Origin of the sequence: Salinimicrobium terrae DSM 17865 (assembly GCF_000424665.1) — a bacterium.
Lineage (GTDB): Bacteria > Bacteroidota > Bacteroidia > Flavobacteriales > Flavobacteriaceae > Salinimicrobium > Salinimicrobium terrae.
The window spans coordinates 1-57671 of sequence record NZ_AUKI01000016.1; the positions used below are offsets into that span (position 1 = coordinate 1).

A 57671-nucleotide genomic window follows, 5' to 3' on the forward strand; every position below is an offset into this window, starting at 1 on the left:
AGAGAAAGGGTGGCATACATTTGCTTGAGTCGACGATTCTCTTCCTCAAGTTCTTTGAGTCGCTTAAGCTCTTTACCATTCATTCCGCTAAAACGCTCTCGCCATTTGTAAAAAGCAGCGGTGCTTACACCATATTCACGACTGATCTCGGCAGCTGTTTTACCGTTATCGAATTCTTTGAGGATCTTAGAGATCTGCTGTGGAGAAAATTTACTTTTTTTCATACTGTTTAAAATTAAGAATTATTCTACTTTTAAACAGTTCGGTTTTAAGGGAAGCTTACACTACCTTAATCTAACTTTTCTGCCAATTTCTTAAATACCTTTTTAGGGTCCTTGCCTTGGTAGAGGATTCCGTTAACGGCATTGATAATAGGGGTCTTCGCACCGGTTTCCTGCACTATTTTAAAAGCACTGTCGGTCGCATAATAACCTTCGGCTACCATGCTCATCTCCATTTGAGCACTTTTTACCGTATAACCTTTCCCTATCATATTCCCAAACATCCTGTTCCGGCTAAAAGTGGAGTATCCTGTTACTAAAAGGTCACCCAGGTAAGCTGAATCATTAATATTGCGTTTCATCTTGTGGACCTTCTTGATGAATTTCTTCATCTCGCGAATTGCATTACTCATTAAGACACTCTGGAAGTTATCGCCATACCCAAGCCCATGGGCAATCCCGGCAGCGATAGCGTAAATATTCTTAAGCATTGCTGCATATTCTGTTCCGACAATGTCGTCACTTGTCTTGCAATTGATGTAATCGCTACTAAGGTACTTTGCCACCAGTGCTGCTTTGTCTTCGTCTGAACATGCAATGGTAAGATAGGAAAGTCGCTCCAGCGCCACTTCCTCGGCATGACACGGTCCTGTGATAACCCCAATGTTCTCGTAAGGGATATTATAGGTTTTATGGAAATGTTCGCCCACTATAAGACTGGTTTCCGGCACAATTCCTTTTATAGCAGAAAAGATGATTTTACCATCCAGAGATTCGGTTAAATTATCCAGTTCTCGTTTAAGAAAAGCAGATGGAATGGCAAAGATCAGGATATCGGCACGTCTTACAGCTTCGTCAATATCGTTGGTAAGATAGAGTTGTGAGTTGTCAAATTCAACCGAACTGAGGTAATTGGGATTGTGTTCCTGTTTCCTTATGTGTTCAATGATATATACACTCCGCATATACCAGGTTACTTCATCGAGGTTTTCACAAAGCATTTTAACATTGGCTGTAGCCCAGCTACCGCCACCAATAACAGCGAATTTTGGCGTTTTCTCCATAGAAGGTCAATTGTACCATCAAAAATAGGGAAAATAAAAAGGTTGTGAAGAATCGCCGCAGCAAAGAAAATTTTAAAAGATTCTTCACCTCCTTCAAATTTTAACAATTGAGTCCAAAAATGAAATAAGATTGGATCAGCAAATTGCGTTATAGAATAACAGAAAATATATTTTCCAGGAGTTAAATTTTTTTGTTGGTTAGTTAGTTAAGAATTACCCCCTGCAAGTTCAAAGCGTCGGGGGTGATTTTTTTAGCGATAAAAATTCATTTCATCAATGTATTTCCAGACGGTGGAAGGTAGCAAAGGCCGCACATCTTTACCTTGCTTTATGGCTTTTCGAATAAATGTGGAAGATATTTCCACTCTTGGAGCATCGGTGAGGGTGATCCCGGGATGATCAAGTAGTTCCGGATGATTTTCACCCTCTGAATATCTCGGGTAAACCAATACATTATGCCTTTCTAGAATGACTTCGTAATTCTTCCACTTTGGAAAACTTTTTAAATTATCTTCTCCCATGATCAGGACAAATTCATGATCAGGGTACTTTTCTTCCAGATGTGCCAAGGTGTATACCGTATAATTCGGCTGCGGAAGCTTAAACTCTATATCGCTCGGTTTTATTCCCGGATATTCTTCGCAAAGTTGCCACACCATTTCAAAACGATGGTGGTTGTTTAGCAGACTGGTTTTCTTCTTGAACGGGTTGTGTGGAGTTACTACCATCCAAACCTCCGTAATATCTGAATATTGTAGCAGGTGGTTGGCCAGGATAAGATGCCCTACATGTACAGGGTTAAAAGTGCCAAAAAACAGACCTATTCTTTTTTTCACCTTTTTGGAACTTTAGCGGCGCCAACAAAATCTGAAACTAAAGCGTACGCTTCTTCCAAAGCAGTGTTCAAATCATTATTAACAATGATATGATCAAATTGAGGTGCTGTGGCCAGTTCGATAGATGCTTTTGCAACTCTCATATTAATCTTATCAGGTGATTCTGTCTCCCGCTTCTTGAGCCGGATCTTTAATTCTTCTATACTCGGAGGTTTCACAAAAACCGCGAGGGTTTTTTCGGGATAGATGTTCTTAATATCGAGACCGCCAACCACATCAATGTCAAAAATGACATTTTTGCCATGTGACCAGATACGCTCCACTTCACTTTTTAAAGTGCCGTAGAAGTTATCTCGATACACTTCCTCCCATTCTAAAAAACTATCATTTTTGATTCGGTCTTTAAATTCCCGAAGGCTCAAAAAATAGTAATCCTTGCCGTGTTCTTCTATGCCCCTTGGCTCTCTTGAGGTTGCGGAAATAGAAAATTCAAGATTGAGCTCTTCCTGGGCAAGCAGATATTTAACAATAGTCGTTTTTCCCGATCCCGATGGTGCCGAAAAGACAATTAATTTCCCGTCTGCCATTACAGTACGTTTAGAAGTTGTTCCTTGATCTTTTCCAACTCGTCTTTCATTTGAACTACCAGTTGCTGCATGGGAGCATAGTTGGATTTGCTTCCTATGGTGTTGATCTCACGACCCATTTCCTGGGAGATAAATGCAAGTTTTTTTCCATTAGAGTCTGAAGATTGAAGTGTCTTCAGAAAGTAGTCCATATGGTTTTCCAGTCTTACTTTTTCTTCAGTAATATCAAACTTTTCAATGTAAAAAATAAGTTCCTGTTCAAAACGGTTCTCATCTACATTTTCCTTTAGTTCGGCAACTCCTTTTTGCAGGCGTTCTCTTACTCCGGCAATTCTTTCAGGATCCATTTCGATCACCTGTCTCAGTAAATTCTGGATATTTTCTGCTCGTTGTTCAAGTTCTTCTTCAAGTGCTTTCCCTTCAGCAGAACGAAAATCGTTGATCTCTCTAAGGGCTTCATCAACTGCTTCTTCAATAGCCTTGAATCCATCCTCGTCAATTTCTTCCCTTTCAGTCTTAAAAGCATCGGGCATGCGCACAGCCATTTGAAGAAGGTCAACATCACTTGCCGGATGAATTTCCCGCAGCTGAGTCATATATTTCTTAATCGCTGCCGAGTTAACTGCCGAGGTAGTCTCTTCTCCCGTAACTTCAACGTATACAGAAAAATCCACTTTTCCGCGGGTAAGTTCCCGGGAGATCTTGTTGCGCAGCTGTAGTTCCTTTTCGCGGTATTGCGAAGGAATACGTGCATTAAGATCCAGGTTTTTGCTGTTAAGGGATTTTATTTCTACGGTGATCTTTTTGGAAGGGAGCTGTAATATACTTTTTCCAAAACCGGTCATTGACTGAATCATGTTGAATTTTTAATGTTTGGCAAAGATAAACAAATTCAGGCCTGTACAAAGAAAAGTGGCTACAGGTGAGCTTCGATGAATTCTAAAGCACGTTCCTCATTGTAGGTTACTGGTTTGTTCTGGACGAACCCGACGTGACCGCCATAATCGGGCATTTCAAGAAATAGATGCCTACTGGCTTGGGCAATATCGACCGGGTAACATTTGGGTGAAAGAAAACCGTCATTCTTGGCATTTATGAGCAGGGTAGGAACCTTTATATTTTTCAGGAACTGGCGAGAACTGTTCTTATTGTAGTAATCCAGGGCATCCTTAAAATCATGAGCCCTGCTGGTGTACAGGTCATCAATATCAAGCAGTCTGTTACAGGCCTTGATCTCTTCTTTTGTTAATTGCTCCGGAAAGGTTTCTGCACGCAGCAGTAAATGATTTCTCAATTTTCTAAGGAAACGTTTAGCGTACAGAAAATTTTCTTTCTTCTGAAGTTGTTTTAAACTGCCATACAAATCACACGGAACCGAAACCATTACTGCCGCTTTTATTTGCTCCGGGATTTCTCTTTTCTCACCCAGAAATTTCAGCATAAGATTACCGCCCAGGCTAAAGCCGTTAAAAGCCATTGTGTCATAGCTTTTTTTTTTCAGAATAAACTCTACAATTTCCTCAAGGTCATCTGTGGCCCCGGCATGATACGACCTGAAACAACGGTTCATTTCTCCGCTGCAACCACGCAGATTCACTGCGGCCACATCCCAGCCGTTAAGGCCGAAATGCCGGGCCAGGCCAGTTACGTAAGGACGCTTTGCGCTGCCTTCAAGGCCGTGGATCACCACAAGAACTTTTTTAGATTCCTCTTTAGCAAAGCTCCAGTCAAGATCTATAAAATCTCCGTCCTGCAAATCTATTCTCTCCCGCTGCTGTTTAACCGGAGCCCGTCTTACCATCGCTGAGTAAACCGTAGAGACATGATAATTCCTGAACATAACAGGAGGGTAATAATTACTTTCTACTAAGGGCATTTTTGTAAAGTAAGGTTAGAAGCAGTAAATGAAAGAAAATTCATTATGCATGCATAATATAAATTTGTAATTTTATCTCAAATTTTTATAAATGTACAAGAAGAATTTCGAAATAAGGTGGAGTGATATTGACGCCAACAGGCATTTGGCCAACACGGCTTACATAAATTTTATGAGTCATACCCGAATGGGTTTTTTAATGGAGAACGGGTTTGGCCAAAAAGAAATGGCACAGCATAACCTGGGACCGGTGGTTTTCTATGAACATATTTATTATTTTAAAGAAGTATTTGCAGGAAAACCTGTAACGGTTACTTTAAGATTAAAAGGTCTTTCTGAAGACGGAATGTATTTTGAATTTGTTCATGATTTTTATGATCACAAGGGTCGAAATTTTGCGAGTTGTGAAATGATGGGCGGCTGGATTGATCTTAAAGAGAGAAAGTTAACAGGTCTTCCAAAGGAGCTGTTCAATAGTCTGGACCACCTCGATCATACCGAAGATTTTAAGGTCCTAACACGGGAGGATACAAGGAAATACGGTAAAATTCCGAAAGATATAGATCCCGCTACGCTACAGGCTTAGGTTTACGGGTCACCATATAAACTCCGGCGAAAACCAGTAGAGCGGCTATAATCTTCAGCATATTAAGCGAATCGGCTCCGGTGGAGACTGCATATGCAATTGCGATCAAAGGTTGTATATAGACAAAAGCACTTATTGTGGAGGCACTCAGCTGCCTGAGAGCATATACGTTCAAAAGGTAAGTTAGAAATGTCGTTCCAAAAACAACAAAGCTCATTCCCAGGATAGCTTCTTGTGGGAGGCTGGTCCAATCTACTTCAGTGAATTCTTTTAGGGTAAAAGGAAGATTAATAAGAACAGCCATTAAAAAAAGCCATTTCATCAAGGTAAAGGGGTGATATTTAGCTGTAAGTGGTTTTACCAGGATCAGGTAAAGTCCGTAGGAAGTGGCGTTCACAAGCACTAGAAGATTTCCCAGCGGGATATTTGGTGCATTTTGGACTTGATTGCTACTAAAGAAGATCAGCCCGAGTGCACCGGCAAGCCCCGTAATTATTCCTAAGGTTTTAAGCAGGGTTATTCTTTCTTTAATAAGAATAGCTGCTAAAACCAGGACAATTATAGGTGTAATTGTGGTAATAACAGAACTGTTAATGGGGGTGGTGAGGCTAAGGCCTTTGAAAAAGAACAACATATTTATACACATTCCCAGAACTGCGCAGCCAAACAACCGGGGCCAGTCACTGGTGGCAACTTTTTCCCTGGGTCCCAAAAAACTAATGAGCCAGAAAAGAATAGCGGCTCCCGTTACCCTTAAGAATATGAATCCGAAGGGCTCTATGTACACGGGCATTAATCCTTTGGCAACGGTATGATTGATGCCATAAATTGTACCTGCTCCAATAGCTGCCAGGATTGCCAGCAGTCTTTTATTCACCTATAGAAGCTTTTGCGGCAGCTACTTCCTTTTTGGAATTGCCAATAAAGATCTTTTGTTCGTTTACAATTACCGGGCGTTTGAGAAAAGTATAGTGCTCTAAAAGGAGATTTTTATAGTCTTCTTCGGAAAGTTGCTTGTTCTTCAGATCCCGCTCTTTATATAATCGTGCCCTTTTACTAAAAAGAGCTTCGTAGGTGCCGGCTCTCTTTTTAAGTTCCTGCAGTTGGTCAATTGTTAGTGGTTCTGTTTTGATATCCTGCAATTCAAAAGAGGCAGAAGGTTCGAGTTCCTTGAGAATTCTTTTACAGGTGTCACAGGTGGATAAATAATAGATCTTTTTCATGCGGTAAAATTATTCAATCCTGATGAAAGGCCGCACTTCCTCCAGCGGAATTTCCATTACAATATCCCCGGCAGCATAAGGTGCGATTTCATACGAATTGTAAACCAGTACCACCTTTTCTTCTGAAAAACCCACATTTTCGGGCAGGCTGAAGGTTTCATTTTCAAACCAGAAACCTGTGCTGTTGATATTCTCATTTTCGGGAATTTCCTGTTCCTGCCTAAATCTCTGCTCAACAAAAGAGATGAAATCATCTTCAAAAATGTCATTTTTGAAGAGTATTTTTCCTGAGGTGGGATCAAAATTGAGGAATGTGAGTGTTTTGTATCCATGAGCACCTCCGGTAAAAATTTCTGTAGTAATTCCTATAGAAACAAGGCTGTCACTTTGCAGGTACACCTTTTCATCTACATACGCTTCCCAGGGTGGTTCTTCTGAAAAATTTTTGGCGGCTTCCCGGTAATCGCTCAGGAATTTTTCAGAAAGCTCTTCAAGGCTGGTAATGCCCGAATTTTCTTGTGTAGAGATGAGTTTGATAATATGTTCATCCAGGTGACTGTTGATCTTTTCTGAAACTCCCGGAACATCGGCAGCCCGAATTACATCGAGGGCAATAATAGAGCAGTCATACGCTGCCGTATCACAGTTTTCTCCCGCTTTTTTGACCAGGCTTTCTTTTTGAAAATTTAAGGAAATTGGTTTTGGTTCTTTCTCTTGCTCTTCTTTGTCTTTTTTGCAACCTGTAAAAATGATTACAAGCATCAAAAGACGTACAATATTGCGGGACATAAGTGGCTATTGTTAAACTGATCTGAAAGGTACGGGCTATTTTGGGAAAGCCCAAAAGCGAATGTTACATTTATATCTTAAATAAAATTTAAAAAATGAAGTTCAACACTAAAACCATTCATGGGGGGCAGCAAAATGTAGATCCTGCATATGGATCGGTGATGCCTCCAATATATCAAACCACTACTTTCAAACAATCTACTCCCGGAGGACACAAAGGATTTGAATATTCCCGAAGCGGAAATCCAACCAGGGCTGCTCTTGAAAGATCTCTTGCCAGTATAGAAAATGGAAATTTCGGCCTGGCTTTTGGCTCCGGTCTTGCCGCTATAGATGCTGTACTTAAATTATTTAAGCCGGGCGATGAGATCCTTTCCACGAACGACCTTTATGGTGGTTCTTACCGGCTCTTCACCGGTATCTTTGCAGACCTGGGAGTAAAATTTCACTTTGTGAGCATGAAGGATGCAATTGATATAGAACAATATATTAATAAGAATACAAAGATGATCTGGGTAGAAACTCCAACTAACCCAATGATGAATATCATAGACATAGAAGCTATGTTTCGTGTCGCTAAAGAATATAATTTGTTGGTCGCAGTAGACAATACCTTCGCCACTCCTTATTTACAACAGCCTCTTGATTTGGGGGCAGATCTGGTGATGTACAGTGCTACTAAATATCTTGGAGGTCACAGTGATGTAGTTATGGGAGGTCTTGTGGTAAAAGATCAGAAACTGGCAGAAAAACTGTACTTCATTCAAAACGCCAGCGGAGCAGTTTGTGGCCCACAGGATAGTTTCCTCGTTTTGCGGGGAATTAAAACTCTACACCTTCGCATGCAGCGGCATTGTGAAAACGGAGAGAAAGTAGCCAGATTTCTTAAAGATCATCCGAGGGTGGATAAGGTATACTGGCCGGGATTTAAAAACCATCCCAATCATAACATTGCCAAAAAACAAATGAATGGTTTCGGCGGAATGGTTTCGTTTACCACAGCTGAAGGAACTTTGGAAAGTGCAGTTTCTTTCGTCGAAAAGATAAAAGTTTTCACCCTTGCAGAATCATTGGGAGGAGTCGAGTCCCTGGCCGGTCATCCTGCGAGTATGACCCACGCGTCTATTCCGAGGGAAGAAAGAGCTAAGACGGGAATTGTCGATTCTATGATAAGGCTTAGTGTGGGAATAGAAGATGAAGAAGATCTAATTAATGACCTTAAGCAGGCATTGGGTTAACGCTTCAAAAAGGAAATTTTTGGAAGCAGCTCTAGAACGAATTCCGTAGCTATTGTAATTTAAAAGTTTAAATAGTAGATATATCCAAAGTTCAGCCAGAACATCATATCGTTAAACTTGTTTTGCGGGTTGTCATGATCTAGCCCGTCCAGCCAATCGGTGTTGTAATATCTCCATTGCATGTTCATTACAAGATCACTGCCAATACTCAGTTTATAACGCATTCCCGCACCTGCAACTATGCTCCAGGTGGTTCCCGGTTCCTGGCTCACATAGCCTTCAAAAGCTGGAAAAATATTATCTTCTAAAGGTCCTAGAGTGGAGTAGGTATATGGATCAAATCCTACAAAATTGAAACCAAGGCTTATATAAGGTGCAACCGGATAGGCGAAGGCGGTATAATCTCTAATGCTTAAAGGATAATATTCCAGGTGGGCACCAACCTCAAAGGCACTAACCTTTCCAATCATTCCCCGAAGCTGTTCCCCTCTTGTGTTTTCTTTTTGGGCAATTGGACCATAATGATTTAGTTCTCCCTCGTGATAATCCACTTCGGCTCTGACTCTAAAATGATCGTTAAAAAATGAGTACCGGGCATAACAGTCGCAATCAGCTTTATAGGCAAAGTTGAGATAATAGACTAAACCCACGCCAGTTCCTATGTTCGAGGAATTGGTCTTTAAATTCCAACGTAAACCATAATCTGTAAAATAGGCCACAGGACCGGCAACAATACCAATTTCCTGGCCCACCATACCAACCTGTGCAGAAGCATTTCCTTTTCCGAAGAAAAAAAGCAGGAATCCCAGCATTAATGTTTTGAAAATGTTGGTCATATAGAAAAATCCAATCTGAGCAAATATATAAAAACATCCCAAAGAAACTGGGAATTATGGCCCTTGCAGAAAATGATTAATTATAAAAGGAATAACAAAAATTTTAAGGCTAAAATTTGCAGATAATGTATATTTGCAGGGAATCGTAAAAAAACGTTTTCGTTAAAATAATTTAGCTAAAACCATGGAAAAAAATGTACAAGAATTTTTAGATAGCGTTTCAAAACGTAACACCAATGAGCCCGAATTTTTACAGGCGGTTCATGAGGTTGCTGAAACAGTTATTCCTTTCATTGAAAAAAATAAAAAATATCAGAATAAAAAGTTGCTGGAGCGAATGGTAGAACCGGAACGTGTGATCATGTTTCGTGTGCCGTGGATAGACGACAACGGTGAGGTGCAGGTGAACCGCGGCTTCAGGATTCAGATGAATTCTGCCATCGGCCCATACAAAGGCGGATTGCGTTTTCACCCATCAGTAAACCTTTCTATTCTTAAATTCCTTGCTTTTGAGCAGGTATTCAAAAATAGCCTTACAACCCTGCCAATGGGTGGTGGTAAAGGAGGATCTGATTTTGATCCAAAAGGAAAATCAGATAACGAGGTTATGAAATTCTGTCAAAGTTTTATGACCGAGCTGCAGCGCCATATTGGAGCTGATACAGATGTACCTGCGGGAGATATTGGAGTTGGAGGCCGGGAGGTAGGATTCCTTTATGGACAGTACAAAAGGCTTCGAAATGAATTTACCGGAGTACTTACCGGAAAAGGTCGTTCTTACGGAGGATCATTGATTCGTCCTGAGGCTACCGGTTACGGAAATGTTTATTTTACAGAAAACATGCTGAAGACCAAAGGAGATTCTATAAAAGGAAAAATTGTTGTGGTTTCAGGTTCCGGAAATGTGGCGCAGTACGCAGCCGAGAAAGCTACCGAACTAGGTGGTAAAGTGGTGACCATGTCCGATTCCTCGGGATACATCTACGACGAGACCGGAATCGATGCCGGTAAGCTCTCCTTTATAATGGATCTTAAAAATGTGAAGAGAGGCAGGATCAAGGAATATCTTAATGAATATCCGGATGCTAAATATTTCGAAGGAAAGACTCCATGGGATGTGAAGTGCGATATAGCACTGCCGTGTGCGACTCAAAACGAGTTGCTTGAAGATGATGCGAGAGCTCTTGTGAAAAATGGCTGTAAAGTTGTTGGTGAAGGTGCGAATATGCCTTGTACCCCCGAAGCTATTGCAGTGTTCCAGGAGGCTAAGATCCTTTTCTCTCCGGGGAAAGCTTCAAATGCCGGTGGAGTAGCGACTTCAGGATTGGAGATGTCTCAGAACTCAATGCGATACAACTGGACTTCTGAAGAAGTTGATTCCAAGTTGAAGCAGATCATGAATGATATTCACGAGCAATGCGTGGAATACGGTAAGGAAGAAGATGGTTATGTTGATTACGTAAAGGGAGCCAACATCGCCGGATTCGTTAAAGTTGCCGATGCGATGCTTGCACAGGGAGTAGTATAATCTCCTGCTGAAATCTAATTTGGAGAAGCCGCAGTTTTGCGGCTTTTTCTTTTTTTGGCTTACATTTATTGCTTCGAAAGATTACCTGCTTAAAATGCCTTTTTTGACAAATAAGTCTTCAGGAATATTACTGCTTAAAATGTCATTTTTAAAAGATATTTTTTCAGAAGAAAAAATCTCACTATTGAATGTTGATCACCACCAAAGGAATTGTCTTTAGTGCCTTAAGATACGGAGAAGCCGATTTGATCGTGAAATGCTTCACCCAAAAAAGTGGGTTAAAAACGTATCTGCTTCGCGGGGTGCTTAAATCGAGGAAAGGTAAGCTCAAAGCCTCCCTTTTTCAGCCGTTAAGTCAGCTGGAGATCGTGGCAAATCATAAAGACAAGGGTACTTTGGAGTATATGAAGGAAGCCAAACTGACAAAACCGTACCAGAGCTTACATACCCATGTTATAAAATCTACAGTTGTAATGTTTCTTTCTGAAGTGCTTCGGAATGCTGTAAAAGAAGAGGAAGCAAATCCGGCACTATATGATTATGTCGAGGCTAGTCTGGAATGGTTTGATTCCCACGAAAAAACAGTCAATTTTCATTTACTTTTCCTACTGAAGCTTACCCGGTATTTAGGTTTTTATCCCGATGATTCTCAGCAAGATGCACCTGTTTTTAACCTTATCGACGGAACTTTTCAGGATGTGGAAACCAACCTCGACTGCATAAACGATGAAAATGTTGTTCTTTTGCAGCGGCTATTGGGCACAGAGTTTGATGATCTCTCTTCCTTAAAACTTAACCAGACAGCACGATCGGGATTTTTACTTATGCTTTTGAAATATTTTGAAATTCATCTTCAGGGTTTTCATAAACCTAAATCCCTCGCGGTTCTAAACGAAATTTTCACTTAATGCGACTTCTTGCCGGTCTAATCCTTTTCCTGCTGTTTTCAGTTTCTTCGGCCCAGGAGATTGTGGTTCTTGACAAGGAAACAGGACAGCCGATTTTTAATGTGGCTGTTTATAACAAGGATAAGTCAAAAAGTCTGCTTACTGGTTTTGATGGCGAAGCAAATCTTTCAGTTTTTGCCTCTGACGAAATTATTTTTTTCAGGCATATTGCCCATGCGGAATTTCATGCTACGAAGAAACAGATCCTTGTGAAGGGAAGCAAAGTTTATCTTTTACCAACTAAAAATGAATTAACCGAAGTTGTACTTTCTGTTTCAAAATTTGAGCAGAAAAGAAATCGGGTTCCCCAAAAGGTGGTGACTATTAATCAAAAGGAAATTCTTACCTCAAACCCACAAACATCGGCCGATCTTCTGGAGAGTACAGGACAGGTTTACGTTCAGAAAAGTCAGCTTGGCGGCGGAAGTCCGATGATAAGAGGCTTTGCAACCAACAGGTTGTTGATTACAGTGGACGGAGTACGTATGAATACAGCTATTTTTAGAGGAGGAAATGTGCAGAATGTAATTTCAATAGATCCCCTTTCGGTAGAGAGAACTGAAGTTGTTTTAGGTCCAGGTTCAATTATTTTTGGAAGTGACGCCATTGGGGGTGTGATTAATTTTTTCACTTTAACTCCGGCATTTTCAGTGGCCGAAGGAGGAAATTTTTCAGGTAGAGCTTATACTCGTTATGCTACTGCCAATGAAGAAAAAACCGGGCATTTTGATATTTCTTACGGCAGTAAGGAATGGGCTTTTTTAACCAGTGCATCATATTCAGGCTTTGAAGATATGCGAATGGGCAGCCATGGACCGGAAGAATACCTGCGGCCGTATTATGCAGTGCGAAGAGACGGGCAGGATTTTATGGTGGAGAATAAGAATCCGAAAATTCAGAAGCCTACGGGATATGAACAACTCAACCTGCTTCAAAAAGTACTGTTCCAGCCCTCAGAAGAATATAATCTTTCCCTCGGAATAATTTACTCAACAACATCAGACTTTCCCCGGTACGACCGACTTTACCGTGAGCGCGGAGGAGTTTTACGTGGAGCCGAATGGTACTACGGTCCGCAGGAGTGGGTACAAACAAATTTGCAGGTGGACAAGGTGGGGAATGGTGATGTTTATGATGAAGCAAAATTCAGCCTTGCTTATCAATATTTTGAAGAGAGCCGCAATGACCGCAATTTTGGGGAGGAGATCCTGTACCACACAAAAGAGCAGGTGGATGCGTATTCGATGAACCTGGATTTTGAAAAGGCCTTTTCAGAAATTATTTTATTTTACGGAGGGGAATACGTGTTCAACGAAGTGAATTCCACTGGAAGGGAAACGAATATTACAACCGGTGAGACCTTTCAGGGAACTTCAAGATATCCCGATGATGCTAGCTGGCAATCCCTGGCAGCGTATGGAAACCTTCAATGGGAATTGGATCCTTCCCTCACCATCCAATCTGGTGCCCGATATAATTACATTCTTCTTGATGCTGTGTTTGATGAGGCTCTTTATGATTTTCCTTTTTCAGATGCAAATATCCGTACAGGAGCTTTAACAGGAAGCGCCGGATTAAACTGGCAGCAAAATGCCATTTTTGGATGGCAATTTAATTTATCGACTGCCTTTAGAGCACCTAATATTGATGATGTGGGGAAAATATTTGATTCGGCCCCTGGTCTTGTTGTGGTGCCAAATCCCAACCTCAAGCCCGAAAAGGCCTATAATGCTGAACTTGGTCTTCGGCTTAATTTTGATCGTGTTGTGCAGGTGGACCTTGCGGGTTACTATACCCTTCTTGAGGACGCGTTGGTGAGAAGAGATTTTAATCTTGACGGGAAAACGACTATTGAATATAGGGGGGAGCCAAGTAACGTACAGGCTATACAAAATACAGCTAAGGCCCGTGTTTATGGATTTGAAGCAGGTGCAAAAATACGATTTACAGAGCAGCTGAAGCTAACTTCGCGAATAAGCCTCACCGAAGGTGAAGAGGAGCAGGAGGACGGCACTACAGCACCTTTACGGCATGCGGCGCCCTTCTTTGGGAATGTCCATCTTGTTTGGCAAAACAGTGATCTAAGGTTTGATCTTTTTACCGAATATAACGGTGAAATTAGTGCTGAAGAGTTAGCACCTTCAGAGAGAGACAAGGCTTACCTTTATGCGATAGATGAAAACGGGAATCCCTACTCTCCCGAATGGTACACGCTTAATTTCAGTTCTCAGTATCAGCTTGGAAAAATGTGGTTGCTTACTGCCAGTCTGGAGAATATTACTGATCAGCGGTACCGCACCTACTCCTCCGGGATAGCCGCTGCAGGCCGCAATCTGATCCTCGCCCTGCAGTACTCCTTTTAAGGTATTATCAACGTAGTAAGGCTCTTATATCTGATTAATATCAGGAGGCGTTCAGGTTTTCCTGTTTTAAACCCTGCGATTTATTAAAAATCATTATTTTCGCGCAACTATTTTTCAAAGAACAAGATGATGAGTGCAAAGTTCCCTGAGTATAAAGGACTTGACCTGCCAAAAGTGGCTGAAGAAATTCTGCATTTTTGGAAGGAAAATGATGTTTTTGAGAAGAGTGTGACCTCGAGGGAAGGGAAGGATCCATTTGTCTTTTTTGAAGGTCCACCTTCTGCAAATGGTCTTCCGGGAATTCACCACGTGATGGCACGAGCCATCAAGGATATTTTTTGTCGGTTCAAAACGCAAAAAGGTTACCAGGTAAAGCGTAAAGCCGGCTGGGATACTCACGGGCTTCCAATTGAGTTGGGCGTAGAGAAGGAACTGGGCATCACCAAAGAAGATATTGGTAAGAAAATAAGTGTAGAGGAATATAACGAAGCATGTAAAAATGCCGTGATGCGCTACACCGATGTATGGAATGACCTTACCGAAAAAATGGGATATTGGGTGGATATGGACGACCCATATATTACCTATAAATCCAAATACATGGAAACTGTGTGGTGGCTGCTTTCCCAGATTTACAAAAAAGGTTTAATTTATAAAGGCTATACAATTCAGCCATATTCGCCTAAAGCAGGAACCGGGCTAAGTTCTCACGAGCTAAATCAACCCGGAACTTATCAGGACGTGACCGACACTACAGTCACTGCCATGTTCAAAGCGAAAAAGGAAACACTGCCTGAATTTCTTTCTGAAATGGAAGGCGAATTGTTTTTTATCGCATGGACAACCACCCCCTGGACGTTACCTTCTAATACAGCTTTAACAGTGGGGCCGAAGATTGAATATGTAACTGTTAAGACTTACAACCAGTATACTTTCGACCCTATAACTGTAATAGTAGCAAAAGAACTGGCAGAAAAGCAATTTGACAAGAAGTTCCAAAAAGTAAATTCTGAGGAAGCTTTAAAATCTTATAAACAGGGAGACAAAAAGATCCCATATTGGATAGGTGAATCTTTCTCCGGGAAGGATATTGTGGAGAGCAGATACGAACAGGTAATTCCTTATGTTAAACCACATGAGCATCCTGAAAATGCATTTAGAGTAATTGCAGGGGATTTTGTAACTACAGAAGATGGTACCGGTATCGTACATACCTCTCCAACTTTTGGTGCAGATGATGCCATGGTTGCAAAACAAGCCAGTCCTGAAGTACCACCAATGTTGGTAAAGGATGAGAATGACAACCTGGTTCCGCTAGTGGACTTGCAGGGGAGATTCAGACCCGAATTAAAGGAATTTGGAGGCAAATACGTAAAGAACGAATATTATGATGATGGCAAAGCACCCGAAAAATCTGTTGATGTAGAGATTGCCATCAAGCTGAAGGAAGACAATCGGGCTTTTAAGGTTGAGAAATACCTGCACAGCTATCCCAACTGCTGGAGAACCGATAAACCTATATTATACTATCCGTTAGATTCGTGGTTCATTAAGGTAACCGATTTTAAGGATCGCATGCATGAACTGAACCAACAGATTAACTGGAAACCAAAATCTACCGGAGAAGGACGTTTTGGGAATTGGTTGGCCAATGCAAATGACTGGAATCTTTCAAGATCAAGATATTGGGGAATCCCATTGCCAATTTGGAGAACAGAAGACGGTAAGGAAGAAAAGATAATGGGTTCTATTGAGGAACTTAAGGAGGAGATGGCGAAGGCTGTAGATGCCGGAGTTATGAAAGCAGATCTTTTTGCTGAATTTGAACCCGGGGATTTCAGTGATGAAAACTATGATAAAGTGGACCTGCACAAAAATGTAGTAGATGAGATCATTTTGGTTTCAGCTTCAGGAAAACCTATGAAGCGGGAGGCCGATCTTATTGATGTTTGGTTTGATTCAGGCTCCATGCCATATTCGCAGTGGCATTATCCTTTTGAAAATGCCGAAAAAGTTGAGAAAACCTGGAGAAAAGCCGATTTCATAGCCGAGGGCGTTGACCAGACGAGAGGTTGGTTCTATACGCTTCACGCTATTGCTACCATGACCTTTGATGATGTAGCTTACAAAAATGTAGTTTCTAACGGGCTAGTGCTTGACAAGAACGGACAAAAAATGTCCAAGCGTCTTGGAAACGCTGTAGATCCCTTTGAAACCCTGGCCGCTTTTGGACCCGATGCCACCCGCTGGTACATGATCTCCAATGCAAATCCATGGGATAACTTAAAATTTGATATTGAAGGAATTTCAGAAGTGAGACGAAAGTTTTTCGGAACATTATATAACACTTATTCTTTCTTTTCACTTTACGCAAATATTGACAACTTCACCTATTCTGAAGCCGATGTGCCATTAGAGGAAAGGCCTGAAATTGACCGGTGGATACTTTCTGAACTTCACACCTTAATTGAAAAGGTGGATAGTTTTTATGCAGATTATGAACCTACAAAGGCTACACGGGCAATTTCAGAATTTGTTCAGGAGAATTTGAGCAACTGGTATGTGAGACTATGTCGCCGTAGATTCTGGAAAGGGGAATATGGGCAGGATAAAATTTCTGCTTATCAAACCCTTTACACCTGCCTTGAAACAGTTGCGAAATTAGGAGCTCCGGTTGCACCATTTTTTATGGACCGGTTGTACAAAGATCTTGAAAAGGCCACTAAAAAGGAAGATTTCGAATCAGTTCATTTGGCTAATTTTCCTGAGGCAGATGAAAAATTCGTAGACAAAGAACTTGAGCGCCAAATGCAAAAGGCACAGACGGTTTCTTCTTTGGTTCTTTCCCTGAGGAAAAAAGAGATGATCAAAGTAAGGCAACCCCTTCAAAGAGTTATGATCCCTGTGCTGGATGAACAGCAGAAGAAAGAGATCGAAGCCGTGGCAGATCTTATCAAGTCTGAAGTCAATGTGAAGGAACTGGAATTGATCGATGATGCTTCAGGTATTCTTGTGAAACAGATCAAGCCGAATTTTAAGGTTCTTGGTCCGCGGTTTGGTAAGGACATGAAAGTTATAGCCGGAAAAATCAATGATTTTTCAGCAGAAGATATTCAGAAAATGGAGCAGAACGGTGAAATTCAGATAGATATTAACGGGAAAATGCTTACATTAGAAAGCGGTGATGTAGAGATCACTTCCCAGGATATAGAAGGTTGGCTCGTTGCTAATTCAGGAAATATCACAGTTGCCCTGGATATTAAGATTTCAGATGATCTTAAAAAAGAAGGTATTGCTAGAGAATTGGTGAACAGGATTCAGAACATTAGAAAAGATTCGGGATTTGAAGTAACCGATAAAATAGATGTGACCCTACAAAAGGACGGCACTGTCGAGGAGGCTGTTCAACAAAATATAGAATATATTAAAACCGAAACCCTCACTGCCAATCTCGACTTAGCAGAAGAAGTGAACAACGGACTGGAAGTTTCTTTTGATGAAGTAACCACAAGGTTGTTAATTAAAAAACATTAAGAACTATGTCAACAGAAGTAAAAGAACGCTACAGCGATGCAGAGCTGGCGGAATTCAGGACATTGATCCTTGCCAAGATCGAAAAGGCGAAGGAACAGCTGGATCTTTACAAAAGCGCCTACATGAATAACGGGAACAACGGTACAGATGATACCTCTCCTACGTTCAAAGCTTTTGAAGAAGGCAGCGAGACAATGAGTAAAGAGGCAAATTCGCAGCTAGCGATACGCCAGGAAAAATTCATTCGTGATCTTAGAAACGCCCTTGTGCGTATTGAAAGTAAAACCTATGGAATTTGTAGGGTAACCGGAAAATTAATTGCCAAAGAGCGTTTAAAATTGGTTCCCCATGCTACCCTTAGCATCGAGGCCAAGAACATGCAACGCTAGATTTAAAAATCAGTTATTAAAAAGCGCTCCTGCCTTTGGTTTGGAGCGTTTTTTGTTTTCCTGCAGCTATGAAGTCTTACCTCCTTTCTTTTTTCCTAATATGTTTTCTATCGGCAAGTGCCCAGAAGGTTACGCATGATTTAATTAGTGCAGCCAGGATAGAAAAAATCGTATTTTCCGGAGATGAGATCTTTAAGATAAGTATTGGTACCGGTCTTGAAAAAAAGGTTGTGATCACCACCCGTACCGAGGGAGAATACTTCAATGTTATTAGTCTGGATGCAGATCTTCAAAATCAGACATTATTCCTCACTTCCCGCTACAGAAAGGTTCTGCAAAACGGCTATGATAAATTAAGTACTCATAAAGTAATTTCCATGGAAGTCGAACTGGAGATACCCGAAGGAATGGTGGTAGAAATTATTTCAAATCTTGCTTCGGTTTATATTTCAGGAGCATATGATGCAGTACTTGTTGAGTTGAAGAATGGATCCTGTTATTTGAAAGATTTCACTGGAAATGCTGTCATTAATACTTTTGATGGCAATATTTTGGGAACTGCTAACAGGATAGATTTACAAGCTGCCTCAAGACATGGAACTGTAGAAGTACCACAAACAATCAAAGGAAATAATAAAATGGAATTAACCAGTATCCATGGAGACATAAAGATCACCGAAACTAAATAATATTAGTATTTTTGCCCAGTTCAAATTATTCTCAATGTCCTTAAAGAAAGCTTCTCTCATAATAATCCTCATCCTGATCATTGATCAGGTTTCGAAATTTTACATTAAAACTAATTTTGTTCTGGGAGAGGAGATTCATGTTTTTGACTGGTTTAGAATTTTATTTATTGAGAATGAAGGGATGGCCTGGGGTGCAAAGATCCCGGGACAATATGGAAAATTGCTGCTTACCAGCTTTAGACTTATTGCAATAGTGGGAATTGGATACTGGTTGTGGGATTCTGTTAGAAAGAATGGCGCTCCTGTTCTAATCGTGGCGATCTCCTTTATTTTCGCAGGTGCTTTCGGAAATATTATTGATTCGGTTTTTTACGGAGAAATTTTTAATCACAGTTATAACCAGGTCGCGACTTTTCTTCCTGAAGAAGGAGGATATGGTACACTGATGCACGGTAAGGTAGTAGACATGTTATATTTCCCATTATGGTCGGGTTATCTACCGGAGTGGCTGCCGTTTTGGGGAGGGGATTATTTTACCTTTTTTGAGCCGGTATTTAATGTGGCCGATTCGGCTATTACTACCGGGGTGGCTCTTCTTTTGATCTTCAGTAAAAAGGCTTTTCCGGAGGATGAAAAGCAAAGGAAAACTGAAAAAGCAGAAAATTAAGCTACGTCTTTTTCAAAGATTTTTTCGAATCTTTTCAGCTCAATTGGTTTGATAAGATAATCTGTAACCAAATTGAAAGATTTCGCACGTTCAAGATCCCTCGGATCAATGGATGAACTTACCACGTAAAGAGTTATCTTTTTATTAAAGTTATTTTTAATCTTCACGAATTCGCTTAGAAACTCCCAACCGTCCATTACCGGCATATTCAGGTCAAGAAAAATGATATCGGGCAGGCGTTCTTCATTTATGTTTCCCAGAATCGCTTTGAAATAATCAAGCGCTTCTTTGCCATTTTTGAAGATAATAAGATTTTGAGAAAGTTTTTTGATCTCAATGATCTTCTTTACCAGATTGACATAGATCTTGTCATCGTCTATAATACAAGCAAGCTCTATTGGGTGATCCATGAATCAGAATTTAATTTTAAATGTGGTGCCAATATTTACTGTGCTGGTGACCGAAATGGTTCCTCCCATGGTCTCAACCTGATTTTTAGTTATAAAGAGGCCAATTCCATTTGCTTCGGGATGGCTGTGAAACGTTTTATACATTCCAAACATTTTATCCCCATGTTCGTCAAGGTCGATTCCCATACCATTATCACTTACCTCCAGATAACTCTCTCCGTGCTCCTTGTAGGTCTGGATAAAAATTACCGGTTTTCTACCTTTAAATTTGTATTTAATGGCGTTTGTAATCAAATTTAATAAAATACTCTCCAGATACTCAGAAATGTAGTTTATTTCGTTCAATGCATCAAATTCGGCGATGATCTCCGCATTTTCCCTCTTGATTAGGGAAGAAGTAGATGCAATGACTACTTCAAGAGCATCTTTAAATTTCACAAGTTGCCTTTCCTTTTTTAGATTATTTTGCCGGGTAACAATTTCATTGAGGTCACTAATGGCTTCCTCCAGGTTTTCAGAAACGTCATTTACGTTGAGGAGCAGGTCCAGTTTATCTTCAGCGGTTCTTGCCTCTCCAAGGAGTTGAGAAATTAGACTCAAATTACTGCTGTGGGAGCGTAGCTGATGGGAAACTATATGCGCAAAATTGAAAAGTCTTGAATTCTGGGAAGCTATAATATCAAGGGAATTCTGAAGATTTAACTCATTGGTTTTTTGCTCATCAATATCCTGATACACTCCCCTGATCCCAACAATTTCCTGATCATTATTATAAACCGGTTTACCAGTGGCCCTTACCCAAAACTCCCTGTTGTGAAGGGTGCGCATTCTAATTTCCGTTTTAAAGGGAATACCGAATTTCGAACACTTTTTGAGCATATCCTCCACTTTCTGGTGGTGATCTTCGGCATAAAATCTAAGTTTGTCCTGGGGATTTGGTTCGTAATCCATAGGGCAGTCCAGAATCTTTTTTGTGACATTATCCCAATATACCGCATTGGTTGTAACATCCAGATACCAACCTCCTGTAGAAGTCATCTCTGCAGTTTCACGATAATAGAAGAAATTTTCTTCTATTGTGTATTCATCACGTTTTGCCTGATGAATATTAACAAACAAGAGGACAGCAGCATCTGCCATACCTTTATCTCTGCTCTTCAAATTTCGGCATTCGAACCAACGATATTTCCCATTCTCTAGTTTAAGACGGACTTCTGTAGTAAATGGTTTGTGATAGGTGGTAAGATTTTCAAAATGTTCCCTAAAGTCGTAACGGTAATCCTTGTGCAGGATATTATTCAGAAAAAATTCAAATTTATTACTTCCGGTGTCGGGATCTCCTATAAGAAAATTGAAGTGAGGAGACCAGGAAATTTCTTTCGTAAGGAGGTTGATCTTCCAGTAAGCAACATCAAAGTCTTCTAAAATACTGTTTAGCTGGAGGTCGTTAAGCATTAAAATCCCAAGTTGAATTGATTAAAAGTAGTTGAAAACCTGTTGGTTTACAAATTTTTGAAATTATATATTTTTTCAGGAGTGACGCAGTAATCAAGTGGAATATCATGTTCATTTATTTCTGTGATCTCTTCTTCCGCAGGAAAAAGAGATAATCCTACTTTCACCACCTCTTTGGCACACCTTGTAAGAAACCTGTCATAAAAACCTTTTCCATAGCCTATCCTGTTCCCCTTTTCATCAAAAACCAGCAGCGGGATAAAAACTACTTCAATTTTTGACGCCGGAATCTCGATCCCGTCTACAGGCTCTGGTATGCCCCAGTCGTTTACTTTTATAATACTGGAATCTGTAAGTAAATAATTTGTAAGGGAGCCGCTCTCAAAATTGGATTTTGACAGCACTATATTTTTATCTTTTCCCTGCAGGATATGTAAAATTGCCTGAGTGTCCACTTCGTTTTTTTCTGAAATACTCAGGAAGAGATGATAGTAGGAATGTTCCCAAATTGGTAAATTTAAAATGTTGTTGGCGATTTCCAAACTACCTTCTTCAACATCATCTGGAGTGAGTACTTCTCTTAATCTTTTATATTTAAGCCGAAGCTGCTTCTTGTTCATAAGTTTCTTTTGAAAGGGAAATATGGAATATCGCGTCCCCCTGGTAAACTATAGGGGATTCATTCACATTGATAATATAGCCGGCATATGGAGCCTTAACTTTATGCCGCAGTTTTCCATAAGGATCTGTAATTGTAGCAATATATTCTCCTTTTTCGACATGTTTCCCGCACGGGATCTTCACGTGTAGAAGTCCGCTGTACTTTGCGCGCATCCAGTTGCTATATTCGATAATGATAGTTTCCCCTGTAGCATCGGGAACATCAAATTTTGGTTTAAGCATTTCGAAGTGGGCGAGTATTCGCATTACACCTTCCACCCCATGTTTTGCTACACTTTTATTACTGTCCCGGGATTTTCCACCTTCAAAAAGTAAAACCGGTTTCCCCTGTTTTGCACAGGTTTCTCTGTAGGATTTAGTAATTGTTTTGGAAATAATTGTAAATGGAGCATTAAAGATTTTTGCATAATGCATGGCCATCTCTTCTCCTTTTTTAATTCGAATCTGGGGTGCATTGAAACGACTGGCACCTCCTGTATGAAAGTCCATACAAAAATCGGCTACAGGAAGAATTTTTTGTACAAACTGGTAGGCAAAACGACTGGCTAAAGAGCCATTTTTAGTACCGGGAAACACCCGGTTAAGGTCCCGGCCATCGGGAAACTCGCGGGACATATTAAGAAAACCAAAGACGTTGAGAATCGGAATACATATAACTGTCCCTCTTGCCGGTTTGTTGATCTCCTTTACAATAAGCTGGCGAACAACTTCGACCCCATTGATTTCATCGCCATGAATACCTGCCGTTACGAGTACTACTGGCCCCGGTTTTTTTGATCTTTCTATGATAATTGGCACTTCCACATTTGTGGTGGTATAAAGCTTGGCCATATTGAAGTTGATGGTTGCGCCTTTACCGGGAGGAACTTTTTTGCCTAAGATCTCAAGAACATTGTTCTCATCTATAGATGCCATATACTAAACGTTTCGTTCAATATAACGAATTATGGTTTTAGCAATGTCTTTCCCGGTTGCCTGCTCAATTCCTTCCAGGCCCGGAGAAGAATTCACCTCAAGTATCAACGGCCCGCGGGAGCTCTGGAGCATGTCAACACCTGCCACTCCCAGTCCCATGGATTTAGCGGCTTTTATAGCAGCATTTTCTTCATCATCTGTAAGCTGAATAATACTTGCTGTACCGCCCCGGTGAAGGTTAGAACGGAATTCCCCTTCTTTTCCCTGCCTTTTCATTGCTCCTACCACATGGCCATCAACCACAAATGCTCGTATATCGGCACCGCCGGCTTCTTTAATAAATTCCTGCACGATAACCCTCGCCTGGAGACCGTTAAAAGCTTCAATTACAGATTCGGCTGCATTTTTAGTTTCGGCAAGTACTACTCCTAGGCCCTGTGTTCCTTCGAGAAGTTTAATGATTAAAGGTGCTCCGCCCACGTGGTCTATCACCTCGCCGACGTCTTTCGAGTAATTAGTAAAAACTGTTTTAGGAAGTCCCAGTCGGGCACGGGAAAGAACCTGTAAGCTTCTTAATTTATCCCGGCTCCTTACAAGGGATTGAGATTCTGTTGTCGAAAATACTCCCATCATTTCGAACTGGCGAACTACCGCAGTTCCGTAGAACGTAACTGACGCTCCAATCCTGGGGATAACGGCATCGGCATCTTCAATATGTCTTCCCCTGTAGTAAATGCTGGGATGTTTTTTCTCAATGATGAGGTCACATTTGAGAGGATCAATCACCTCTACATCGTGATGTCTTTTTTTTGCCGCCTCAATAAGTCGCTGAGTTGAATAAAGGCTGCTGTTCCTGGAAAGGATCTTTATATTCATTCTTGTTTTTTCTTAAAAGAGAGATCGTAATATTCTGTATCAACGATAAATTTTCTTGTTATAAATTTTCGGCCCAAAAGCACCGGAAATCTCATCTCCTGCCGGGCAGAAAGAGAGAGAGAAATTTTTCGCGTTTTGCCAAATAATGTTATTGTAGTTTGGATTTGATAACGCTTCTGGACAATACCATTGCTACTTTTTACGAATACTACATCGTAATCCTTGAACCTGTACGTCCTCCCATTATACAGAGGGTGTTCCTCATCTAAAAAGGTGCATTTTAGCATTCCTTTTTCTTCAACTATGTGGTCGCAGTGAATGGAGGAGGTGTAGGCTCCTGTATCTATTTTGATAGCTATGTCTTCCAGGTGCAGGTCGGGAAAATCTGCTTTATCAAAACGGCCAATGGTAACTTTTTCCATGCCCGCAAGGTACTAAAAGCAGATTTTTAATATCTTAACTATTTCTGAAAATATATTGTGCTGAAAATGAGAAATCTCCTTCAGTTTTTTGCCATTTTTGATACCCCTGCTTCAGAATTTTTTTAACTCAGCTGCTTCTGAAGCATCCGGTTCTCTCTAAAGTGATAGAAAGTGAGATATCCCGTAAATAAATTTTAACACTATATGGCGTCAAGCACCGGAAAAGGCAATTTCTAAAATTTTACCTTTGAGGAATGGAGGAAAGTAAGCTGGAGCTACAAATAAAGACCATGCCCGAGAATCCGGGAGTTTACCAGTATTTTGACAAGAATGGAAGAATTCTTTATGTAGGGAAGGCTAAAAACCTTAAGAAAAGAGTCACCTCCTACTTCACAAAGAACAATGACAGCCACCGCATTCGTGTCATGGTAAAGAAGATCCATGAGATAAGACATATTGTTGTCTCTTCTGAAACCGATGCGCTTCTCCTTGAAAATAATCTCATAAAAAAGCACCAGCCACGCTTTAACGTGATGCTGAAGGATGACAAGACCTACCCATGGATATGTATCAAAAATGAGAGATTTCCAAGGGTTTTTCCTACCCGGCGGCTGGTTAAAGATGGGAGTGAATATTACGGCCCGTTCACCAGTTTTAAGACCATTCATACGCTGATGGATCTTATTAAAGGAGTTTATCCCTTACGCACCTGTAATTATGATCTTGCTGAAGAAAAAATAAAAAACGGAAAATATAAGGTTTGCCTGGAATATCATCTCGGGAACTGTATGGGACCTTGTGAAGCCTATGAATCTGAAGCCGAATATCAAAAAAAGATAGAAGCCATACGGCAAATCGTAAAAGGGAATTTTAAGGAATCTTTACAGCAGTTCCGGCAGCAAATGAAAGATCATGCCGAAAAGATGGAATTTGAGGCCGCACAAAAAATCAAGATTAAAATTGACATTTTAGAGAATTATCAGGCGAAATCCACGGTTGTGAATCCGAAGATCAATAATGTCGATGTGTATTCTATAGTGAGCGACGAGGGTTACGGATACGTGAATTTCCTGCAGTTGTCTCATGGAGCAATTATAAGATCTCATACTATTGAGATGAAAAAGAAATTAAGCGAAAGCGATAAGGAGTTGCTGGAACTGGGAATTACCGAAATCAGGCAGAGATTCAATTCTCAAACTCGGGAAATATATGTCCCTTTTAAAGTCGATGTTGGCGAGGAATTAAAAGTGACTATACCAAAATTGGGGGACAAAAAACAGATTGTGGATCTCTCCACCCGTAATGCAAAATACTTCAGGCAGGAGCGATTTAAACAGATGAAGATCGTAGACCCGGACAGACATGTGAATCGTATTATGGCACAGATGAAACAGGATTTGCGTCTCAATGAAGAACCCAGGCATATTGAATGTTTCGATAATTCAAACATCCAGGGAAGTAACCCCGTGGCTGCCTGTGTGGTTTTTAAAGATGGAAAGCCAAGTAAAAAAGACTACAGAAAGTTCAATATAAAAACTGTTGAAGGGCCAAATGATTTTGCTTCAATGGAAGAAGTTGTCTTCAGGAGGTACCGCCGATTATTGGAGGAAGGAGAGCCGCTACCGCAGTTAATCATTGTCGACGGAGGGAAGGGCCAGTTGTCCTCGGGAGTTAAAGCTTTAGAAACCCTTGGGTTAAGAGGTAAGATCGCAATTATTGGAATTGCAAAGAGATTGGAAGAGATTTTTTATCCGGGAGATTCTATTCCTTTATATCTGGACAAAAAAACTGAATCTCTAAAGATAATTCAGCAATTGAGAAATGAGGCTCACAGGTTTGGTATCACCTTTCACAGGCAAAAACGCAGCAGTGTTGCTCTTAATACTGAGCTGGAGGAAATTCCCGGTATTGGTGAAAAGACGGTTGTAGAGCTACTCAAAAATTTCAGGTCATTAAAAAGAGTAAAAGAAGCATCACTTGATAGCTTATCTTCTGTAGTGGGGAAATCTAAAGCAACTTTGGTTCACCAATATTACCATTCAGAAAATGCTTAAAAAACTGCTTTTACCTTTCTTTCTATTGATGCTTCTCCCGGTTTTGGCTCAGGAAAAGGATGATCCAAAAGTGGGATTGGTATTGAGCGGGGGCGGGGCAAAAGGGCTTGCTCATATTGGAGTGCTTAAGGTTCTGGAAGAAGCCGGGGTGCGTGTAGATTATATTGGCGGCACCAGTATGGGAGCTATTGTTGGTGCCCTATATTCGGCGGGATATTCTGCGCATCAACTGGACAGTATTTTCAGGAGCACCAATTTCAACATTCTTCTTCAGGATGAATTGCCGCGGGGAGCCAAGACTTTTTACGAGAAAAGGGATTCAGAAAGATATGCTCTTATTTTGCCATTCGACAATTTCAATATCAGCTTTCCTTCGGCACTGTCAAGAGGCCAGAATGTTTATAACCTTATGTCAAAGCTTACCCTGCATCTTGAGGATCAACAGGATTTCAGCAGCTTGCCCATTCCTTTCTTTGCTGTAGCTACCGATATTGAGACGGGGAAGGAGGTGCTTCTGGATAGCGGCCATCTTCCGCAGGCTATTTCGGCGAGTTCTGCAATCCCAAGTTTGTTCAGCCCGGTGGTAGTTGACGGGCAACTTCTGGTAGACGGGGGAGTGGTGAATAATTATCCGGTAGAGGAGGTGCGACGGCGAGGAGCCGATATCATAATTGGTGTGGACGTTCAGGATACCCTTATGCAACGTAATGAGATGCATTCAATTTTTGATATCCTCACTCAAATAAGCAATTTCAGGACTGTGGCCGATATGCGTGAAAAAATCACAAGTACCGATATCTATATTGATCCCCATATAAAACCTTTCTCTGTGATGTCTTTTGAAAAAGGCAATGAAATCATTGAAGCCGGTGAAACTGCTGCCAGGGAAAATATTAAAGAGCTAATGAAAATCGCGGCAAAACAGGAGGTTTCGCGGGATGAAAAACTATTCATTCCGCGCGTGGAGTCTCTTTATATTAAAGATGTTCGTATTGAAGGTAATACTTCCTATCCACAGGCATATATCCTGGGGAAGCTAAAAATTAATTATTCCGATACTATTTCCTATAGAGATCTTAACCTGGGAATCAACAACCTTTCTGCAACAAGGAACTTCAACCGAATTAATTACCGCCTTATGCCTCAAAAGGAAGGACATGTGCTAGTCATGCAGCTTGAGGAGAATCCCAGCAAAACTCTTTTAAGAATGGGATTACATTATGATAATGTCTATCACAGCGGGGTACTTCTTAATATTACTCATAAAAGTTTTCTCTTTACCAACGATGTGAGTTCATTGGATGTGGTGCTGGGAGATGATTTCAGGTATAATTTTAATTATTACATCGATAAAGGTTACTACTGGAGCGTAGGGTTCAGATCGAGATTAAATAGCTTCAGTAAAGGCGTTTCTTTCGATTTTGCCAGTGAAAACGCCGGTATTAATGGGGACGGGATTAATCAACTGGAAATAGATTATGAAGATTTTACTAACCAGTTTTACGGGGAAACTCTTTTCAAGCAGATTTTTTCTTTTGGAGTGGGACTGGAGCATAAATACCTAAGCATTACTTCTGAGACCATTAGCTCAATAAATTCCACTCAACCTGCAAGAGGAGAATTTGATAATAATTCCTACTAGGGGCCTTTGGTTATTTGCTCTACGACAGCCGGGATTCTAAATATTTTCCTACGCAGGGCATTTACTTTAATAGCGATTTTCACTGGCACCTGTTGTCTTCAAGAGATGATTTCAATCCATTTTCGGTGGCGAAAGGATCACTGGGTTATATTTTTTCTCCTGCCCCTAAACTGGCTTTGACCATTTCTTCGGAGGCAGGTTTCAGGATTGGTAGCAGGCAGAATAATATATTTGATTTCTTCCTTGGTGGGTACGGCAATGATTTCATCAATAATTTCACTTCTTTCTACGGCTATGAATTCATTAGCCTTTCAGGAGATAGTTACACAAAAGGCCTGCTGGAGCTGGATTATCAATTCACAGGGAAAAACCATTTGATCCTGAGTGCCAATGTCGCAAATGTTGAAAATGAACTTTTTGAAGGAGGTGACTGGCTTAAGTGGCCCGAATATTCCGGCTACGCAATTGGCTATGGATTGGAAACTTTTCTGGGGTCTGTAGAAGTAAAATATTCCATCTCTCCCGAAATAAAGGAAAGTCAGTGGTATTTTAGCCTGGGCTTCTGGTTTTAGAGGTCCTTTAACGGATAATCCGGCAAAATTTATTGATATTTGTAATTGTTCCTTCAGTTTTTTCAGGCTGAAAAATAAATTACGAAAACGTTTTCATTAAAATATTTAAAAATGCCTTTTTATCACACACTCGGAAAAATTCCGCATAAAAGACATACCGTATTTAAGAAACCCGATGGCAGTCTTTATTACGAGCAGCTCTTCGGGACAATTGGCTTCGACGGAATGTATACAAACATGTATCATGAGCAGCGGCCAACCCAGGTCAAAGAGATCAAAGGCAGCTACGAGATAAAACCAAAAATAGCTACCGAAAAAAATATACAGTCGTATAGGTTTAAGGGATTTCAAGTAAAGCCAGAGCCGGATTACCTCAAAAGCCGAAAAGTGGTCCTTACCAACAGTGATCTTGATATTGCTTTGGCCGCACCACAAAAATCTACTACAGATTACTTTTATAAGAACTCCGATTCAGACGAGCTGCTCTTTATTCATAAAGGCAGTGGGAAATTGAGAACCCATTTGGGAAATCTCGATTTCAAGTATGGAGATTATTTGTTGATCCCTCGCGGTACTATTTATAAGCTGGATTTTGATGATGAGGTGAACAGGTTGTTTATTGTAGAATCCAGAAGACCAATTTATACTCCAAAACGTTATCGTAATCACTTCGGACAATTACTGGAGCATTCGCCTTTCTGCGAAAGAGATTTGAGAAGACCTTACGAGCTGGAAACAAATGATGAAAAAGGGGATTTTTTGATCAAGATCAAAAAACAAGGGAAAATGTTCGACATGATTTACGCTTCCCATCCTTTTGATGTTGTAGGTTATGACGGTTATAACTATCCTTATGCGTTTTCCATTCATGATTTTGAGCCCATTACGGGACGGATTCATCAACCGCCACCAGTACATCAAACTTTTGAGACCGATGCATTTGTAGTATGTTCCTTTTGTCCAAGATTGTACGACTATCACCCTGAAAGCATACCTGCACCATACAGCCATAGTAATATTGACAGTGATGAGGTTTTATATTACGTAGATGGGGATTTTATGAGCCGGAATGATATCGAGGCAGGTCATATCTCACTGCACCCTGCGGGAATTCCGCATGGTCCACATCCAGGAGCGGTAGAACGCAGTATAGGACAGACCGAAACTGAAGAGCTGGCGGTAATGGTCGATACCTTTAAACCACTCATGGTAACAGAAGACGCCCTGGGAATTGCTGATGATACTTACCACAAGTCGTGGCTGGATCACTAAGAAATGATGACTCAAAATATTATTTTTGAAGGGTAAAGAATTTAAGTTTTAAAAAACGTCGCACAGCGGCAAAAAAATATATAATTATGTCTACAGAAAACACAACACAATTAAAGAAAACCGTGCCGCAGGCCGAAGATTTTCTGCCTATACTTGGTACAGATTTCGTTGAGCTCTACGTGGGAAATGCTAAGCAAGCTGCTTTTTATTATCAGCAGGCATGGGGCTTCCAGCCGGTAGCTTATTCGGGATTGGAATCGGGGAGTAAGGACAGGGTTTCCTATGTATTACAACAAGGAAAAATAAGGTTGGTTCTTACCAGTCCTCTACATCCGGGAGGAGATGTAAATGCTCATATAGACAAACATGGCGACGGAGTAAAAGTAGTAGCCCTTTGGGTTGATGATGCGCGAAAAAGTTACGAAGAGACAACAAAAAGAGGTGCAAAATCTTATTTTGAGCCTAAAGAAATAAGTGATGATCACGGGCATGTAGTGCTTTCGGGGATCCATACTTATGGAGAGACTGTGCACGTCTTTGTAGAAAGAAAAAATTACTCGGGTCCCTTCATGCCGGGCTACAAGGAATATAATCCCAACTTCAAGGTGAAGGAGGTAGGTCTTAAATATATTGATCACATGGTGGGAAATGTGGGCTGGAACGAAATGAACAAATGGTGTGAGTTTTATGCCAAAGTAATGGGCTTTGCCCAAATGGTCTCTTTTGATGACAAGGATATTTCCACCGACTATACTGCTTTGATGAGCAAAGTGATGAGTAACGGAAATGGAAGGATTAAATTCCCTATTAATGAACCCGCCGAAGGAAAGAAAAAATCCCAGATAGAAGAATACATTGACTTTTACAACGGGGCCGGGGTGCAGCATATTGCTGTAGCGACAGATAATATCATTGAAACTGTAACTGCTTTGCGCGATCGCGGAGTTGAATTCCTGTATGTGCCGGAGGCTTATTACGATGATGTGTTAGATCGTGTGGGCGAAATAGACGAAGATCTTGAGCCCCTAAAAAAACTTGGGGTTTTAATTGATAGGGATGATGAAGGTTACCTTTTGCAGATTTTTACCAAGCCGGTTCTTGACAGGCCAACCATGTTCTTTGAGATCATTCAGAGAAAAGGAGCCCAATCTTTTGGAAAAGGGAATTTTAAAGCCCTTTTTGAAGCTATAGAAAGAGAACAATCATTACGGGGAACTTTATAATTTAATATTAAATTTAATAAAAAGTGCCGATTCAGACTTAAAATATATCATTTTCAAACAGGTTGCGTTAAAGTTATTTTTTTAGTTGTGCATTGCCTGGTTATGTATGACTTTTGCACCGCAATTTTGGAGTGGTTACCAGGATTGGAAAAAAATTATATTTTTTTCATAATTTAAGTTTTAGTTGGTTAATAAGATTAAAAACCCCGTCATTCATTTGACGGGGTTTTTTGATTTAATACATTTGGAATAGAAATTGTAATTGTTACAACCAAAGAAGTAAAAATCTACTTACAATGAAGAAAGTCGTCGCGATTATTATTTCTCTTGTTGCTCTAAATGTTTCTGCTCAAAACCATCAAGCTTTTGAGGTAGGAGAGTGGTTCAGGTTTCGTATCCATTATGGAATGTTTAATGCCAGTTTTGCTACTCTGGAAGTAAAGGAAACCACTCTAAGAAACCAACCCGTATACCATGTGGTTGGAAAAGGAAAATCAACCGGTTTATTGCATTTGTTCTTTAAGGTGGATGATAACTACGAGACCTTTATGGATAAAAAAAGTGGAGCACCACTCAGGTTTATACGCCAAATAGATGAAGGCGGTCATACAAGGGATTATCTTACCGATTTTGATCATGACAGCAATACTGCCCACGTTTTTAACCGGAAGCGTAACACACGAAATATATACACAGTGCCAGATAATGTGCATGATATGCTCTCTTCTTTTTATTACTTAAGGAACAATCTTGACATTAGTGCTCTTGACCGGGGAGAGATGTTTGATATCAAAATGCTCCTTGATGATGAAGTTCACGACTTTAAGTTAAAGTTTCTGGGCAGGGAGGTGATCAAAACAAAAATGGGTAATATTGCGGCATTAAAATTTCAACCTTATGTCCTTGCCGGAAGGGTTTTTGAAAAGAAGGAAAGCCTTACAATTTGGGTGAGTGATGATAAGAATCGTATCCCTTTAAAGATCCAGGCAGATCTTGCTGTGGGTTCTCTGGATGCCGATATTGATGCTTTTAAGGGATTAAAATATCCTTTAAATATAATTATGGAATAAAAATGAGTGGTATACAGACCGAGATAGCCGAAAAGGTGCGGCAGCTGGAAGAAAAATTTCGTAATTCCGGCCAGGACCTTGGCTCCTATCTTGATGGTCTTCTATATGACAAATATCTTACCTACTGGGATTATATTGAGCTCGATACTCTCCTGAGTCTCCAAAAACCCAAAACTCATTTCCCCGATGAAGAGATCTTCATAGGTTATCATCAAATTACTGAGCTTTACTTCAAGCTAGTCCTCCATGAGCTGAAACAATTGGTTGAGACAAAAGATCTTACTGCCGATTTGTTTACGGCAAAACTTAATCGTGTAATTAGATATTTCAAGATCCAAACAAGTTCGTTTGATGTTATGATAAGGGGAATGGAGCGGGAGCAGTTTTTGAAATTCCGTATGGCTCTTTTACCCGCCAGCGGCTTTCAATCTGCCCAATTCAGGATGATAGAGATCCATTCGACTCCGCTGCACAATTTGGTACATCATCCAAATCGTGAGACCTTCCGAAGCAATATAGATCTGGAGGAAGTTTATCAAAATATTTACTGGAAGAGAGGCGGAATAAGTTCAGATACCGGAGAAAAGACTTTAACTCTACGGCAGTTTGAAGAGGAGTATGATGAGGTCTTTTTAAGACTGGCGAAAAATCTTCAGGGGAAAACACTTTTTGAGCTTTATAAATCTCTTCCGGAAGAAGAAAAAAACAATAAAAATTTAGTTGAAGCGTTGCGTAATCTGGATGTTGCAGTGAATGTAAACTGGCTTCTTGTTCATATAGGAGCAGCACAACGTTACCTTATGGTGAAGAAAAATGCTGTGAAGGCTACGGGTGGTACCAACTGGAAGGAGTTTCTACCGCCAAGTTTTCAGAGAATTTCATTTTTTCCTGAACTTTGGAGTGAAGAGGAAAAGGAGGAATGGGGAAAACATTGGGTTGAAGAAATGATAACACAATAAAAAAATAAGAGTGAAAAAATTTAGTTACCTGCTAATGTTGATGATGGTTTTTACCGCCTGTAAGGACCACACAGAAAAACCTGAAATAGCCGATAACACAGTCGAGATAAAGGCACCGCCTTTAATCAAGGAATTCGGTTTTGTTTTAAATGATTATGAGGTGGTGCGGGACACCATCCGTTCCGGCGACAGTTTCGGACTTATTCTCGGGACCCACGGTGTCGATCCCAACAAAATTTTTGAGATTGTCAATAAAGTGAAGGACACATTTAATCCCCGTAGGATTGTCCTGGGGAAACCTTACACTATTCTAAAAGAGAGAGATTCTTCTCAAACTCCCAAAGCTTTTATTTACGAAAGCGACCTTATTAATTATACGGTAGTTGATTTGACTGATAGTATTTCTGTTTACACAGCCAAAAAGCCAGTAACAATTACTAAAAGAGCAGTTTCTGGAGTAATAAATTCAAGTTTGACCGAAGCAATTCAGGATGAAGGTTTAAGTTATCTCATTTCACATGAGATGAGCAATATCTATCAATGGAGTATTGATTTTTTCAGGCTTCAAAAAGGGGATCGGTTTAAGCTTGTTTATAATGAGCGGTATATTAACGACAGCATCTATGCGGGGATTGAAAATATTGAAGCTTCAGTTTTCTATCATGAAGATAAGCCATATTACGCCTTTAATTTCGCGGTGGATTCACTTTCCGGGGAAGGTGATTATTACGATGAAAAGGCCCGGCCGTTGCAGAGTTTCTTCTTAAAAGCGCCACTTAATTTTACCCGTATCTCTTCACGGTACAGTCCCAGAAGGTTTCATCCTGTTCAAAAAAGATGGAAAGCGCACAAAGGAACAGATTACGCAGCTCCTCACGGTACGCCTATCTGGAGTACTGCCAACGGGGTAGTTATAGCATCTTCCTATACTGCCGGAAACGGAAATTATGTTAAGATCAAACACAATGGCACGTACACAACACAATACCTGCACATGTCCAAACGTGCGGTAAGACAGGGGCAGCGGGTAAAACAGGGTGATATAATTGGTTATGTGGGCAGTACAGGTTTGGCTACAGGCCCGCACGTTTGTTACCGTTTTTGGAAGAACGGAGCCCAGGTAGATCCCTTTCGCCAAAATCTTCCTGCGGCAGAACCTATTGCTGGTAAATATATTCCTACCTACTTTGCAGCAATTGAGCCTCTTAAAAATGAATTAGAGAGAATTGAATTCAAAGAACCTATTTAAACATGACCAACACTAACCCAACCAATACAAAATCCTGGAAGAAATTACAGGAACACTATTCCAGTATTAAGGATATGGACCTTAAACAGGAATTTAAAAACAATCCAGATCGTGCTGACGCTTTAACCCTGCAATGGGAAGATTTTTATATTGATTACAGCAAGAATTTAATTACTGAAGAAACCCGGAGCCTCCTTACTGCACTTGCTGAAGAAGTCGGATTAAAGCAGGCTGTAAACGCCCTTTTTGAAGGGGAAGAAATCAACAGGACCGAAGGTCGTGCAGTTTTACATACAGCTTTAAGAAGTGAAGAAAATGCTCAGGTTAAGATTGACGGAGAGAACGTTATACCTGAAGTAAATGAGGTTAAAGAAAAAATCAAAAGCTTTTGCTACTCGGTCATTACAGGGGCAAAAAAAGGATTTACAGGTAAAGCTTTTACGGATGTCGTTAACATAGGAATTGGAGGATCAGATCTGGGGCCGGTAATGGTGACCGAAGCTTTAGAGTACTATAAAAATCATCTCAAAGTTCATTTTGTTTCTAATGTGGATGGGGATCATGTGCAGGAAGTAATAAAGGATCTCAATCCTGAGACAACGCTCTTTGTCATTGTTTCCAAATCTTTTTCTACCCAGGAAACGCTTACGAATTCAACAACTATAAGAAAATGGTTTACCAAAAAGGCACCTGCCGATGCTGTAGCCAAACATTTTGTTGCTGTTTCCAGCAATGTTAAAGCTGTAGAAGAATTTGGAATTGAAGCCGATAATATTTTCCCAATGTGGGATTGGGTGGGCGGCCGTTTCTCTCTTTGGAGTGCAGTTGGTCTTTCAATTAGCCTTTCTGTAGGGTTTGACAACTTTAACTCACTTCTTGAAGGTGCCCGTAAAATGGATAATCATTTTAAGGAGACTGCCTTTGAAGAAAATATTCCGGTGCAACTGGCACTTTTGACTATCTGGTATAATAACTTTTTTGAAGCCGAAACTCAGGCAGTCATTCCTTATACCCAATATTTGCACAGGTTTCCTGCTTACTTACAACAGGCCATCATGGAAAGTAACGGGAAGGGAGTGGATCGCGACGGAAACCCGGTGAATTATCAAACGGGAAATATTGTTTGGGGAGAACCCGGAACTAATTCACAGCATGCTTTCTTTCAGTTGATCCATCAGGGAACCAAACTTATTCCCGCAGATTTTATTGGCTTCAGGAAGTCGTTGCATAATGAGAAAGAGCATCACGACAAATTGATGGCAAATTTCTTTGCACAAACAGAGGCTTTGCTTCAGGGAAAGACTTCTGAAGAGGTAAGACAGGAGCTTGAGAAGAAAAATATGGATGCTTCAGAGGTTAAGCGATTATTACCATTTAAAGTGTTCAAAGGGAATAATCCCACCACAACTATTCTTATAGATAATCTTTCTCCCGAAAGCATAGGGAAGTTAATTGCCATGTACGAACACCAGATTTTTGTGCAGGGTATCATCTGGAACATATATAGTTATGATCAATGGGGAGTGGAATTAGGTAAGCAACTGGCGACCACAATTCTTACCGAAATTGAAAAAAATGACGTGGGAATGCATGATTCTTCTACCAGGAATTTGTTAAAATTTTATCTTCAACAGTAACAGCCAGTTAATATTATCTTTTTTAGTTTATCAACCTCCTGGATCTCAAGAGGTTGTTTTATTATGTGCATTGTTGAAAACGCTTTCGTAATTGTGAAAAACTCTTAACCTTAAGTTAAAGGTTATATTTAAAGAAAGTTGTTCTTTTGCATCAACTTTTTAAACATAAACTAACAAAATACACAATGAGGAAATTTTTAGCATTAGCGTTGTTTTTAACGTCAGCTACAATTTTTGCTCAAACTACTTTAACTGGCAAGGTAGTAGAGGCAGAAACCGGAGTGCCTATTCCGGGCGTGAACATTAATGTAGATGGAACTGTTGATGGAACAGTTACTGATTTCAATGGTTTATTTAGTTTTGAGACAGAGATATCCGACGGAACCTTGGTTTTGTCTTATGTGGGTTTTTCTACTCTTGAAATCCCTTACAACGGCACCACCGACTTCGGTACTCTTGTAATGGAACCTAGTGCTACGGGATTAGAAGAGGTGATCATTACGAGCTACAACCTGGCAATTGACCGCAAAACACCTGTTGCTGTCTCTACGATCAGATCGGAGGAAATTGAAAATCGTTTAGGGAATCAGGAATTTCCTGAAATTTTGAAAACAACTCCTGGAGTTTATGCCACTAAGAGTGGGGGTGGATTTGGAGATGCTGAAATGCGTTTGAGAGGTTTTAATTCTGAAAACATTGCGGTATTAATTAATGGGGTACCAATAAATGGTATGGAAAATGGTCGTGTATATTGGAGTAACTGGGCAGGACTTTCAGATGTGACCAGAATAATGCAAGTTCAAAGAGGTCTTGGTGCTTCCCGTGTTGCGGTACCTTCTGTAGGGGGGACCATAAATATTATTACAAAAACTACCGATGCTGAAGAAGGTGGAAATGTTTTCATGAGTGCAGGAAACGACGGTTATAAAAAATATGGTTTTACACTTTCTACCGGACAGCTTGATAATGGCTTTGCTGCAACTGTGGCTGCTTCTCAAACTACAGGGGAGGGTTATATTGATGGTACTCCATTCGAGGCATATTCATACTTTGTGAATATCGCTAAAGATTTTAGTGAAAATCACAAATTATCTTTTACAGCTTTTGGAGCACCGCAAGAACATGGACAGAGGTTTGATGCTGAATTAATTTCTACTTATAGACAAAGTGACAGAGGAGTTAAATTTAACAGGGATTTTGGTTACAGGAATGGAGAAGCATTTAATGCTAGTTCAAACTTTTATCATAAACCTCAAATGTCTTTAAATCACTATTGGACAATTTCTGATGCTACGTCTTTATCTACGGCAGTTTATGCATCTTACGGTACAGGCGGAGGTACTTATATGACCGGTGTAGATAAAAGTCTCATTGGAACTTTTAATAATCCGTCCGAATACAGGTTCGGTTTCCTTCAGCCTTTAAATTATGACATGATTGTATCCGAAAATATGGCTCGTGGCGCGTTGGGATCAGAGACTATTATAGTTGAAAGTCGAAATGATCATGAGTGGTACGGAGCATTGTCAACACTTTCCACAGATCTTACACCAGATATTGAGTTTATAGGTGGATTAGATTTTAGATATTATGAAGGACAGCATTGGCAGGAAGTCAACGATCTATTAGGAGGACAATACTTCCTGGATGACAATAGTGATGTTAATAATCCGAATAATGTCGCCCTGGCGGGAGAGAAAATTAACTATTATGACAAAGGTTTCGTTCTTTGGGGTGGAGGTTTTGCTCAAGCTGAATATTCCAGAGACGATCTGTCTGCCTTTGTTTCTGTAGCAGCATCCAATACCTCATACAAGAGAAGAGACTTTTTCAATTTTGATCCTTCAGATCCTGCAAGGGAAACCGATTGGGTCAATTTCTTCGGCTATAGCGGTAAAACCGGAGCTAATTTTAATATAACCAACAATCATAATGTGTTTGCCAACATCGGATATTTTGAGAAGGCTCCTTTTTTAAATGCCGTTATTAATTTTACCAATGAGGTGAATGAGGATGCACCAAATCAAAAGATTTTTAGTGCAGAACTGGGATATGGGTTTAGGAGTGAGAAATTATCGGGTACGCTAAATATCTACAGAACAAATTGGTTGGATAGAACAGAAACTCGTTCTTTTAATCAACCTGACGGAACTACCGGATTTGCAAATATTTTGGGTATTAATGCCCTTCACCAGGGGGTTGAGCTTGATTTCACATATAGGCCGATGGAAAGACTTGAGATTACCGGTATGGCATCCATTGGTGACTGGAGATGGGAAGATGATGTAACAGGTGTGGAAATTTATGATGAAGCTCAGGAATTACAGGAAACCATCAATATTTACATTGCCGATCTAAAAGTAGGTGATGCAGCTCAGACTGCTTTTGGTTTAGGTGTAGATTTTGAGGCCATTGAAAATGTTAAACTTCGGGCAAATTATAATTATTATGATAATTTTTATGCTGATTATAATCCGGTAAACCGCACATCCGAGTTGGTTGGTCAGGCTTGGCAGGTTCCTGCTTATGGCGTCTTGGACCTCGGGATGACATATACCTTCGATTTTGGAGGTTTTGAAACAGTATTCAACGCCAACATGAATAATGCACTTGATACCGAATATATTGCTGACGCAAGAGATGTTAGCGGAACTTATGAAGATGCCAGAGTATGGTATGGTTTCGGAAGAACCTTCAACCTGGGAGCAAAAATTAATTTCTAAAAAAGCGGAAGATGAAAAAAATAACTTATTTATTAATTATGTTCCTTGGGCTGTCTCTCACAGGCTGTGAACCCATGGAAGATATCCACAATGAAGTAGATTCGACTTTAGGTGAGCCTATTGTACAAAGTGCAGTTGCTATCGAACTAACTGAAGATGATTATACGACAGATGTAGAAGAAGGTGGTCTAGGTTTAAGTTTCCCGAATTTTAATTCTGTTGAGGACGCAAGAGCATTAATACCGCAGTTTTTATCTGCCAATTATCCCGCTTGGGGAAGTGGTTCTCTAGCTTTGGTAACTTTTAACGTCTATTCACCTCTTGTAGTTGAACAGGACACAGTTACTTCTGCGGGATATGAAGCAATTGGTCTTGATGTAGAATATTTCACAGGATTTGGACAAATTGAAAATTTTCTTGAATACCAATTTCCTGAAGTCAGTGAAGGTACATTTGTGGAGCTTACATATAATGTTCTGGCAACAGAGATTCCCTATACCCTTACTAATGGTGATTTCGACTTGATAGAAGATGAACTGGAGAATGCTTATCCTGAGCCTGCTTCAAGTGCTGCCAACTTTAATAATTTTGATAGAAGAGAAGGAAGAGATGCGTACTGGAGTAATGAAATGATTCTAGAGGCCATTAATGTGGTTCTTTCAGATGAATTTGATGATATCGAGGGGCAAACATATAGTGTCGCGTATCCTATTTATGATGGGGATGCAGGAACCGAAAGTATGAATGTGCGTTTCGATGGCAATGCTTATGTGCTTGCAGGTGGTACCGCTTATGATGTTTCAAACGATGATTTTGATATAATAGGAGCTGAGTTTGCTGATAAATATGAAGATCCTGCTTCAAGTGCGGCCCAGTATAGCAACTTTGAAAGAAGAAGTAGTAATGCGGCTTATTGGAGTGATGATATGATCCTTGAAGCTTTGAACTATTTATTAAATGAAAAGTATCCAAACGCTACAGAGGGTGAAAAATTTGACGTTACCTATAGAACTTATGATGGGTCATCAGGCGAAGAATTAATTTCTTTAGTTTTATCAAATGGAGAATTTGTTGTAGACGAGGAAGCGTTTGTTTCTACGATTGAGCAAACTACTGGTTATTCCTTTTTAAATAATAACTGGAGATTACCAGTGACTGTACAGCCTGAAGATTACGTCGCAATGGGACAAAGATTTCCTAACTTTGACGATCAGGATGAAGCTATTTATAAACTTGCTACCTACCTAGAACTTCAATTTCCTTATGCAGAAGAAGGTGACATAATTCCAGTGGCATATGAGTTCTATAGTGGCTCTACCAATACTAGATACGCAAATTTCATATTTGAAGATGGAGAGTTCGTTCTTGTGCCAAGCGTCATTGAAGAAAGTCTTCAATTTGGACATAATGGTATAACTTGGGAACCAGATAATACCATCGAATACACTTTAACTGAAGCAGATTTTGAAACTGTCGGAGATGCGCTAATTGACGTATACCCTGATCCTGCAGATAATGCCGGATATTTTGGAAGTTTTAATAGGATTCCGGGTAGTACAGATTATTGGAGTGATGAAATGCTGCTAGAGGCGATAACAATTGTATTAAATGATCTAGAACCTAATCCTGAAGAAGGTCAAAAATATGTGGTTTATTTTGCGACGTACACTGGTTCGCTTGACAGAGAATCTCTCAGCGTGATTTATCAGGATGGTGAATGGGTTTTAAATGAATAGGAGAATTCGAGAATAATCGTAAATTTAAAAGGCCTCTCACTTCTTTAGGTGAGAGGCTTTTATTTATAAAATATACTTCTAATATTTGGAAAAAGCGGAAAAATGAGAGAAATGAGAAAATTATTGTGTTTGGCAGTAGTGTTTGTAATAATAGGCTGTAGTAATGAAGATGATATTACCGAATTAGCACCACCAATTGATCCCCCGGCAGAAGAACTACCTGTTGCTGTTGATGACGAGGTTACCACTATAGAAAATAGTTCCGTCAGAATGACTGAACTTCTCACCAATGATACAGTCTATGATTATGCCAGGATTACCAATTTTGATAGTGAGACTGAAGAAGGTGGTACTGTCGTAGACAATCGAGATGGATCATATACCTATAATCCCCCTCAGGATTTTATAGGGGAAGATACTTTCACTTACACCCTTTGTGATAACGCTTCTACACCCAATTGTTCAACAGCAACTGTGAATATACAAGTTACTGCTGCTTCACCTGTGGCTGTAGATGACGCTTATGAAACAGGAGAAGATGAAGAGCTTATTATTAAAAATCATTTGTCAAATGATACAGTAGTGGATAACGCAGCTGTTACTTCCATTGTAAGTGAAAGCGGAAATGCAGTTGTTACTCTGGAAAATGATGGAAGTATAAAATATATTCCCAATGAGAGTTTTGCAGGTGAAGACACCTTTAAATATTATCTCTGTGATGATGACGAAGAACCTACCTGTTCTACCGCAACGATTACCATAACTGTTGTTGACGAAGGTTCACCTGTAGCTGTGAATGATGAAGTAGTGGTAGACGTTGGAGCTACAGGAGTAGTATTTTCAAACTTATTATCAAATGATTATTTGACAGATGATGCTGTGCTTACTTCAATAGATGCAGCTAGCAGTAATGGTACTGTCGTTTTAAATAATGATGGTACGGTAACTTACAGTACAGCGACCGGCTTTAAAGGAGAAGACAGCTTTACCTATGAGATTTGCGATGATGATAGTCCGAATCCAACCTGTTCTACTGCAACAGTAGCAATTTTTGTTGTTGAGGAAGTGGCGTTTAATATTCCGGCAGATCTGCAGGATTATTATTCCGAAGCTATCCTTTCGCAGAACCCGGATCTTTTAAAATCGGAACTTGCCAATCTTACTGAAGAGCAACATGTGAATAAATTAGAATACTATATGCGTCATGATTATCTTTATGATGCAGATGCCAGTTTCTCAGATCCCGAATATGTTGTGCTAATGTATACTGGTGAATTGAGGCATTGGTCAGAATATCAGGAAGGTGACGTGAGCGAAGGAGAAACTTTTAATACAGAGCATATATATCCTCAGTCGAGATTAGCTTCACAAGAAGCAAAAAATGACATGCACCTTATGAGAGTGGCCGATATTGAAATTAATGAGGCCAGATCTTATTATCCATTTACTGAAGGAAGTGGTGACGCCAAACTTGTAAATGAGAACAGCTGGTATCCCGGAGATGAATGGAAGGGCGATGTCGCCAGGATAGTATTGTATGTGCATTTAAAATACGGAGAACCATTTTCGGATGTTGGGAATCTTGAAATGTTCCTGAAATGGAACGTCGAGGATCCCGTTTCTGCTTTTGAAATGCAACGGCAGGAGATCATTGAAGGAGCACAGGGTAACCGCAATCCGTTTATTGATAATCCATACTTCGCCACGCTCATTTGGGATGGTCCTGAAGCAGAAAATCTGTGGGAGTAAAAATTCTATATTGAAGCCGCTCCAATAATGGAGCGGTTTTTTTATTCAAAAAAGTTATCTTTACCCAAAACCAATAATTATGTACGAAACTGTTTCCTTTCTCCACTCCTGGTGGGCATACCTGGTCCTCCTGGTCCTCATAATCGCAACTGTAAAATTTATCGTAGGTATTTCCTCAAAGCAGGAATATGGAGCGACAGATTTTCGCTTGGCGTTGTTTACTCTTATTGTCTCACATATCCAACTATTAATCGGGCTAGTTCTTTACTTTGTTTCACCTTATTTTCAGGCTTTTGGTGAGGCGGGGATGGGTGAAGTCATGGGGGATTCAACTTTGCGCCTCTACCTGGTCGAACACCCACTTATGATGATCATCGCCCTTATATTGATCACGATTGGTTATTCAAAGCATAAGAACAAGCGCCTGTCTAATCAAAAATTTAAAACCCTTGGGATATTCTATGGAATTGCCCTGGTTTTTGTTCTTTCGAGGATTCCATGGTCTGCCTGGTTCTAGTCTAATTCCTTTATTAGCAGGATGTACACGGGGAAATGATCGCTAAATCCCCCCGTAAACCCTGAACTGCCAAAGCTGCGGAAAGGATAATTTTTATAGGGTCCTTTAGCAGTAACCAGAAATGGCGGATTAAATACATAGGCCCTGAAAAATGTAAATTTTGAAGGGTCTTTTTCTATTAGAGATTGAGACAAAATAATTTGGTCAAAAAAATTCCACTGATCACGGTAGGCCGAAGTTCCTGTTCCGCGTAAAGCAATTGCAGCAAAGGGATTATATAAACCTCCAAATTCGACCTGTTCCTTTCTTGCCTTTGCGCCTAATATTTTCTTGAGACTATTATCATGTGGATCATCATTAAAGTCCCCCATATTGATAATCCGGGCGTAAGGATCTTTTCTATGAAGAGAATCTATAATATTTTTATTCAGCTTTGCCGCATTTTCCCTCTTGTAGTTGCTCGCCTTTTCACCACCGCTTCGGGATGGCCAGTGGTTCACTACAACATGGATTTCCTCCCCATCCAAAGATCCCGTTACCACTAATTGGTCCCGGGTATAATCTCTTTTAGAAGTGCTTTTACGATCATAGATCAAAAGAGAATGATTAACCGAATTCTCTGCCACAAATATATCCGGCCTGTATAAAAGGGCCACGTCTATTCCTCTTTCATCTGGCGAATCAAAATGAATTATCTGATAATCGTAGGGAGCCAAAAGAGGCATATTGACGAGGTCTTCTAACACCTGCAGGTTTTCTATCTCACTCAGACCTAAGATTGCAGGGGGAGCCTTTATTTGATCATTACCTATACTATTTATAGCAAAGGAAAGGTTCTCCTGCTTTTTATAATACAATTCCTCTGTCCATCTGTTCTTTCCTGTCGGGGTAAAATCCTCATCGAAAATTTGAGGATCATCTTGAGTATCGAAGAGGTTCTCTACATTATAGAAAGCAATACTTACCACACTGAAATCTTTTACTTCCTGTGCGAAAGCAGTAAAAAAGATACTTGAAAAATAAAAGAGAATGAGAGTCCGGATAATATTATTAACCACCTGAATTTTAATTTGTTAAATATTATGGGGAGGTGGTCAAAGATAAAATAATAAATGTATTATTGCGCCCTAAATGCCTCCCCCGTAATGTTTTATGAAAATATTTTCTTTTGGGAGGATAATATTTCCTTTTCTTTTTTTCTCCATACCTGCTGCTTTTAGTCAGGAACTTAAAGGTACTGTGATTGACCAGATTTCAGGAAAGCCTCTGTATGGAGTTTCTGTGAGGCTTTCTAATACCACTTTAGAGGCAAGTACAGATGTTGATGGAAACTTCTCTTTGTCTGGAACACTTCCGCAGGGAGAGCACATTCTATCACTTTCCAAAAATGCTTTTTTTGAGAAGCATTTTCCTGTGAGGATTTATTCTGAAAGTATTGATCTGGGAAAGATCGAACTGGAACCCAATCTGCCCGAGATGCAGCAGCAAACAGAAATTATTTCCCTGGCCGACCACGAACTCGATGAAGACGGGGGTTACGCAAATATTTCCGGCCTTTTACAAGCTTCCAAAGATGTGTTTCTCAATGCCGCGGCCTTTGATTTTAGCCCTGCTTTTTTCAGGCCCCGGGGCTATGATAGTGAATATGGGAAGGTACTCATAAACGGTGTGGAAATGAATAAAATATATAATGGAAGACCATTGTGGAGCAACTGGGGAGGATTGAATGATGTACAGAGAAACCAGGAATTTTCTAGAAGTACTACCCCTTCCGATGTTTCTTTCGGCGGCCCGGCAGGTACAACTAACATCATTATGCGGGCCTCACAATATCAAAATGGAGGTAAATTTTCCTATGCAGTGGCAAATCGTTCCTATTCAGGAAGGGCAATGGGGAGTTACCACAGCGGGCTACTACCCTCCGGGTGGGCCTATTCTTTGTCCCTGTCAAGAAGATTCGCTCAACAAAGGTTTGTTGAAGGTAGTTATTATGATGCGAACTCTTTTTTCGCTTCAGTAGAAAAGAAATTTAATGATTCACATAGCCTGAACTTTACCGGGTTCTACACGCCGAATAAAAGAGGTAAAAATTCTCCCAATACTCAGGAAGTTTATGAAATTAAGGGAAATACTTATAACTCGTATTGGGGCTGGCAGAATGGAGAAATTAGAAACTCGAGAATAAGGGAAGTAGAGGAGCCTGTTCTCATGATTAACCATTATTGGGCAGTTTCAGAGGATTTGGAAATAAATTCCAGTGTGGCTTACCAATTTGGTACAACCGGAAACAGCAGGATCGATTATGGGGGCAGCCGCTTGTATAATTCCGGTTCCGAAAGCATATTTTTAGGTGTTGGCAGTAATCCAGATCCTGCTTACTACCAGAAGTTGCCTTCATACTTCCTCAGGTTGGAAAATAATCCTGATTTTCGGGGAGCCTATTTGGCCGAACAGAATTTTCGCAACTAGGGACAGGTTAATTGGGAGGATTTATATCTTGCCAATGAAGCGGCTACAGTTGGGGGTGGCAATGCCATTTATGCACTTTATGAGGACAGGACAGACGACCGACAATTCACTGCCAGTTCAAATTTCAGGTATTCCTTGTCTTCTCAGGTGGTATTTACTGGAGCACTAAATTTCCGACAACTTAACAGCGAAAACTTTGCATCGATCCTCGATCTTTTTGGAGCTGCTGCTTTTCTTGATGTTGATTCTTTTTCAAAAGGCACTGAAGCCCAGAATGACCTTCAAAATATCAATAAACTAGTAGCAGAGAGTGATATTTTTAAATACCATTATGATCTTAACGCAACCAATGGTGGAGGATTTCTTCAGGCAGAATTCAATTTCAGAAAAATAGAAACTTATGTAGCAACGCAGGGTTCCTTTATTTCCTACCAACGAACAGGTTACTTCCAGAACGGTAATTTCCCTGACAATTCTCTCGGCAACAGCAATGAGCTGAACTTCGGAAATTATGGTTCAAAAGGCGGTATAACGTATAAGATAAACGGCAGGAATTATCTAAACACCAATTTGGCATATTTTACAAAACCACCGGCTCTACGGAATACCTTTTCAAATGCGAGGCAGAACAATGACGTGGTAACAGGCTTAAGAAATGAGAAAATTTTTACGGCCGATGCCGGTTATACGGTTCGTTCACCTTTCCTTACCGGAAGAATTACCGGTTTTTATGGCACTTTTAAGGATGTGACAGAAGTATCGTTTTATTATGCAGATGGTCTCTCGGGATCGGGAAGGGAGGTGACGAATGCCTTTGTTCAGGAAGTAATGACCGGGATTGACAAAAGACACATTGGCCTTGAGTTTGGTCTTGAAATTCCGCTTACCACTACAGTTAAAATTCGCACCGCCGGGTCTGTTGGAGAATACATTTATAATAATAATCCACAGGTGTATCTAACCTCTGATGATTTTACGGAGGTGAGGCACATGGGCAAAACATCATTAGAAGGTTACCGACTTCCCGGGGGACCTCAGCGGGTAGTCCAGGCGGGGTTTGAATACCGGGATCCGGCTTATTGGTGGATTTCAGCTTCTGCGAACTTCTTTTCGAAGACATTTATTGATGTGGCACCCCTGCCCAGAACCCAAAATTTTAAAACCGATGTAGATGGTCTTCCATTTAATCATTATGATGAGAGGGTAGCTCAAAGACTGTTGCGGCAGGAGGAATTCGAAAGTTATATGCTGGTAAACCTTGTAGGCGGTAAATCCTGGAGGCTTAAGAATAAATTTGTTGGCATTTTTGGCAGCTTGAACAACATATTGGATTCTACCTATAAAACTGGTGGCTATGAACAATCCAGAAATGTTAATTATGATTTGCTTAAAGCCGATATGGAAAGAGAGCAACCAATTTTCGGATCCAAATACTGGTTTGGGCCCGGTACCACCTACTACGCTCATGTTTACTATAGATTTTGAAAAAATGAAACGAATTTTGCCATTTTTGAGCTTGCTGATCTTAAGTGCCTGTGCACCCGAAGATGATTATTCAATACCTGAATCATCCGTGGATCCCGGTGTAGAAACTAATATGGACCTGCAGGCTGTTTTAGGATTATTTTTTCAAGATCAGGAGAGGGTGGTAACCTTTGATCAGGACCTGATACTTGAGGCGTATGTGGTTTCCAGCGACGAGGCAGGAAATTTTTACAAGGAACTGGTAGTTCAGGATAAACCACAGGATCCAACAGCGGGTATTAATATCAAAGTCAATATGGGTTCATATTATCAGTTCTATAACTTCGGAAGAAAAATTTACATCAACCTTAACGGCCTAAGTGTGGGTCTGGCTAATGGAGTTGCTGCTCTGGGTGTGGCTGAGGGGCAGCAAATTGTAAATATTCCGCAGTCGATGGTTTCTCACCATCTTACCCGAAGTTCTGAAGTTGTGGAAATCGAACCTAAAGTTATACAAGCTTCAGAATTTAATGACAATCTGGAAAATCTCTATGTGCAAATCAATAATGTGCAATTCAATAAACTCCTGACCGATCCTCAAAGAACTGCAACTTATGCTGCCGAACAGAACGATGAATTTGATGGGGAAAGACTGGTGGAGAGCTGTAAGGGAGATTTCCCTTTCATCTTAAGCACCAGTACTTATGCCGATTTTGCAGCTTTAAAACTGCCTTCAGGTTCAGGCAATGTGAGAGGAATATTGACCCGGGATTTTTACGATGAGCTTTATACCATCTACATGAACTTTCCGGGAGATATTGACTTTGGAAAAAGTCCTCGCTGTGATCCAGAAGTAGTTGATTGTGGTCTGGCTACTTCAACCGGTAGTAAGATCTTGTTTGAAGATGACTTTAGCTCCCAAAAGAATAATAAACCGGTGGAAGGGAAAGGCTGGAAAAACATTATTCAGGAGGGATCTCGTGCGTGGGAAGCTTTTACGGCAAGTGGAGCGAATGCCTCTTTGGGCCGCTCGGCCAGGATGCGACCTTCAGGTTCGGGAGATTCCCGTAGTATAAGCTGGTTGATTACTCCCAAAATTAATTTTGACACCAATAGCGGAGAAGTTCTAAGTTTTAAAACCTCCACCAGTTTGGCTAATGGTAGTTTTATGGAAGTGCTTATTTCCACTAACTGGGATGGAATGGAAGAAAACCTCCTGGAGGCCGAATGGAAAATCCTTCCTTCAGCTTATGTGGCGCAGAACAATGACTTCTTTGGCGACTGGATCTCTTCGGGCCTTGTGGATCTTTCCTGCATCTCCGGAAAAGGTCATGTCGCCTTCAGGTACACCGGCAGCGATCACTCCTATTACAATGGAATATATGAGCTGGATGATGTTATGATCACTGCAGAATAATACAAAAAGAGAAAACTTATCTTTGCACGAAAATTAGAACAGTTGCAACAAGAATTTTCTTTCCAGGTCTCTCCTGAAACTGCCGGTAATGCTGATGCTTTAAAACACCATCTTTCCAGGGAAAAGGGTCTTCCGTTTTCTGAAATAAGACATGTGGAGGTATTGAAAAGAAGCATTGATGCCCGACAGAAAAAGATCAAGGTAAACCTGAAGGTACAGGTATACCTGCAGGAAGATTTTAAAGAAGAAAAGATCACCACTCCGGAATATAAAGATGTCTCTAATGCCGACGCAGTGATCATAGTGGGTGCCGGTCCTGCCGGACTCTTCGCTGCCTTGCGCTGCATTGAACTGGGAAAAAAACCCATTGTGATTGAAAGAGGAAAGGATGTCCGCGCCCGCCGCCGGGACCTCAAAAAGCTGAATATTGAGCATGTTGTAAATGAAGATTCAAACTACTGTTTTGGAGAGGGCGGCGCAGGAACTTATTCAGATGGAAAGCTCTACACCCGAAGCAAAAAACGCGGAGATGTAAAAAGGGTTCTTGAACTGTTCGTCGCTTTTGGAGCGACAAAAGAAATCCTGGTGGAGGCACATCCACATATCGGGACCAATAAGTTACCTGCTATCATACAGGATATAACGAAAACTATTAAAAAATATGGCGGAGAGGTGCTTTTCAACTCCCGTGTTACCGATCTTCAGGTAAAAGATGCAGAGATACAGGGGGTAACTCTGTTGGACGGAAGAAAAATAACTGCCAAAAAAGTCATTTTAGCCACCGGACATTCGGCAAGAGACATTTTTTTTCTGCTTTACAATAAGAATATTCATATTGAAGCAAAGCCCTTCGCTTTGGGGGTAAGAGTGGAGCATCCACAGGTTTTGATCGACCAGATCCAATATCACACCCCAAATCGGGGAGAGTTTTTACCTCCTTCCTCGTACAGCATAGTAAAACAGGTTGGCGGCAGAGGAGTTTACTCCTTCTGCATGTGCCCCGGAGGAATTATTGCGCCTTGTGCAACCTCTCCGGGTGAGATTGTAACCAATGGATGGTCGCCCAGCAAAAGAGATCAGGCGACGGCAAATTCGGGAATTGTGGTGGAAATAAAACCATCGGATTATGCCATTTTTGGCACTTCACCGCTGGCAGCTCTCAAATTTCAGCAGGAAGTGGAACAGAAAGCATGGTTAGCCGGCGGAAAAACCCAAACCGCTCCGGCACAAAGATTGGTCGATTTCAGTAACGGAAAAATTTCGGGAAATCTTCCTGAAACGTCCTATAAACCGGGAATAACTTTGGTTGAACTAGGGGAAGTTTTACCTGGTTTTGTTCACAAAAGCCTTCAGAAGGGCTTTGTAGAATTCGGGAAAAGTATGAAAGGATACTTCACAAACGAAGCAGTAGTTCACGCTACTGAATCCAGAACTTCCTCGCCGGTGCGTATTCCCAGAGATCCTGCTACTCTTGAGCATGTCCAGATAAAAGGTCTTTATCCCTGTGGAGAAGGTGCAGGATATGCCGGCGGAATTGTCTCAGCAGCTATCGATGGAGAGAAATGTGCTGAAAAGGCAGTTTTGGCGATGGGTTAAACGAAAAGACCTTACAGGTCTCCGAAACCTGTGAGGTCTGGAGTGATCTAAATGTTTAAATAAAGATTCTATTTCAGAATCTGTCTTGGCTCTTGGTTCTTTTAGCGAAGCGGTTTTTAATCTTTCCTCAGTAGAGTAATATCTATTCCTTATAGGCCTCCGCATAAGGAGACCAGATTTCATAAATAGGATCTCCTTTAGAGCTTTTTCCGCTGTGATGCCACTCACCATCATTTACTTCATAATCAAATCCCAGGCTGGCTCCAACCCTGCTATCATCTCGTGAGAAAAATTCAATATTTTCTATGTATTTTCCATCTTCTGCGGAATAAGTCCCACCGCCGGTTCCAGAAAATTCACCTGTTGCTGAATTAAATGCCACCCATTGAAAACGATCCCCACCAAGGATTTTAATAGTTCTTCTGTCACCGGGAGTGCTGCGGCTCATTTCACCGTTTCTTTGTCTGCCTGTGATTACCCAATTTCCGGATAAATCGTCATACTCACGGGATATTCGTTTCCAGGTATAGGTGCTGCCATCCTGAGCCGTAAGAATAAATAAATTTTGTTGTAGCTCTGTGTCAAAATCTTTTGTTTTCCCGATTACAGAGGTATCCTGCGTATCAAAATCGTAAGTTTCCCTGTAGATCTCATCAAAAGAATATTCACCTCCGGTCGCACTTATAAATTTGTTCGTTCCGGTTTCCCTGGTGCCCTGAGCAAAATAATTGTCCATATAGATCCGTACGGTTTCCCGGTCATTAACCGGTTGATCATTAATTTCTATAAGTTGCCATGAACCTTCCAGATCCTGGGCAGCACTTACGGTAAAAAATAATAGTATGGGTAAAAAAAATAGTTTTCTCATAGGTAAGATATTAGATACCTAAAAATACCACATTTTCAGAAATTATTCTTCCTCATCTGTGTACGTATCGTATTCCGGATAAAGGAAATTGTTGTAGGGGAATCTGGTAATATGAATCTCCCGAACTGCATCGTACACCTTTTTCCTAAATTCTTCCATGTTCTCCTTGTTAAGTGCAGAAATAAAGAGAACATTGTCTCCCAAACGATTCATCCAGGTGTTCTCCCATTCTGCCAGAGTGTAATGGGAACTGGTTTTTTCGGTCATTAGATCATCTTCCTCAATCTTTTCAGCTTCATAAGCATCAATTTTATTGAAAACCATTAGGGTAGGTTTTTCAGCACTTTTAATCTCTGCCAGGATCTGATTTACCGAAGCAATATGATCCTCAAACTGAGGATGCGAAATATCCACTACGTGCAACAATAGATCTGCCTCCCGAACTTCATCAAGTGTAGATTTAAAAGACTCTACCAGTTGAGTGGGCAGCTTCCGGATGAATCCAACGGTATCTGTAAGTAGGAAAGGCAGATTTCTAATCACCACCTTTCTTACCGTAGTGTCCAGGGTCGCAAATAATTTGTTTTCAGCAAAAACTTTACTCTTGCTTATTACATTCATTAAAGTTGATTTCCCCACATTGGTATAACCCACCAGGGCAACCCTCACCAGCTGTCCGCGATTACCTCGTTGCACTTCCATTTGCTTATCAATGGTCTCCAGCTTTTTCTTTAAAAGGGAGATCTTATCACGTACAATACGTCTGTCAGTTTCGATCTCTGTTTCCCCGGGTCCTCTCATTCCAATACCACCTCGTTGGCGTTCAAGGTGAGTCCACATCCCGGCAAGGCGGGGCAGTAAATATTGATATTGTGCCAGTTCTACCTGCGTACGGGCGTAGCTTGTAGTGGCGCGCTGGGCGAAAATGTCTAGAATAAGGTTTGTTCTGTCCAGCACCTTACAATTTAAAACGTGTTCAATGTTTTTTTGCTGGGCCGGGGAGAGTTCATCATCAAAAATGGCAGTTCCAACTTCATTTTCGTTAATGTAGTTCCGCACTTCTTCCATTTTCCCGGAACCTATGAAGGTTTTCGGATCCGGGCGCTTCATTTTTTGGGTGTAACGCTTCACCACTTCCCCTCCTGCGGTGTAGGTCAGGAACTCAAGTTCGTCAAGATATTCTTCGAGCTTTTCTTCGTTTTGCTCCCGGGTGACGATCCCAATTAAAACTACTTTTTCGTATTCTAAATCGTTTCTTTCTAACATAAAAGATTGGCTATATCCACAAAGTTACACAAATGATTAGTACAAGCCGAAACAAGTACTAAACGGCGGTCTTAAACATTCGCCAAAAATAAAGCTGCTGAAGATTTCTTTTAAAAATACCCTTTTTAGAAGGTATAGGTAATACCGGCACCAAAGACTTCCCTTAATTGGAAAGCACCTACAGTATTATCATCGTAGATTGCCTGAAAAATTAAACTGGCAGTAAGGAAATCATTAATAGCCATATTAAGTTCCATCAGGTAATCCATATCTATATTTCCGGGAGAATCGAGATAATTTGAATAAAGGCTTAGAGAATTTGCTACAGAGACGTTTTCAACCAGTTCAACTTTTGCGTATCCCGTTAAGGAAGCACCAAATTCAAAACGCATGGTTTCTCCTTTATCAACTCCATAGTAATCTCCATCGACATATCCCGGGGCACTGGTAAAATCACCATCCACAAAAATAAACCGTAAAGTTGCCGGTGCGATATTAAAATGCAAATCGTCACTTTTATGCCAACCAATTCCGGGTCCGGATTTTAAAAAGGCCGGGGAGAAAAAATGGGAGTTTTCAGTGCGAGTAATCTCTCCTGTTTCAGGATTTTCGGAAAAAACATATCCACTGTCAAACTGCGACTGGAAATGGGCGAAAAATGAATAAAACCACTTGGTTTCTTTGATCTGTTTTCCCACAATTGAGTTTATTTCAAACCTGTCACTGGTCTTCCTGATAAATTCATCGGTTTTAATTTTGGTGAGTCCATAGGTGGCCCAGATTTTATTGTCCCAGGTGATATCATCCATCAGGTAATTGAAGCCGTAATTGAAAGTAAGATTTCCTGCGAGACTTGAAGTTCCTCCCCCGGCCCATTCTTCATTAAAAGCTGATTGGTTAAAAAGGAGTTGAACATTTCCTTCTGTAGTCCAACCTTCTTGCTGTTCTTCTGTTTCCTCCCCTTCCTGGGCCGAAACCGAAAAAACATTAAAAAATAAAAAAATGAATAGTAATTTTTTAAACATTCGCAGGAATTTTAAGTCTATACTGCTTTAGAAGAGTTTTATTAAAAAATTGTTTTTATGAAGGTTTAAATTTCTTTTCTAGTCCTTTAGCAAAAGGATCTTTATCTCTTTCTAATGATCATTATTGTTTCTTAAACAGGGGCACAGAAGAACAAGCTTCACCATACATGATGCTCCTGGCTACCGGCTGAAGTTTATTAATTAATAATAAATATGCATTCTGAGGCACGGGTTTCCTCGAGCAGCCTTTAATGATCACCGGTAGATCTGAATATTTAGAAACATCCAGTTCCTTTAAAACTTCGGTATAAAGTACTGTTTCCAGGGTTTCTAAATTTCCTACTACCGCCTTCTTCGCAAACGAAACGAGATAGGTACTCAAAAGCATGTAAGCCCATCCGGGAATTATAGCATCTGTGGAGCAGGTAAGAGCAACATATTTTCCTTCATATTGTGACCAGTCATAGGCTTTTGCAGTGGCTCTGAAGTCTTTTTCCCTTAGAACAAGCCCTTCCAAAAGCCAGTCTTTTATGTCAAAAACCACGCGCTCGCCTGCAGGATAAAGTTCCTCCAGGTCAATGGTCACAAGTTTGCTGTTGGCTACCCGGTTTACAATTTCTTCAGACATCAAAGTTGAGATCAATTAGGTGTTGGATTAAAGCATTCCGAGCTCCAGTTTAGCTTCTTCGCTCATTAAATCCTGGCTCCAGGGAGGATCAAAAGTAATCTCCACTTCGCAATCCTTTACTTCGTTCATGGATTTGACTCTTTCCTCCACTTCCATAGGTAGTGATTCCGCTACCGGACAGTTAGGAGTGGTAAGTGTCATAAGGATCTTGATCTCGTTGTCTTCGTTTACCATCACATCATAAATCAATCCCAGTTCGTATATATCAACAGGAATTTCGGGATCGTAAATGGTTTTTAGTACCGTTACAATTTTTTCTCCCAAAACTTCCGAATTCTGTGCGTGTTCCATTTTAATTCAATTGCGTTTGATATGCCACAGCATACATTTTTAACTGCTTTATCATACTTACCAGGCCATTGGCACGGGTAGGTGATAAATGTTCCTTTAATCCTATCTCATCGATAAATGTCGTATCTGCCTCAATAATGTCTTTCGGATGTTGATTGGAATAGGCTCTAATGAGAATAGCAATAATTCCTTTTGTGATGATTGCATCACTGTCGGCTGTAAAGATCAGGCGGTCACCTTCGAGATTAGCGTGGACCCACACTTTGCTTTGACAACCTTTTATGAGGTTATCTTCAGTTTTATATTTTTCCTCAATGAGGGGAAGAGACTTTCCAAGTTCGATCATGTGTTCATACCGCTGCATCCAGTCGTCAAACATTTCAAACTCGTCCACGATCTCATCCTGTATTTCTTTGATATTACTCACTTTGGTCAATTTTTATTAAAGTCATTAAAGGTACGTCATTGTTAGAAAAAACGACAATTTCTTTCCCATTATGATCCAGCCGGGAAGCCTTTTCAAGGGAAGAGAGAATTTGTTTTTCAATTTCCATTTTCCCCTCGCAAAATTTCCTTGTATTCATGGGGGTGGAAAATTCAACATTGTTTCCCTGCTGATTATAATGAGCTGAAAATCTATTACACCCGGCATTTCCCGAAAGTCTGTTACCCACAGGACTAAAATTAAAAATTATATCGTTGGGCAGGGATTGATCCCCCTTAATTTCTGTAACCCTGTAATCTCCATCCAAAGGTTCTTCTGCTACAGTATCTGCTGCATTTGCGCATGAAATTAGTATCAGGGAAGATATGAAAAACAAGATTTTCCTCATAACCTGATCTTTTAAGATAACATTGTTTTTGCTCTTTTAACGGCTTCTATAAATTTATCGATTTCCTCTTTAGTATTATAAAATGAAAAGGAAGCTCTTACTGTACCGGGAATTTTATAATAATCCATTACAGGCTGCGCACAGTGGTGACCGGTACGAACGGCGATACCTAATTTATCGATAATAGTTCCTATGTCGTATGGATGAATGTCTCCTATATTAAAAGATATGACTGCCGTTTTTTCTGCGGAAGTTCCATAAATCCTCAGTCCTTCTATCTCCAGAAGCTTTTCTGTAGCATATTCCAGCAATTCGTGCTCGTATGTAGCGATATTTTCAAAGCCAATGGCATTCATGTAATCCAAAGCGGCTCCAAAGGCAATTCCGCCGCAGATATCCGGAGTACCGGCTTCAAATTTGTGAGGAAGATCTGCGTAAGTAGTGTTTTCAAAGGTTACGGTGGCGATCATTTCGCCTCCGCCCTGGTAGGGGGGTAGTTTCTTTAACCACTCCTCTTTACCATAGAGCATTCCTACTCCTGTAGGTCCGCACATTTTGTGAGCTGAAACCACGTAAAAATCCACATCCAGCTCCTGGACATTGGCCTTAATATGTGGGGCTGCCTGGGCTCCGTCCAAGAGAACAGCGGCACCTACATTGTGAGCTTTCCGGATAATTTCCTCAACAGGATTTATGGTACCCAAAGCATTGGAAACGTGATTTACAAAAACAAGCTTTGTCTTTTCAGAAAGAAGTTTTTCATACTCCTCCATGTTTAGGGTACCGTTGTCATTCATTGGAATAACCTTCAGCTTTGCACCGGTTTTCTCGCAGAGCATTTGCCAGGGAACAATATTGCTGTGATGTTCAAGGGCCGAAACTATGATCTCTTCGTTTTCCTTCAGGAGGGAAGAAAATCCGCTGGCAACAAGATTAATCGCGTGTGTAGTTCCCGACGTTAATATGATCTCATGTGATTTATCCGCGTTAAAATGCTTTTGCACCTTAATTCTTGCCTGCTCATAAGCGTCTGTAGCTTCTTGTGACAAGGTGTGTACCCCGCGATGAATGTTTGCATTATAGCGGCTATAATAGTCAACTATGGCATCTATTACCTGCTGCGGAGTTTGCGATGTTGCCGCATTGTCGAAATAAACCAGGGGTTTTCCATTCACCTCGCGGGAGAGGATCGGGAAATCCTTTCGGATAGATTCGACATCAAAATTAACTTTGGTAGAGGCAACTTTCATTAAAATGATTTTAAATTGGGGCTATAAGCTGTAGCCTACATTAACGCCAAGTTTTAAAGCAATTATTTTGGTGATCCTCGCCTTAAGTTCGGGAATTTTCACACTCTCCAATACATTATTGGCAAAGGCATACATTAACAGTGCCCTGGCTTCTTTAAGGGGGATTCCGCGGGAACGAAGATAGAACAAGGCATCATCGTCCAATTGTCCAATAGTACAGCCGTGGCTGCACTTCACATCATCGGCGAAGATCTCCAGTTGTGGTTTAGAGTTAATCGTCGCTTTATCATCAAGGAGAATATTATTGTTAGCTTGAAAGGCATTGGTTTTTTGAGCCTCCTTATTTACAATGATCTTTCCGTTAAAGACGCCTGTAGAAGATTCTCCAAAAACCCCTTTATAATCCTGGTGACTTTCACAGTTAGGTTCGATATGATGCACAAGTGTGTTATGATCTACATGCTGTTTTCCCCCGATTACTGTAATACCCTTTAAAGTAGAATCTATACGCTCTCCTTTTTGATAAAAATTGAGATTGTTACGCGTAAGATTTCCACCAAAGGAAAAAGTATGAACTGAACAATTACTTTCCCGGTGCTGCTCAATGAATGTATTATCGATCAATGAAGCCTGGTGGTTGTCATTTTGGATCTTGTAGTAATCAACAATAGCACGTTTGTCGGCGTAAATTTCAGTTACCGAATTCGTCAAAACAGGATGATCTGTAAGACTTTGATGCCTCTCTATGATCTGTACATGAGAATTTTCCCCCACGACAATAAGGTTTCTTGGCTGTACCAAAAGTGCCGACTCATTTCCTGTAGAAAAATTGATCACCTGGATAGGCTTATCGGCCATCGTGTTCTTCGGGATATTAATGAAGGCGCCTTCCCTTGAAAATGCTGTGTTGAGCGAAGTAAGGCTTTCCTTTGGCGCTACAGTATTAAAGTAATTGTCAATAATCGGCTTGTACTTCGAACTGTTTAATGCAGAAGACATAAGGCAGGCATCAATCTTTTCGTGTGTTGTTGCCGACAAATGAGAAGCATAAATTCCGTCTATAAAAACTATTTTATAGGTATCAATGTCATCAATAAAATATTTCTCAACATCCCGATAATCAATGGTGTCCTCTTTTTTTGGAAACACTGTATAATCATGCTTCAATACCTTGTTTAACGAAGTGTATTTCCATGCTTCCTGCTTCCTGGTGGGAAATCCCTTTTCTTCAAAATCCTTGATTGCCCGGCTTCTTATTTCGTGGATGTCTGTATGCATATCCACATTCTCTTCAAAAGCCAGAAATGAGGAAAGCAATTTATCTTTTAGCTCCATTGTTCTTTTTTCTTACTCCCCAAAAAGGGGAAAATTAAAAGGTTTTTCTCCTGCGTTCTTACGCTCCTACTTCTTCTTTAATCCAGTCGTAACCTTTTTCCTCCAGCTCGTAAGCCAGTTCTTTTCCACCAGATTTTACAATTTTACCGTCAAGCATCACGTGTACAAAATCTGGAATGATATGATCCAGTAACCTTTGATAGTGCGTAATTACCAAAGTGGCATTATCTGGTCTCCTGAGTTTGTTGACCCCATTGGCCACAATTCGAAGAGCATCAATATCCAAACCTGAATCTGTTTCGTCAAGGATAGCCAGTTTTGGCTCCAGCATCGCCATTTGAAAGATCTCATTCCTTTTCTTTTCCCCTCCGGAAAAACCTTCGTTAAGCGAGCGGGAAAGAAATTTGCGATCGATCTCTAAAAGTTCAGATTTTTCACGGATTTTCTTCAGCATTTCGTTAGCCGGCATATCTTTCTCGCCTCTGGCTTTTCTGTTGGCATTGATCACAGTACGCATAAAATTGGTCACTGTGACCCCGGGAATTTCCACCGGATATTGGAAAGAAAGAAATACACCTTTGTGAGCTCTTTCTTCAGGATCAAATTCGGTAAGTTCCTCCCCTTCAAAAATGAT

General features: G+C 40.5%; 53 protein-coding genes (1 of these 53 running past the window's edge). 26 read left to right on the top strand and 27 right to left on the bottom strand.

The window, feature by feature from the left end; translation table 11 throughout:
* From H148_RS0105365 to H148_RS0105390, 6 genes are all read right to left on the bottom strand, one after another.
* The coding region (locus tag H148_RS0105365) for a transposase (RefSeq protein ID WP_029033401.1) at nucleotides 1-224 on the bottom strand (224 nt) is incomplete at its 3' end.
* Between the two features lie 65 nt (nucleotides 225-289).
* Nucleotides 290-1285, bottom strand: coding sequence for an NAD(P)H-dependent glycerol-3-phosphate dehydrogenase (locus H148_RS0105370; protein WP_029033886.1), 996 nt, complete (start codon nucleotides 1283-1285; stop codon nucleotides 290-292).
* A 251-nt stretch (nucleotides 1286-1536) separates the two neighbouring features.
* Complete coding sequence (nadD, locus tag H148_RS0105375) at nucleotides 1537-2121, bottom strand: nicotinate (nicotinamide) nucleotide adenylyltransferase (RefSeq protein ID WP_029033887.1); 585 nt, start codon at nucleotides 2119-2121, stop codon at nucleotides 1537-1539.
* Nucleotides 2118-2708 carry a guanylate kinase gene (gene gmk / locus H148_RS0105380; protein ID WP_029033888.1) on the bottom strand — a complete coding sequence of 197 codons (591 nt, stop codon included), beginning with the start codon at nucleotides 2706-2708 and terminating at the stop codon, nucleotides 2118-2120. The genes nadD and gmk overlap by 4 nt, the downstream gene beginning before the upstream one ends.
* A complete protein-coding gene (locus tag H148_RS0105385; RefSeq protein WP_029033889.1) occupies nucleotides 2708-3565 on the bottom strand; it encodes a YicC/YloC family endoribonuclease in 858 nt (285 codons plus the stop codon). Before H148_RS0105385 ends, gmk begins: the two co-directional genes overlap by 1 nt.
* A 59-nt stretch (nucleotides 3566-3624) precedes the next feature.
* Nucleotides 3625-4584, bottom strand: a complete 960-nt coding sequence (locus H148_RS0105390; RefSeq protein ID WP_029033890.1) for a YheT family hydrolase — start codon at nucleotides 4582-4584, stop codon at nucleotides 3625-3627.
* Between the two features lie 91 nt (nucleotides 4585-4675).
* Here H148_RS0105390 and H148_RS0105395 point away from each other — a divergent pair, with 91 nt between their 5' ends.
* Nucleotides 4676-5170 (top strand): acyl-CoA thioesterase, encoded by a 495-nt coding sequence (locus tag H148_RS0105395; RefSeq protein WP_029033891.1) that lies wholly within the window; start codon nucleotides 4676-4678, stop codon nucleotides 5168-5170.
* On the opposite strand, the gene H148_RS0105400 is transcribed toward H148_RS0105395, so the two are convergent.
* The 3 genes from H148_RS0105400 to H148_RS0105410 are packed head-to-tail and all read right to left on the bottom strand — an operon-like array spanning nucleotide 5154 to nucleotide 7182.
* The gene (locus H148_RS0105400) at nucleotides 5154-6047 is read right to left on the bottom strand and encodes a DMT family transporter (RefSeq protein ID WP_029033892.1); all 894 of its coding nucleotides are present in this window, start codon (nucleotides 6045-6047) and stop codon (nucleotides 5154-5156) included. The genes H148_RS0105395 and H148_RS0105400 overlap by 17 nt on opposite strands.
* On the bottom strand, nucleotides 6040-6393 hold the full coding sequence (locus H148_RS0105405) for an arsenate reductase family protein (RefSeq protein ID WP_029033893.1): 354 nt from the start codon (nucleotides 6391-6393) through the stop codon (nucleotides 6040-6042). Before H148_RS0105405 ends, H148_RS0105400 begins: the two co-directional genes overlap by 8 nt.
* Before the next feature lie 9 nt (nucleotides 6394-6402).
* The gene (locus H148_RS0105410; RefSeq protein ID WP_083961585.1) at nucleotides 6403-7182 is read right to left on the bottom strand and encodes a DUF3298 and DUF4163 domain-containing protein; all 780 of its coding nucleotides are present in this window, start codon (nucleotides 7180-7182) and stop codon (nucleotides 6403-6405) included.
* 95 nt (nucleotides 7183-7277) lie between these two features.
* Between H148_RS0105410 and H148_RS0105415 the strand changes: the two genes are divergently transcribed.
* Complete coding sequence (locus H148_RS0105415; RefSeq protein WP_029033895.1) at nucleotides 7278-8420, top strand: cystathionine gamma-synthase; 1143 nt, start codon at nucleotides 7278-7280, stop codon at nucleotides 8418-8420.
* Between the two features lie 59 nt (nucleotides 8421-8479).
* Here the strand turns inward: H148_RS0105415 and H148_RS0105420 are convergent, their stop codons facing one another.
* Complete coding sequence (locus H148_RS0105420; protein WP_029033896.1) at nucleotides 8480-9256, bottom strand: THC0290_0291 family protein; 777 nt, start codon at nucleotides 9254-9256, stop codon at nucleotides 8480-8482.
* Nucleotides 9257-9440: 184 nt separating this feature from the next.
* Here H148_RS0105420 and gdhA point away from each other — a divergent pair, with 184 nt between their 5' ends.
* From gdhA to H148_RS0105455, 7 genes are all read left to right on the top strand, one after another.
* On the top strand, nucleotides 9441-10784 hold the full coding sequence (gdhA, locus tag H148_RS0105425; protein WP_029033897.1) for an NADP-specific glutamate dehydrogenase: 1344 nt from the start codon (nucleotides 9441-9443) through the stop codon (nucleotides 10782-10784).
* 188 nt (nucleotides 10785-10972) lie between these two features.
* A complete protein-coding gene (gene recO / locus H148_RS0105430) occupies nucleotides 10973-11692 on the top strand; it encodes a DNA repair protein RecO (RefSeq protein ID WP_029033898.1) in 720 nt (239 codons plus the stop codon).
* Nucleotides 11692-14094: a TonB-dependent receptor plug domain-containing protein gene (locus tag H148_RS0105435; RefSeq protein ID WP_029033899.1), complete on the top strand. Its 2403-nt coding sequence runs from the start codon at nucleotides 11692-11694 to the stop codon at nucleotides 14092-14094. The genes recO and H148_RS0105435 overlap by 1 nt, the downstream gene beginning before the upstream one ends.
* Nucleotides 14095-14223: 129 nt before the next feature.
* A complete protein-coding gene (ileS, locus tag H148_RS0105440; protein ID WP_029033900.1) occupies nucleotides 14224-17628 on the top strand; it encodes an isoleucine--tRNA ligase in 3405 nt (1134 codons plus the stop codon).
* 5 nt (nucleotides 17629-17633) lie between these two features.
* On the top strand, nucleotides 17634-18017 hold the full coding sequence (locus tag H148_RS0105445; RefSeq protein ID WP_029033901.1) for a TraR/DksA family transcriptional regulator: 384 nt from the start codon (nucleotides 17634-17636) through the stop codon (nucleotides 18015-18017).
* A 68-nt stretch (nucleotides 18018-18085) separates the two neighbouring features.
* Nucleotides 18086-18706: a hypothetical protein gene (locus tag H148_RS0105450; protein ID WP_029033902.1), complete on the top strand. Its 621-nt coding sequence runs from the start codon at nucleotides 18086-18088 to the stop codon at nucleotides 18704-18706.
* A 34-nt stretch (nucleotides 18707-18740) separates the two neighbouring features.
* Nucleotides 18741-19373 carry a lipoprotein signal peptidase gene (locus H148_RS0105455; protein WP_029033903.1) on the top strand — a complete coding sequence of 211 codons (633 nt, stop codon included), beginning with the start codon at nucleotides 18741-18743 and terminating at the stop codon, nucleotides 19371-19373.
* On the opposite strand, the gene H148_RS0105460 is transcribed toward H148_RS0105455, so the two are convergent.
* Genes H148_RS0105460 through H148_RS0105485 form a run of 6 tightly spaced genes read right to left on the bottom strand, consistent with a single transcriptional unit; the run spans nucleotide 19370 to nucleotide 24132 of the window.
* Complete coding sequence (locus tag H148_RS0105460; protein WP_029033904.1) at nucleotides 19370-19783, bottom strand: response regulator; 414 nt, start codon at nucleotides 19781-19783, stop codon at nucleotides 19370-19372. The two genes, H148_RS0105455 and H148_RS0105460, sit on opposite strands and share 4 nt — an antisense overlap.
* Nucleotides 19784-19786: 3 nt before the next feature.
* Nucleotides 19787-21238: a sensor histidine kinase gene (locus H148_RS0105465; RefSeq protein ID WP_029033905.1), complete on the bottom strand. Its 1452-nt coding sequence runs from the start codon at nucleotides 21236-21238 to the stop codon at nucleotides 19787-19789.
* 47 nt (nucleotides 21239-21285) lie between these two features.
* Nucleotides 21286-21858: a 5-formyltetrahydrofolate cyclo-ligase gene (locus H148_RS0105470; RefSeq protein ID WP_029033906.1), complete on the bottom strand. Its 573-nt coding sequence runs from the start codon at nucleotides 21856-21858 to the stop codon at nucleotides 21286-21288.
* Complete coding sequence (locus tag H148_RS0105475; RefSeq protein ID WP_029033907.1) at nucleotides 21833-22834, bottom strand: succinylglutamate desuccinylase/aspartoacylase family protein; 1002 nt, start codon at nucleotides 22832-22834, stop codon at nucleotides 21833-21835. The genes H148_RS0105470 and H148_RS0105475 overlap by 26 nt, the downstream gene beginning before the upstream one ends.
* Nucleotides 22835-22837: 3 nt before the next feature.
* Nucleotides 22838-23710 carry a 30S ribosomal protein S6--L-glutamate ligase gene (rimK, locus tag H148_RS0105480; protein WP_029033908.1) on the bottom strand — a complete coding sequence of 291 codons (873 nt, stop codon included), beginning with the start codon at nucleotides 23708-23710 and terminating at the stop codon, nucleotides 22838-22840.
* Nucleotides 23707-24132 (bottom strand): ATP-dependent zinc protease family protein, encoded by a 426-nt coding sequence (locus H148_RS0105485; protein WP_029033909.1) that lies wholly within the window; start codon nucleotides 24130-24132, stop codon nucleotides 23707-23709. The genes rimK and H148_RS0105485 overlap by 4 nt, the downstream gene beginning before the upstream one ends.
* Nucleotides 24133-24386: 254 nt before the next feature.
* On the opposite strand from H148_RS0105485, the gene uvrC reads away from it, so the two are divergent.
* The 13 genes from uvrC (at nucleotide 24387) to H148_RS0105545 (ending at nucleotide 42535) form a co-directional block, all read left to right on the top strand.
* Nucleotides 24387-26186: an excinuclease ABC subunit UvrC gene (uvrC, locus tag H148_RS0105490; protein ID WP_029033910.1), complete on the top strand. Its 1800-nt coding sequence runs from the start codon at nucleotides 24387-24389 to the stop codon at nucleotides 26184-26186.
* The gene (locus H148_RS17295; RefSeq protein WP_342663239.1) at nucleotides 26179-27828 is read left to right on the top strand and encodes a patatin-like phospholipase family protein; all 1650 of its coding nucleotides are present in this window, start codon (nucleotides 26179-26181) and stop codon (nucleotides 27826-27828) included. The genes uvrC and H148_RS17295 overlap by 8 nt, the downstream gene beginning before the upstream one ends.
* A 14-nt stretch (nucleotides 27829-27842) precedes the next feature.
* Nucleotides 27843-28400 (top strand): hypothetical protein, encoded by a 558-nt coding sequence (locus H148_RS18990; protein ID WP_342663240.1) that lies wholly within the window; start codon nucleotides 27843-27845, stop codon nucleotides 28398-28400.
* A gap of 111 nt (nucleotides 28401-28511) precedes the next feature.
* Entirely contained in the window at nucleotides 28512-29672 is a 1161-nt protein-coding gene (locus tag H148_RS0105500; protein WP_029033911.1) for a homogentisate 1,2-dioxygenase, read from the top strand.
* An 86-nt stretch (nucleotides 29673-29758) separates the two neighbouring features.
* Nucleotides 29759-30895 carry a 4-hydroxyphenylpyruvate dioxygenase gene (hppD, locus tag H148_RS0105505; protein ID WP_029033912.1) on the top strand — a complete coding sequence of 379 codons (1137 nt, stop codon included), beginning with the start codon at nucleotides 29759-29761 and terminating at the stop codon, nucleotides 30893-30895.
* 296 nt (nucleotides 30896-31191) lie between these two features.
* Nucleotides 31192-31965 carry a DUF3108 domain-containing protein gene (locus tag H148_RS0105510; RefSeq protein ID WP_029033913.1) on the top strand — a complete coding sequence of 258 codons (774 nt, stop codon included), beginning with the start codon at nucleotides 31192-31194 and terminating at the stop codon, nucleotides 31963-31965.
* Between the two features lie 2 nt (nucleotides 31966-31967).
* The gene (locus H148_RS0105515) at nucleotides 31968-32924 is read left to right on the top strand and encodes a tryptophan 2,3-dioxygenase family protein (protein ID WP_029033914.1); all 957 of its coding nucleotides are present in this window, start codon (nucleotides 31968-31970) and stop codon (nucleotides 32922-32924) included.
* A 10-nt stretch (nucleotides 32925-32934) separates the two neighbouring features.
* Nucleotides 32935-34173 carry a peptidoglycan DD-metalloendopeptidase family protein gene (locus H148_RS0105520; RefSeq protein ID WP_029033915.1) on the top strand — a complete coding sequence of 413 codons (1239 nt, stop codon included), beginning with the start codon at nucleotides 32935-32937 and terminating at the stop codon, nucleotides 34171-34173.
* Between the two features lie 2 nt (nucleotides 34174-34175).
* Nucleotides 34176-35810, top strand: coding sequence for a glucose-6-phosphate isomerase (gene pgi, locus H148_RS0105525; protein ID WP_029033916.1), 1635 nt, complete (start codon nucleotides 34176-34178; stop codon nucleotides 35808-35810).
* A gap of 185 nt (nucleotides 35811-35995) precedes the next feature.
* Nucleotides 35996-38533 (top strand): TonB-dependent receptor, encoded by a 2538-nt coding sequence (locus H148_RS0105530; RefSeq protein ID WP_029033917.1) that lies wholly within the window; start codon nucleotides 35996-35998, stop codon nucleotides 38531-38533.
* Nucleotides 38534-38571: 38 nt separating this feature from the next.
* Nucleotides 38572-40269, top strand: a complete 1698-nt coding sequence (locus H148_RS0105535; protein WP_245583388.1) for a hypothetical protein — start codon at nucleotides 38572-38574, stop codon at nucleotides 40267-40269.
* Nucleotides 40270-40380: 111 nt separating this feature from the next.
* A complete protein-coding gene (locus H148_RS0105540; RefSeq protein ID WP_029033919.1) occupies nucleotides 40381-42018 on the top strand; it encodes an Ig-like domain-containing protein in 1638 nt (545 codons plus the stop codon).
* 79 nt (nucleotides 42019-42097) lie between these two features.
* On the top strand, nucleotides 42098-42535 hold the full coding sequence (locus tag H148_RS0105545; RefSeq protein ID WP_029033920.1) for a hypothetical protein: 438 nt from the start codon (nucleotides 42098-42100) through the stop codon (nucleotides 42533-42535).
* Here H148_RS0105545 and H148_RS0105550 read toward each other — a convergent pair.
* Entirely contained in the window at nucleotides 42532-43593 is a 1062-nt protein-coding gene (locus H148_RS0105550; RefSeq protein WP_245583389.1) for an endonuclease/exonuclease/phosphatase family protein, read from the bottom strand. The genes H148_RS0105545 and H148_RS0105550 overlap by 4 nt on opposite strands.
* 94 nt (nucleotides 43594-43687) lie before the next feature.
* Between H148_RS0105550 and H148_RS18805 the strand changes: the two genes are divergently transcribed.
* From H148_RS18805 to H148_RS0105565, 4 genes are all read left to right on the top strand, one after another.
* Nucleotides 43688-45004: a carboxypeptidase-like regulatory domain-containing protein gene (locus H148_RS18805; protein WP_245583390.1), complete on the top strand. Its 1317-nt coding sequence runs from the start codon at nucleotides 43688-43690 to the stop codon at nucleotides 45002-45004.
* Between the two features lie 135 nt (nucleotides 45005-45139).
* Nucleotides 45140-46489 carry a TonB-dependent receptor gene (locus H148_RS18810; RefSeq protein ID WP_245583391.1) on the top strand — a complete coding sequence of 450 codons (1350 nt, stop codon included), beginning with the start codon at nucleotides 45140-45142 and terminating at the stop codon, nucleotides 46487-46489.
* A gap of 4 nt (nucleotides 46490-46493) precedes the next feature.
* A complete protein-coding gene (locus H148_RS0105560) occupies nucleotides 46494-47885 on the top strand; it encodes a DUF5689 domain-containing protein (protein WP_029033922.1) in 1392 nt (463 codons plus the stop codon).
* 42 nt (nucleotides 47886-47927) lie between these two features.
* Nucleotides 47928-49481 (top strand): NAD(P)/FAD-dependent oxidoreductase, encoded by a 1554-nt coding sequence (locus tag H148_RS0105565; protein ID WP_029033923.1) that lies wholly within the window; start codon nucleotides 47928-47930, stop codon nucleotides 49479-49481.
* 142 nt (nucleotides 49482-49623) lie between these two features.
* On the opposite strand, the gene H148_RS0105570 is transcribed toward H148_RS0105565, so the two are convergent.
* The 10 genes from H148_RS0105570 to sufC all read right to left on the bottom strand — a co-directional run.
* Nucleotides 49624-50349, bottom strand: a complete 726-nt coding sequence (locus H148_RS0105570) for a hypothetical protein (RefSeq protein ID WP_029033924.1) — start codon at nucleotides 50347-50349, stop codon at nucleotides 49624-49626.
* Nucleotides 50350-50391: 42 nt separating this feature from the next.
* Nucleotides 50392-51615 carry a GTPase HflX gene (gene hflX / locus H148_RS0105575; protein ID WP_029033925.1) on the bottom strand — a complete coding sequence of 408 codons (1224 nt, stop codon included), beginning with the start codon at nucleotides 51613-51615 and terminating at the stop codon, nucleotides 50392-50394.
* A 125-nt stretch (nucleotides 51616-51740) separates the two neighbouring features.
* On the bottom strand, nucleotides 51741-52640 hold the full coding sequence (locus tag H148_RS0105580) for a DUF3078 domain-containing protein (protein ID WP_029033926.1): 900 nt from the start codon (nucleotides 52638-52640) through the stop codon (nucleotides 51741-51743).
* Nucleotides 52641-52761: 121 nt separating this feature from the next.
* Nucleotides 52762-53268: a DUF2480 family protein gene (locus tag H148_RS0105585; RefSeq protein WP_029033927.1), complete on the bottom strand. Its 507-nt coding sequence runs from the start codon at nucleotides 53266-53268 to the stop codon at nucleotides 52762-52764.
* Nucleotides 53269-53295: 27 nt separating this feature from the next.
* A complete protein-coding gene (locus H148_RS0105590; protein ID WP_029033928.1) occupies nucleotides 53296-53619 on the bottom strand; it encodes an SUF system Fe-S cluster assembly protein in 324 nt (107 codons plus the stop codon).
* A 1-nt stretch (nucleotide 53620) separates the two neighbouring features.
* Nucleotides 53621-54046: a SufE family protein gene (locus H148_RS0105595; protein ID WP_029033929.1), complete on the bottom strand. Its 426-nt coding sequence runs from the start codon at nucleotides 54044-54046 to the stop codon at nucleotides 53621-53623.
* On the bottom strand, nucleotides 54039-54452 hold the full coding sequence (locus tag H148_RS0105600) for an META domain-containing protein (protein WP_029033930.1): 414 nt from the start codon (nucleotides 54450-54452) through the stop codon (nucleotides 54039-54041). Before H148_RS0105600 ends, H148_RS0105595 begins: the two co-directional genes overlap by 8 nt.
* Nucleotides 54453-54463: 11 nt before the next feature.
* Nucleotides 54464-55702 carry an aminotransferase class V-fold PLP-dependent enzyme gene (locus tag H148_RS0105605; RefSeq protein ID WP_029033931.1) on the bottom strand — a complete coding sequence of 413 codons (1239 nt, stop codon included), beginning with the start codon at nucleotides 55700-55702 and terminating at the stop codon, nucleotides 54464-54466.
* A gap of 21 nt (nucleotides 55703-55723) precedes the next feature.
* The gene (sufD, locus tag H148_RS0105610; RefSeq protein WP_029033932.1) at nucleotides 55724-57037 is read right to left on the bottom strand and encodes a Fe-S cluster assembly protein SufD; all 1314 of its coding nucleotides are present in this window, start codon (nucleotides 57035-57037) and stop codon (nucleotides 55724-55726) included.
* Nucleotides 57038-57095: 58 nt separating this feature from the next.
* On the bottom strand, nucleotides 57096-57671 hold the 3' portion of the coding sequence (gene sufC / locus H148_RS0105615) for a Fe-S cluster assembly ATPase SufC (protein ID WP_029033933.1). 177 nt of this gene lie beyond the right edge of the window; only the last 576 of its 753 coding nucleotides appear in the window; the start codon falls outside the window, past its right edge; the stop codon is at nucleotides 57096-57098.

What these genes read in the sequence shown, in the direction of transcription:
- H148_RS0105460 (WP_029033904.1), bottom strand. Translation starts at nt 19,783, where the DNA reads ATGGATCACCCAATAGAGCTTGCTTGTATTATAGACGATGACAAGATC.
- gdhA (WP_029033897.1), top strand. Translation starts at nt 9,441, where the DNA reads ATGGAAAAAAATGTACAAGAATTTTTAGATAGCGTTTCAAAACGTAAC.
- pgi (WP_029033916.1), top strand. Translation starts at nt 34,176, where the DNA reads ATGACCAACACTAACCCAACCAATACAAAATCCTGGAAGAAATTACAG.
- ileS (WP_029033900.1), top strand. Translation starts at nt 14,224, where the DNA reads ATGAGTGCAAAGTTCCCTGAGTATAAAGGACTTGACCTGCCAAAAGTG.
- H148_RS0105395 (WP_029033891.1), top strand. Translation starts at nt 4,676, where the DNA reads ATGTACAAGAAGAATTTCGAAATAAGGTGGAGTGATATTGACGCCAAC.
- H148_RS0105515 (WP_029033914.1), top strand. Translation starts at nt 31,968, where the DNA reads ATGAGTGGTATACAGACCGAGATAGCCGAAAAGGTGCGGCAGCTGGAA.
- H148_RS0105570 (WP_029033924.1), bottom strand. Translation starts at nt 50,349, where the DNA reads ATGAGAAAACTATTTTTTTTACCCATACTATTATTTTTTACCGTAAGT.
- H148_RS0105370 (WP_029033886.1), bottom strand. Translation starts at nt 1,285, where the DNA reads ATGGAGAAAACGCCAAAATTCGCTGTTATTGGTGGCGGTAGCTGGGCT.
- H148_RS0105540 (WP_029033919.1), top strand. Translation starts at nt 40,381, where the DNA reads ATGAGAAAATTATTGTGTTTGGCAGTAGTGTTTGTAATAATAGGCTGT.
- H148_RS0105600 (WP_029033930.1), bottom strand. Translation starts at nt 54,452, where the DNA reads ATGAGGAAAATCTTGTTTTTCATATCTTCCCTGATACTAATTTCATGC.
- H148_RS0105530 (WP_029033917.1), top strand. Translation starts at nt 35,996, where the DNA reads ATGAGGAAATTTTTAGCATTAGCGTTGTTTTTAACGTCAGCTACAATT.
- H148_RS0105585 (WP_029033927.1), bottom strand. Translation starts at nt 53,268, where the DNA reads ATGTCTGAAGAAATTGTAAACCGGGTAGCCAACAGCAAACTTGTGACC.
- H148_RS0105500 (WP_029033911.1), top strand. Translation starts at nt 28,512, where the DNA reads ATGCCTTTTTATCACACACTCGGAAAAATTCCGCATAAAAGACATACC.
- H148_RS18805 (WP_245583390.1), top strand. Translation starts at nt 43,688, where the DNA reads ATGAAAATATTTTCTTTTGGGAGGATAATATTTCCTTTTCTTTTTTTC.
- rimK (WP_029033908.1), bottom strand. Translation starts at nt 23,710, where the DNA reads ATGAATATAAAGATCCTTTCCAGGAACAGCAGCCTTTATTCAACTCAG.
- hppD (WP_029033912.1), top strand. Translation starts at nt 29,759, where the DNA reads ATGTCTACAGAAAACACAACACAATTAAAGAAAACCGTGCCGCAGGCC.
- H148_RS0105405 (WP_029033893.1), bottom strand. Translation starts at nt 6,393, where the DNA reads ATGAAAAAGATCTATTATTTATCCACCTGTGACACCTGTAAAAGAATT.
- H148_RS0105385 (WP_029033889.1), bottom strand. Translation starts at nt 3,565, where the DNA reads ATGATTCAGTCAATGACCGGTTTTGGAAAAAGTATATTACAGCTCCCT.
- H148_RS0105485 (WP_029033909.1), bottom strand. Translation starts at nt 24,132, where the DNA reads ATGGAAAAAGTTACCATTGGCCGTTTTGATAAAGCAGATTTTCCCGAC.
- H148_RS0105510 (WP_029033913.1), top strand. Translation starts at nt 31,192, where the DNA reads ATGAAGAAAGTCGTCGCGATTATTATTTCTCTTGTTGCTCTAAATGTT.
- H148_RS0105410 (WP_083961585.1), bottom strand. Translation starts at nt 7,182, where the DNA reads ATGTCCCGCAATATTGTACGTCTTTTGATGCTTGTAATCATTTTTACA.
- sufD (WP_029033932.1), bottom strand. Translation starts at nt 57,037, where the DNA reads ATGGAGCTAAAAGATAAATTGCTTTCCTCATTTCTGGCTTTTGAAGAG.
- uvrC (WP_029033910.1), top strand. Translation starts at nt 24,387, where the DNA reads ATGGAGGAAAGTAAGCTGGAGCTACAAATAAAGACCATGCCCGAGAAT.
- H148_RS0105415 (WP_029033895.1), top strand. Translation starts at nt 7,278, where the DNA reads ATGAAGTTCAACACTAAAACCATTCATGGGGGGCAGCAAAATGTAGAT.
- H148_RS0105545 (WP_029033920.1), top strand. Translation starts at nt 42,098, where the DNA reads ATGTACGAAACTGTTTCCTTTCTCCACTCCTGGTGGGCATACCTGGTC.
- H148_RS0105605 (WP_029033931.1), bottom strand. Translation starts at nt 55,702, where the DNA reads ATGAAAGTTGCCTCTACCAAAGTTAATTTTGATGTCGAATCTATCCGA.
- H148_RS0105590 (WP_029033928.1), bottom strand. Translation starts at nt 53,619, where the DNA reads ATGGAACACGCACAGAATTCGGAAGTTTTGGGAGAAAAAATTGTAACG.
- H148_RS0105470 (WP_029033906.1), bottom strand. Translation starts at nt 21,858, where the DNA reads ATGAACAAGAAGCAGCTTCGGCTTAAATATAAAAGATTAAGAGAAGTA.
- H148_RS0105475 (WP_029033907.1), bottom strand. Translation starts at nt 22,834, where the DNA reads ATGGCATCTATAGATGAGAACAATGTTCTTGAGATCTTAGGCAAAAAA.
- H148_RS0105450 (WP_029033902.1), top strand. Translation starts at nt 18,086, where the DNA reads ATGAAGTCTTACCTCCTTTCTTTTTTCCTAATATGTTTTCTATCGGCA.
- H148_RS0105390 (WP_029033890.1), bottom strand. Translation starts at nt 4,584, where the DNA reads ATGCCCTTAGTAGAAAGTAATTATTACCCTCCTGTTATGTTCAGGAAT.
- H148_RS0105535 (WP_245583388.1), top strand. Translation starts at nt 38,572, where the DNA reads ATGTTCCTTGGGCTGTCTCTCACAGGCTGTGAACCCATGGAAGATATC.
- H148_RS0105465 (WP_029033905.1), bottom strand. Translation starts at nt 21,238, where the DNA reads ATGCTTAACGACCTCCAGCTAAACAGTATTTTAGAAGACTTTGATGTT.
- hflX (WP_029033925.1), bottom strand. Translation starts at nt 51,615, where the DNA reads ATGTTAGAAAGAAACGATTTAGAATACGAAAAAGTAGTTTTAATTGGG.
- H148_RS0105455 (WP_029033903.1), top strand. Translation starts at nt 18,741, where the DNA reads ATGTCCTTAAAGAAAGCTTCTCTCATAATAATCCTCATCCTGATCATT.
- H148_RS0105580 (WP_029033926.1), bottom strand. Translation starts at nt 52,640, where the DNA reads ATGTTTAAAAAATTACTATTCATTTTTTTATTTTTTAATGTTTTTTCG.
- H148_RS0105445 (WP_029033901.1), top strand. Translation starts at nt 17,634, where the DNA reads ATGTCAACAGAAGTAAAAGAACGCTACAGCGATGCAGAGCTGGCGGAA.
- gmk (WP_029033888.1), bottom strand. Translation starts at nt 2,708, where the DNA reads ATGGCAGACGGGAAATTAATTGTCTTTTCGGCACCATCGGGATCGGGA.
- H148_RS0105420 (WP_029033896.1), bottom strand. Translation starts at nt 9,256, where the DNA reads ATGACCAACATTTTCAAAACATTAATGCTGGGATTCCTGCTTTTTTTC.
- H148_RS0105435 (WP_029033899.1), top strand. Translation starts at nt 11,692, where the DNA reads ATGCGACTTCTTGCCGGTCTAATCCTTTTCCTGCTGTTTTCAGTTTCT.
- H148_RS0105560 (WP_029033922.1), top strand. Translation starts at nt 46,494, where the DNA reads ATGAAACGAATTTTGCCATTTTTGAGCTTGCTGATCTTAAGTGCCTGT.
- recO (WP_029033898.1), top strand. Translation starts at nt 10,973, where the DNA reads ATGTTGATCACCACCAAAGGAATTGTCTTTAGTGCCTTAAGATACGGA.
- H148_RS17295 (WP_342663239.1), top strand. Translation starts at nt 26,179, where the DNA reads ATGCTTAAAAAACTGCTTTTACCTTTCTTTCTATTGATGCTTCTCCCG.